The 57671-nt window shown below is 29.7% G+C and carries 43 protein-coding genes and 1 tRNA gene; 10 read left to right on the top strand and 34 right to left on the bottom strand.

The annotated features are described in order from the left end of the window. Positions 1 to 260: 260 nt before the first annotated feature. Both B5F09_RS08070 and B5F09_RS08065 read right to left on the bottom strand, forming a co-directional pair. On the bottom strand, positions 261 to 647 hold the full coding sequence (locus tag B5F09_RS08070) for a DUF6120 family protein (RefSeq protein WP_087373449.1): 387 nt from the start codon (positions 645 to 647) through the stop codon (positions 261 to 263). A gap of 18 nt (positions 648 to 665) precedes the next feature. Beyond that, positions 666 to 980 carry a PadR family transcriptional regulator gene (locus B5F09_RS08065; protein ID WP_087373448.1) on the bottom strand — a complete coding sequence of 105 codons (315 nt, stop codon included), beginning with the start codon at positions 978 to 980 and terminating at the stop codon, positions 666 to 668. A 444-nt stretch (positions 981 to 1424) separates the two neighbouring features. Here B5F09_RS08065 and B5F09_RS08060 point away from each other — a divergent pair, with 444 nt between their 5' ends. Next, positions 1425 to 2072, top strand: a complete 648-nt coding sequence (locus tag B5F09_RS08060) for a hypothetical protein (RefSeq protein ID WP_087373445.1) — start codon at positions 1425 to 1427, stop codon at positions 2070 to 2072. A gap of 356 nt (positions 2073 to 2428) precedes the next feature. Here B5F09_RS08060 and B5F09_RS08050 read toward each other — a convergent pair whose 3' ends face one another. The 5 genes from B5F09_RS08050 to serC all read right to left on the bottom strand — a co-directional run bounded on the left by B5F09_RS08050 (position 2429) and on the right by serC (position 13254). Beyond that, positions 2429 to 3844 (bottom strand): polysaccharide deacetylase, encoded by a 1416-nt coding sequence (locus tag B5F09_RS08050; protein ID WP_239404289.1) that lies wholly within the window; start codon positions 3842 to 3844, stop codon positions 2429 to 2431. 195 nt (positions 3845 to 4039) lie between these two features. After that, positions 4040 to 8698, bottom strand: a complete 4659-nt coding sequence (locus B5F09_RS08045; RefSeq protein WP_087373441.1) for an alpha-L-fucosidase — start codon at positions 8696 to 8698, stop codon at positions 4040 to 4042. A 27-nt stretch (positions 8699 to 8725) separates the two neighbouring features. After that, a complete protein-coding gene (locus B5F09_RS08040; RefSeq protein WP_087373463.1) occupies positions 8726 to 10693 on the bottom strand; it encodes a family 16 glycosylhydrolase in 1968 nt (655 codons plus the stop codon). A 299-nt stretch (positions 10694 to 10992) separates the two neighbouring features. Then, positions 10993 to 12156: a phosphoglycerate dehydrogenase gene (locus B5F09_RS08035; RefSeq protein ID WP_087300075.1), complete on the bottom strand. Its 1164-nt coding sequence runs from the start codon at positions 12154 to 12156 to the stop codon at positions 10993 to 10995. A 12-nt stretch (positions 12157 to 12168) separates the two neighbouring features. After that, positions 12169 to 13254, bottom strand: a complete 1086-nt coding sequence (gene serC, locus B5F09_RS08030; RefSeq protein WP_087300077.1) for a 3-phosphoserine/phosphohydroxythreonine transaminase — start codon at positions 13252 to 13254, stop codon at positions 12169 to 12171. A gap of 202 nt (positions 13255 to 13456) precedes the next feature. Between serC and B5F09_RS08025 the strand changes: the two genes are divergently transcribed. Next, positions 13457 to 15127 carry a VanW family protein gene (locus B5F09_RS08025; protein WP_239404288.1) on the top strand — a complete coding sequence of 557 codons (1671 nt, stop codon included), beginning with the start codon at positions 13457 to 13459 and terminating at the stop codon, positions 15125 to 15127. Positions 15128 to 15149: 22 nt separating this feature from the next. Here B5F09_RS08025 and B5F09_RS08020 read toward each other — a convergent pair whose 3' ends face one another. After that, the gene (locus tag B5F09_RS08020) at positions 15150 to 15716 is read right to left on the bottom strand and encodes a UbiX family flavin prenyltransferase (RefSeq protein ID WP_087373440.1); all 567 of its coding nucleotides are present in this window, start codon (positions 15714 to 15716) and stop codon (positions 15150 to 15152) included. Beyond that, complete coding sequence (locus B5F09_RS08015) at positions 15716 to 16645, bottom strand: UbiD family decarboxylase (RefSeq protein WP_087373438.1); 930 nt, start codon at positions 16643 to 16645, stop codon at positions 15716 to 15718. The genes B5F09_RS08020 and B5F09_RS08015 overlap by 1 nt, the downstream gene beginning before the upstream one ends. On the opposite strand from B5F09_RS08015, the gene B5F09_RS08010 reads away from it, so the two are divergent. After that, a complete protein-coding gene (locus B5F09_RS08010; protein ID WP_087373436.1) occupies positions 16641 to 17156 on the top strand; it encodes a LysR family transcriptional regulator substrate-binding protein in 516 nt (171 codons plus the stop codon). The two genes, B5F09_RS08015 and B5F09_RS08010, sit on opposite strands and share 5 nt — an antisense overlap. Positions 17157 to 17186: 30 nt before the next feature. Here B5F09_RS08010 and B5F09_RS08005 read toward each other — a convergent pair whose 3' ends face one another. From B5F09_RS08005 to B5F09_RS07995, 3 genes are all read right to left on the bottom strand, one after another. Beyond that, positions 17187 to 17975, bottom strand: a complete 789-nt coding sequence (locus B5F09_RS08005) for a histidinol-phosphatase HisJ family protein (RefSeq protein ID WP_087300085.1) — start codon at positions 17973 to 17975, stop codon at positions 17187 to 17189. A gap of 261 nt (positions 17976 to 18236) precedes the next feature. Further along, the gene (locus tag B5F09_RS08000; protein WP_087373434.1) at positions 18237 to 19007 is read right to left on the bottom strand and encodes a Cof-type HAD-IIB family hydrolase; all 771 of its coding nucleotides are present in this window, start codon (positions 19005 to 19007) and stop codon (positions 18237 to 18239) included. After that, the gene (locus B5F09_RS07995) at positions 19007 to 20881 is read right to left on the bottom strand and encodes a fructose-specific PTS transporter subunit EIIC (protein WP_087373432.1); all 1875 of its coding nucleotides are present in this window, start codon (positions 20879 to 20881) and stop codon (positions 19007 to 19009) included. The genes B5F09_RS08000 and B5F09_RS07995 overlap by 1 nt, the downstream gene beginning before the upstream one ends. Positions 20882 to 21179: 298 nt before the next feature. Here B5F09_RS07995 and B5F09_RS07990 point away from each other — a divergent pair, with 298 nt between their 5' ends. Next, on the top strand, positions 21180 to 22121 hold the full coding sequence (locus B5F09_RS07990) for a magnesium transporter CorA family protein (RefSeq protein WP_087300090.1): 942 nt from the start codon (positions 21180 to 21182) through the stop codon (positions 22119 to 22121). A 107-nt stretch (positions 22122 to 22228) separates the two neighbouring features. Further along, positions 22229 to 22789: a flavin reductase family protein gene (locus tag B5F09_RS07985; RefSeq protein ID WP_087373430.1), complete on the top strand. Its 561-nt coding sequence runs from the start codon at positions 22229 to 22231 to the stop codon at positions 22787 to 22789. Between the two features lie 55 nt (positions 22790 to 22844). Here B5F09_RS07985 and recO read toward each other — a convergent pair whose 3' ends face one another. The 14 genes from recO to dapF form a co-directional block, all read right to left on the bottom strand. Next, positions 22845 to 23591 (bottom strand): DNA repair protein RecO, encoded by a 747-nt coding sequence (gene recO / locus B5F09_RS07980; RefSeq protein WP_087373428.1) that lies wholly within the window; start codon positions 23589 to 23591, stop codon positions 22845 to 22847. Next, positions 23581 to 24471, bottom strand: a complete 891-nt coding sequence (gene era, locus B5F09_RS07975) for a GTPase Era (RefSeq protein ID WP_087300097.1) — start codon at positions 24469 to 24471, stop codon at positions 23581 to 23583. The genes recO and era overlap by 11 nt, the downstream gene beginning before the upstream one ends. Beyond that, positions 24450 to 24866, bottom strand: a complete 417-nt coding sequence (cdd, locus tag B5F09_RS07970) for a cytidine deaminase (protein ID WP_087373426.1) — start codon at positions 24864 to 24866, stop codon at positions 24450 to 24452. The genes era and cdd overlap by 22 nt, the downstream gene beginning before the upstream one ends. Next, on the bottom strand, positions 24856 to 25329 hold the full coding sequence (gene ybeY, locus B5F09_RS07965) for an rRNA maturation RNase YbeY (RefSeq protein ID WP_087300101.1): 474 nt from the start codon (positions 25327 to 25329) through the stop codon (positions 24856 to 24858). Before ybeY ends, cdd begins: the two co-directional genes overlap by 11 nt. Before the next feature lie 58 nt (positions 25330 to 25387). Continuing rightward, positions 25388 to 27427: a cysteine peptidase family C39 domain-containing protein gene (locus tag B5F09_RS07960; protein ID WP_087373424.1), complete on the bottom strand. Its 2040-nt coding sequence runs from the start codon at positions 27425 to 27427 to the stop codon at positions 25388 to 25390. Between the two features lie 57 nt (positions 27428 to 27484). Next, a complete protein-coding gene (locus B5F09_RS07955) occupies positions 27485 to 28126 on the bottom strand; it encodes a hypothetical protein (protein ID WP_087373422.1) in 642 nt (213 codons plus the stop codon). Between the two features lie 17 nt (positions 28127 to 28143). Beyond that, on the bottom strand, positions 28144 to 28653 hold the full coding sequence (locus B5F09_RS07950) for a hypothetical protein (protein WP_143357493.1): 510 nt from the start codon (positions 28651 to 28653) through the stop codon (positions 28144 to 28146). 152 nt (positions 28654 to 28805) lie between these two features. After that, entirely contained in the window at positions 28806 to 30689 is a 1884-nt protein-coding gene (locus tag B5F09_RS07945) for a hypothetical protein (protein WP_087373418.1), read from the bottom strand. Positions 30690 to 30817: 128 nt separating this feature from the next. Continuing rightward, on the bottom strand, positions 30818 to 43222 hold the full coding sequence (locus tag B5F09_RS07940) for a SpaA isopeptide-forming pilin-related protein (RefSeq protein ID WP_087373416.1): 12405 nt from the start codon (positions 43220 to 43222) through the stop codon (positions 30818 to 30820). 13 nt (positions 43223 to 43235) lie between these two features. After that, complete coding sequence (locus B5F09_RS07935) at positions 43236 to 44417, bottom strand: BTAD domain-containing putative transcriptional regulator (protein WP_087300111.1); 1182 nt, start codon at positions 44415 to 44417, stop codon at positions 43236 to 43238. A 196-nt stretch (positions 44418 to 44613) separates the two neighbouring features. After that, positions 44614 to 45801 carry an aspartate aminotransferase family protein gene (locus tag B5F09_RS07930; RefSeq protein ID WP_087300113.1) on the bottom strand — a complete coding sequence of 396 codons (1188 nt, stop codon included), beginning with the start codon at positions 45799 to 45801 and terminating at the stop codon, positions 44614 to 44616. Between the two features lie 2 nt (positions 45802 to 45803). Beyond that, positions 45804 to 46934, bottom strand: coding sequence for a M20 family metallopeptidase (locus B5F09_RS07925; RefSeq protein ID WP_087373414.1), 1131 nt, complete (start codon positions 46932 to 46934; stop codon positions 45804 to 45806). 9 nt (positions 46935 to 46943) lie between these two features. After that, entirely contained in the window at positions 46944 to 47648 is a 705-nt protein-coding gene (gene dapD / locus B5F09_RS07920) for a 2,3,4,5-tetrahydropyridine-2,6-dicarboxylate N-acetyltransferase (protein ID WP_087300117.1), read from the bottom strand. Between the two features lie 20 nt (positions 47649 to 47668). Continuing rightward, positions 47669 to 48502: a diaminopimelate epimerase gene (dapF, locus tag B5F09_RS07915; protein WP_087373412.1), complete on the bottom strand. Its 834-nt coding sequence runs from the start codon at positions 48500 to 48502 to the stop codon at positions 47669 to 47671. A 368-nt stretch (positions 48503 to 48870) separates the two neighbouring features. Here dapF and nrdD point away from each other — a divergent pair, with 368 nt between their 5' ends. Beyond that, positions 48871 to 49149, top strand: coding sequence for an anaerobic ribonucleoside-triphosphate reductase (gene nrdD / locus B5F09_RS07910; protein WP_087300121.1), 279 nt, complete (start codon positions 48871 to 48873; stop codon positions 49147 to 49149). 15 nt (positions 49150 to 49164) lie between these two features. Here the strand turns inward: nrdD and B5F09_RS07905 are convergent, their stop codons facing one another. Continuing rightward, complete coding sequence (locus tag B5F09_RS07905) at positions 49165 to 49923, bottom strand: nitroreductase family protein (protein WP_087373410.1); 759 nt, start codon at positions 49921 to 49923, stop codon at positions 49165 to 49167. A gap of 112 nt (positions 49924 to 50035) precedes the next feature. Then, on the bottom strand, positions 50036 to 51628 hold the full coding sequence (locus B5F09_RS07900) for an ABC-F family ATP-binding cassette domain-containing protein (protein WP_087373408.1): 1593 nt from the start codon (positions 51626 to 51628) through the stop codon (positions 50036 to 50038). 157 nt (positions 51629 to 51785) lie between these two features. Here B5F09_RS07900 and B5F09_RS07895 point away from each other — a divergent pair, with 157 nt between their 5' ends. From B5F09_RS07895 to B5F09_RS07880, 4 genes are all read left to right on the top strand, one after another. Beyond that, on the top strand, positions 51786 to 51917 hold the full coding sequence (locus tag B5F09_RS07895) for a spore coat associated protein CotJA (protein WP_087300361.1): 132 nt from the start codon (positions 51786 to 51788) through the stop codon (positions 51915 to 51917). Next, a complete protein-coding gene (locus tag B5F09_RS07890) occupies positions 51917 to 52198 on the top strand; it encodes a spore coat protein CotJB (RefSeq protein WP_087373406.1) in 282 nt (93 codons plus the stop codon). The genes B5F09_RS07895 and B5F09_RS07890 overlap by 1 nt, the downstream gene beginning before the upstream one ends. Then, positions 52162 to 52779: a manganese catalase family protein gene (locus B5F09_RS07885; RefSeq protein ID WP_087373404.1), complete on the top strand. Its 618-nt coding sequence runs from the start codon at positions 52162 to 52164 to the stop codon at positions 52777 to 52779. Before B5F09_RS07890 ends, B5F09_RS07885 begins: the two co-directional genes overlap by 37 nt. 118 nt (positions 52780 to 52897) lie before the next feature. Further along, positions 52898 to 52971 (top strand) — tRNA-Trp (locus tag B5F09_RS07880). 125 nt (positions 52972 to 53096) lie between these two features. Here the strand turns inward: B5F09_RS07880 and B5F09_RS07875 are convergent. The 6 genes from B5F09_RS07875 to B5F09_RS07855 form a co-directional block, all read right to left on the bottom strand. Beyond that, entirely contained in the window at positions 53097 to 53789 is a 693-nt protein-coding gene (locus tag B5F09_RS07875) for a zinc ribbon domain-containing protein (protein WP_087373402.1), read from the bottom strand. Positions 53790 to 53804: 15 nt separating this feature from the next. Further along, positions 53805 to 54161, bottom strand: coding sequence for a hypothetical protein (locus tag B5F09_RS07870; RefSeq protein WP_087373400.1), 357 nt, complete (start codon positions 54159 to 54161; stop codon positions 53805 to 53807). After that, positions 54154 to 54288 (bottom strand): hypothetical protein, encoded by a 135-nt coding sequence (locus B5F09_RS15305; RefSeq protein ID WP_255375733.1) that lies wholly within the window; start codon positions 54286 to 54288, stop codon positions 54154 to 54156. The genes B5F09_RS07870 and B5F09_RS15305 overlap by 8 nt, the downstream gene beginning before the upstream one ends. After that, complete coding sequence (locus B5F09_RS07865; protein ID WP_087373398.1) at positions 54288 to 56255, bottom strand: protein kinase; 1968 nt, start codon at positions 56253 to 56255, stop codon at positions 54288 to 54290. The genes B5F09_RS15305 and B5F09_RS07865 overlap by 1 nt, the downstream gene beginning before the upstream one ends. Before the next feature lies 1 nt (position 56256). Further along, the gene (locus B5F09_RS07860; protein ID WP_087373396.1) at positions 56257 to 56775 is read right to left on the bottom strand and encodes an FHA domain-containing protein; all 519 of its coding nucleotides are present in this window, start codon (positions 56773 to 56775) and stop codon (positions 56257 to 56259) included. A 160-nt stretch (positions 56776 to 56935) separates the two neighbouring features. Continuing rightward, positions 56936 to 57550, bottom strand: a complete 615-nt coding sequence (locus B5F09_RS07855; protein ID WP_087373394.1) for a hypothetical protein — start codon at positions 57548 to 57550, stop codon at positions 56936 to 56938. Between the last annotated feature and the right edge of the window lie 121 nt (positions 57551 to 57671).

The following is a 57671-nucleotide window of genomic DNA, read 5'->3' as shown; positions in this document are numbered from 1 at the left end:
TAATTCGCTTTATTGAACAATACTTTATTACCTTCTCTTTCGTATACGATACTTTAGTATATGTTTAGAAGGTGCATCTTTGTATAACTACTTGTTGCTATGCAGGTGGTTTTTATTTTGTAACTTGTAAATTAAAATAACTAGAAATTACCTATTTCTAGTTATTAATTGATATCACAAATATTATGGGTTACTTTTAAAATATCTTTTTTACCTATAATATTTCAGTGATATGCTACATATAAATATTAAAGTATTTTTTATTCTTCTATAATAGTTGTTTCAGAATCACTAATATGTTCTTGTTTTGCTATGTTATAGTTCTCTTGTAGTATGCATAAAAAATACATGCTTACTAGGACAGATAGTATAGTAATAATAGTGATTGCTTTTACAAAAATATTTCTTATTCTCAATTTTGATATTAAATAATCTTCATTACAATTATCTAAATATGCAACAACTATATCTTTAGCAGTCCCAAATTTTTCTGCATAATCATCATATGTACTATTTGGATTATCATAACTATATTCATCTAAATTCTTCTTGAGTTTAACTAAATAATCTTTCTCTTGCGAACTTTTAATAGGTAATAATGTTTTAATATCCTTAAAATATTTATTTTTTGCATTAGTATCTCCCATTACTGCTCCCCCAATTAATTATCTTATTATATTATTAATACCTTTTACCATATTCTCATAATCATTAACCATTGAATTAAATTTTTCTATACCCGAAGATTCAATATGATAATAAACTCTTACTTTCCTAGATACAACTTTGTCATAACTTGAAATAAACCCATCATCTAATAATTTATATAATATAGGGTACATTGTACCATCTTTGATAATAATCAAGTTATTAGAATACTTTTTTATTAATTTAGTTATTTCATATCCGTAACAATCCTGTTTTCTTAAAACACCTAATAATAGCATTTCTAATTTAAATAAATTATTTTTATTAGCCATTTATATCATCCTCAATATTAAGCTAATTTAATTATACATTATACTTTATAAATAACAATAGCTAGATTATCTACGTATACTTGATTTATAAATATATTATGATATCATTAAAATAAAGAAAGGGATTTCGTATAATTTTGATAAAATAGAGGATAAAAAATAAAAAAAATATAATAATTTTACTTATCATAATTCAATGGATAATATAATTCTATTTAATAGATTTTTCTAATTTAGATATCTTAACACTATTTTAATTATATATTGTGATTACATTATATTATCAAGATACAAATAATTATAATGTCATTTTCACCACGGGTACATTCAACTTTGTGTTCGTTATCTAAAGCAAATAAAACACAAAACAGAATACAAAGATAAGTGGATATTTGTGAAATTCTAATAATTTTTTATACTACTATTTTAACGGGAGGGATAAATGTGAAAAAAATAATTTTTACAATAATTATTGTTTTCGTAATTATAATTATGTATTTTAACGTTTCATATAGCAATGAAAAGATGCAACAGTTATTTAATGAATATTTGATTGAAAATATTGATGATTATGAAGATTATGAAATGACTAGTTTTGGATTGTATAATGGTCCAACTAATGGAAGGGGCTATGCTGCATTCAATAAATATTTTGAAGCAGAATATATTCATAAAACACATTCATCTATTCGATTCTATCTTACGACTGACCGCTATAATATAATAAGCAATTATGATGATGCAAAAAATGAACTTCAATATATTCTTTATGCCATTGAAATATATAATGAAAATATTAATAATGGTAAAATAGCAGTAAGGACAATGACATTTCCTTCATATAGACAATATAGTGAACAACCTGCTACAAAAAATTTTGTCCAATCAAATATGGATTTATTTTATCCAACTATAGAGGTTAATACGAAAAAGGTTAGTTATGAAGAATTGAAAGAAATCGATCAAGAAATTAGTCATATTTTTTCAAATGAAAGATATTATATTCTAACAGATATAGATGAAAATATTGGCATCTATTCTAAGCAGCTTGAGATGTACCATAATTATGAGGAAAGATATCTTGAAGATTAAAGTAAAAAATAAATAATAATAAAAATAGAATAATATGTATATATAAACAATTTTAATAAAAAGGAGTGTTATCATGGTTTTTTGGCTTCTTACAATCTTATTTACATTATTTATATATTTTTTCGATAGAACAATTATAGTTCTTAAAGAAAATGGTAATTATAAAAAATATTTATACATATCAAGTTTTATATTATATATATTTATAGTATTAATTTTAGGTATCTTAAGTTCAACATTAGATTTAATATAATATTAATGAAAAAGCCAAAGTAATAATACTACTTGCTATTCTTTGGCTTTAGATATTTTTATTTACAAAAAGACTTAACTTGTAAAAGTTAAGCCTTAAAATACTAATTATTTACTTTTTGATGTGGCACAAATGAACTATCATTAATTGCTTCAAAGCGATAACCTCTTGATAAATAATTTTCAATTATCGCTGGTAACGCTTGAACTGTAGTTGACTTAGCTGCTGTATCATGAAATAAAATATTAATGTTATTAGCATTGCTATTTGTTGCATTAGCTACGATTTTACTAACCGGTACATTATTACCAGAAGCATCTGTTGAATCTACATTCCAATCATAATACTGATAACCACGAGCAATCAGTTCTTTTGATAAAACACTCATTATTCCTGGACAGTATTTACGTGAAACTGTATTTGAAGCCCCACCAGGAAAACGAACATATTTAGAAACATGTCCAATTAAATCTTTAACCATATTTCCTACTTTTGTTAAGTCATCAAAATAAGCACTAGTTGAAGCATATATTTTAGGATAATCATGACAATATGTATGTAAAGCAATTGTGTGCCCTTTGTCATGGGCCGCTTTAATTAAATGATTATATGCCTGATTATTTCCAGTAACGAAAAATGTTGCTTTGACATTATAACGATCTAAAATCTCTAAGATTTTTTGCGTATTAGCTGATGGACCGTCATCAAATGTTAAATTAACTATTTTTTCACCATTTTGTTCATTGTGTCCAATTGTTGTATTTTCAACTACTTTTATTTTACGCTTTTTTTCTATTTTATTTCCTGAACGGTCACTAACTGTATAAACTGCAATATATGTACCTACTTTATTTATATCGACCTGACTTGAGTCGATATTTAAAGTTGGATTAGGATCACGATTATCACTAATAGTAACACCCTGATTATAATCAATTGTATTGCCCTTGACAATTGTAATTACTGGTAATTCACTTATTTTAGGTGCCTGGTCATCTTTTACAAGATTAACTTTTCCTTTCTTTTCAGTAATATTCCCACCTTCATCAATTACTTGAACAACTACATCAATAACCCCTTCCTGGCTAAAATCATATTCTTCTTTAAATTGCACCTTAGTTTTAGTTGCGTCTTTGATATTTGTTGCCATACTGGCTGGATCTATCTTCATCCCTAAATCAAGATCTAAATCAACTATATCAAATTTTGGTTTTGTAGTATCAACAACATTAATAGTAATTGAGTATTCTTCATCATGGTATTGATAAACTAGCTGATACTCACCTAATTTATCATAGTTAACATTAGAATCATCAACTTTGACATCTTTAATATCACCATCACGAACTTCTTCAATATTTTTTAAAGCATCGAAGTTTTCGTTGATTTCCACTTCTACTTCTTTTTCTTTAAAAACAAGTGGATCTCTTAATAAAAAATAACCAGCTATCACTCCAACAACTATTACTAGTCCAATTGTTAATATTGTAATTTTCCCTCTTAAAGTCATCTTTTTCATCATCATTTTTCCCTTTCAACATCTCCCTTAGTATAAGATAATTTCCCATTTTTGACAATAAAATACCATATAATTTTAAAATCTATTGTCTTTTTATATTATAAAACAAAAACAGAAGTGTCAGCTAAATAATAGCTACACTTCCGTCTTCTTTAATCATAGAATCATTTTTTAAGGAATGTCTTATTATAAATCTTAATAATCAATTTCTTTTGTTCTTTTTAAAACTTCCCATGCACCTAAACAACTTAAAGCCATTAAAACCATAAATGGTGCCATATTGATATCATCACCTGTTTTACTTGCATTACCATTTCCAGGATTACTACTATCATTATTTCCGTTAGAAGGATTTTGAGATCCGTTGTTATTATTATCACCAGAATCTCCAGAACCTGGTTTATCTCCTGGTTTGTCAGGTGTTTGACCTGGATCTTCTTCTAAATCAGAAATTTTTGTTAATAAATTAATTGCTTTAGATAAGCGATCATACATTTTATCAACACTATCTTGATTTTCAAAACTTAAATCTGAATCTAATAATGTTTGTGCATCAGATAATACTAATTCAAAGACATCAACACTTGCAGGTGTATATCCTTCTAAATCAATTGCTTTTGCTTGAGCAACTAATTTTTCTAAATCTTCAATAAATGCTTTTTTACGAGCGTTTTCAACACCATATTTTAATGTTCTAACCATAGCTGCTACTTCATTTTCAGTTGCATTTTCATTATTATATACTTCTTTAGCTTTAGCTAAATTTTCTTCTAATCCATAAACACTATATTTAGAATAATCATCAATATTATCAACAATTTCTTGAACTTTTGCAATATATTGAGTTAATTCAGTTTTATCAACAACTTCTAATAAACCATCAATTGCTGTTTGTAAATCAGCTTTTGCTTGCTCAAGTTGTTCAACTGATGCTTCATCATTTTCATAAACATCTTCAACTTTTGCTAATACTGTTTTTAAATTTTCAATTGTTGCAGTTTGATAATCAGATGCATTTTCTAAAATAGCTTTTGCATCTTCAATTAAAGCTTTTAAGTCAGCTCTAGCCATAGATTCTTTATCACTGAAATAAACAATATCAAATTTATCTAATTGAGGTGAATTAGTACTTGGTGCAGTAAATACAATTTTACCTTTACCAGCTTCAGTTATTTCAACTAAGAAATCAACAGTTTTAACAACAGAAGCATCACTGTTACCTGCTGCAACTTCACCATCAATTACTTTATCACCAGACCATACTAATTTATTAGTATCAGAACCACTACGATATGTAGCTGTGAATTGATAAATTCCTGCATTAGGAGCATTATAATGGATAACTAATTGATCGCCACTATTTAAGCAATTGACAAATTGACCACCACTAGCCCAAGTGCCAGATTCAATTCCTAATTTCCATTGTTCATTTGCATCACCAGTATTGATTAGTTCAGTTTTTTCAGCTTCTAAAGTAACTTTATTTTCAGAACCAATTTTTTCAGGGAATTCAAATGGTGTACTTTCATTGTAGTATTTAAATTTGAATGTTGCTTCAATAGTACTATCTTTTGAAAGTTCAGTAAATGTATAAGAAGTAATAGCTCCTTGAGATTCACCATTTACTTTTACATCTTCAATTTCATAACCATTATCTGGTGTTATTGTATATGTCACATCAGAAAGTTCTGTATAAACGTTATCTCCTGAAGGAGTAATTGTACCACCAGTTCCAGCAGTTGCTTTAATTGTAAATTCTTTCCAATTTAAATCACTTGCTGTAATATCTAATTTATCTAATTGTGGTCCATTTTTAGTACTAGCAGTTAGAACAAGTGTTCCAGCACCAGCTTCAACAACTTCAATTTCAAATTCTTTTGTTTTTGTAACAGTTGCATCATCATTTCCAGCTACAACTGATACGTTTTTAATTTTTCCATCTACTTCACTAACATCAAAACTATTTTCTTCGCTACCACTGCGATATGTTAAAACTACTTTATATTTACCTGCTCTAGAAGCGTTATATGGTACTTCAATTTGATCACCGGCATTGAAGCAGTTAATAATCTTTTTATTACTTGCCCAATCACGTTCTTCAACAGCTAAAACATATTCTTCGTTTTCACCAGTATTTTTTAATGTAGCTAATTCAGCTTCAAGAACTTTTGTTTCATCTTTTTTAACTGGCATAATAAATGGATCTTCTTCACTATAATTATCACGAACTACTAATCCATTAATTGCTACAGTTAAATTACGATAAGCATTACCATATTGAATAATAGTAGCATCACTATCTGCTAATGTTTCTTTAGCAGCTTTGAAAGCATCTTGGAAAGCATCCCATCCAGAAACATATAAGTATTCTTGAGTATTTAATATTTCACCTTGAGCTATTAACTCAGCTAATTGTTCTTTAGTTTTAACATCACGATCTTCAATTGTGATTGTTGCAACTTTATTAAATCCAATGATTACATCATTTGTTGCATTAACTAAATTCATTGTAAATGATGTATCACCTTGAATACGACTATCGTATTTTGTATATAAACTAACTTGTTTTTCAGTTTCTCCAGGAGCAAATGTTAAAGTTCCACCACTTAAGTTAGCATCATAGTTACTTTGCATTGCTGTACCTGGATTGTTTTCAACTTGTACAACAGCTTCACCGTTAGTTCCACCAACACGTTTAACTGTTAATTTATGTTCTAAAGTAGCACTTTCATCTTCGGCTTCTAAAACACGATAAGCATTATGTTCAAATTCGAACATACCTTTACCTTGATTATCAATTACTGCTGCCGCTTCAATTCCAATAGCATCACTTACTACTCTTAAAGTTAGTGTATGATCACCATCTTCAAGATCATCTGATGCATAAAGAACATTTCCAACACTACGCTTACTAGCTTTAGTATCGATTTCAACTTCTGGACCATTATCAACACTAATCATTGCTTTACCATGATTTGGATCTAATGTTCCCATCAAGTAAGCTTTTGTACCATGGAAATTTAATGTTAATTCACTACCCTCATTTGCGTACATACTTGTACCATTGATAAAATCTTTACCTTTTTCTTGGACCCAACTATTATTATATGTAAATCCAAATCCATCACTAGTGTCTTTATCAGTATTATCAACTACTGTTAATCCTTCAGGTACAGATGAATTTAATTCTAATCCACCTGTTGCTTTATAAACACCGATTTCACTAATTAATGGTGAAGTATCTTCATTTGTAGATACTGTTACTTTTACATATCTAGCTTTAACTGGTGAAGTTCTGCTTAATCGTTTAGATCCAACAGTAGTTCCTTCATCCATTGTTTCCCAGCTTTGTAAATCATTACTATATTCAACTTTATAATTAGTAATTCTTTGTCCTAATTGAATTGCTTCTTCAATTGAAACAACATCAAAATTAGTTGTTTCTCCTAAATCAATTAAAACACTTCCCATACTATTTCCAGCTTCTGGAGTCCAGTATGTATCTTGATCACCATCTAAAACATTTGAAGCTGAATAAGCTTTAGAATTACCTAATACAGTATCAGCATAAGCAGCTTTATCTTCTGCTTTATTAGTTTTAAAAGTATTTTTTACGGCATTACCAAATTCAACAATTCTTTCTTGAATCGCTTTATCTAATTTTCCTTCGTCATTTGGTGGTACATTTAATAACAATGTTCCATTATGACCAACTGATCTAAAATACATTTCTGAAAGTTCTTCCATTGATTTTGGAGTCTTTTTAGTATTTCCCCAGAACCATCCAGAAGTAATTCTGGCATCACATTCAGGAACTGTCCAAACATCTCCATCAGGATATCCAGCTGCATAACCAGTGCTTTCATCCCAACCAGTATCAATATCAGTTGCTTTTCCATCTTTGTAAATAAGTTTTGCTTGAGCCCAGTTAGTATCTGGAGCAAATCCTAACTCATTTCCAATCCATCTAACTGTTGTTTTAGCACCAGAACCAAACAACAAACAATCAGCTTCTCTACCCGCTTCTTTTCCTTCGTATTTTTGGATAGTTGCAAACCAGTCATCAAAATTATAATTTTGTGTTTTATAACCTGAACCTTTAGCTCCATCCATCCAGATTTCTACGAATTCACCCTTATTACCATATTTATCGTTACCTAATATTTCTTCTAGTTGATTACGATAATATTCATTGTAATCATAAACATCTTTTTCTTCTACTTCTTCCCAGCTCATTCCATTTAATGGCTGTCCATCTGATCCAACTAAAGCATTACCATCTTTATCAAAATAACCATAGCTTTGATCATGAATATCCCATGGTGATAAGTAAAGTCCCATATCCATATCATAATCACTACATGCTTTAGAAATTTCAGCTAAGATGTCACCTTCACCATTTTTATAATTAGTACTAGCAACATCATATTTAGTATATTCACTAGCCCAGATACAGAAACCATCATGATGTTTTGCTGTAACAATTAAGCGTTTAAATCCGGCATTTTTTAATGTTTCCACTAAAGTTTCAGCATCAAAATCATCATTTGGACCTAATGTAAAAATTTCAGCTGGAGGTGTGTTTCCATAGTTTTCACCCCATTCAATTTCATTGAATGTATTAGGACCAAAATGACAAAATGCAGCTAGTTCTTGTTTTTGATATTCATATTGCAAAGCATCTGGTGTTGGACCATATGCTTCAGGAGCAGCAACTTCACTATTATTTAGCTGACTATCATCAACCCAGCCATCTAATGTTTGAGCCTTGCTTGAAGATACTGTTGCTGGAAGAACCAAAGCACCAGCCATTGCTGCAGCTGCGATTTTCCGCATCATTTTTTTATTCTTCATACTCTTTTCCCTTTCTTAATTTTATTTCTACTTTTCTTTTAAACGAGCCATACTATCATCTAATAACGCAATTGCACTATCAATATATTCTTGATTTGCACTAACATCATCATTTATTTCTTTAGCCCAGTTAACACTTTTATTTAAATAATCAAGCGTTTTTTCAGTATAAACATCTGTTTTAAGCAATAATGCTTCTGCTTCAGCTATTTTTTCTTGTAAAATGTTCTTATCACTTTCAACTATTGTCAATTTAACCGTTTTACGATTTAAAACGTAAGCTTGTGTTCGGTCTAATTGATTTGGATCTTTTGGATCCGGTTTAGCTGATTTAGGAATTGCCGTAATATGTAAATCATATGTACCAGCTGGTAAGTTTTTTAAGCTTTCTAAATCATCTTTACCTTTACAAACTAAAGAAACTTCAGTTTTTCCACCGTTATTTACAAACATTGGTGCATCATTAATTGAAAAATCTAAATAATGATCAGCATCAGTTGTTACATTTTCTAATAAATTCACTGTTGTTCCTTTTTGCATTGTAATATCACTAGCACCATTTATTTCTGGCACATTTGCATAATAAGCTTCAGCATCTGCTTGTTGTTGTGGGCTTCGAGCATAATAAACATAGTCAATATCATAAGTAGTTCCTGCCAAATCAGTTCCAACTGGACCAGGCCAAGCTCCACCCATAGCTAAATTGAATTGAATGTATTGTGGTTTATCCAAAGCATTTACGGCTGCTTGATCATCACTATAATCAACAGTTCTAACAATTTGATTATCAACATACCATTCAATTTTTCCTTTTGACCAGTTAATTCCAAATACATGGTATTCATCATTAAAGTTTCCAGAATTTAAACTAGCTGCTGTTCCATTTCCAGCATATTTACCACTATCATTATCATCAGTACCATAATGCAATGTCTGATATACTGTACGGTTATTATAGCTGCCATCAACGCTATCACCAGTTAATTCCATGATATCAACCTCTCCACAGCGTGGCCAGCCATATCCTTGGTCAGCTGCAATATCACCATCTAAAGAAAAATCTGCACCTAATGTCCAAAATGCCGGGAATACACCTTGTCCTTTAGGCAATTTTGCTTTCATTTCAATTCTTCCATATAAAAATTCTTGTTTACCATGGCTACGAACACTTCCAGAATTGTAAATTACTCGTCGACTGTTATCGCGAGGATTATCATATTGATCTTCTTTAGCACGATCAGTAGCTTTTAAAACTAATTTACCATCAGTTGCTGTTTCATCAGTGTCAATATAAACATTTTCTTCGCTTTTAACATAGTGTTGTTGTTCAATACCACGAATACATCCTAACTCATAATCCCAATTATCTTCATTTAATTTACCTTCATTAAAATCATCAGCCCAAATAAAGTCGTATGTTGTATCATCTTCAACACCTTCTCCACCGTCAGTTACACTTACATCACTGATCCAAGCTTCACTAGCAACAATATCACTAGCATCGCCCCATTTAACAAATTCGATTCTTAAACTTTCATGGTCACCAGAATTGAATTTAAAAGTATATTCTTTCCATTCGCTTCCAGAAATACCTTGCCAAGTACCATCTAAAATCCCAGCATTAGGAATTCGAATATCACAGTTTACCCCATTACCATTTTCTGATAATTTAGCTTTGTAAGTAACTGTATAATCAGTATCCCTTTTCAACGATAACACCTGACCAAAAGATGCATCATTAACACCAGCTTTTAAATGCCCTGTGTTTTTTCCATCTACAGCTTGAATGTCAGCGTTTTTCCATTGCCAGGCACTGCTGCTTGAAAAATCACCACCAGTTACCGCTTCACCACCACTACCTGGACGTTCTAATTTAATCAGGTCATGTTCATGGGCAACATTATTAGCTTCAACCTTATCAGAATTATTTAATCCTGCAATTAATGGAACTGCCAATAATGAAGCCAATAAAATTTTCAATCCTTTCTTCTTCATTTTTCCAATCCTTTCATTTATTTGCATTCTATTCCCGTAACATAAATATGCACTATCATTATAGCACTCGGTAAAATGCACCACAATATATTTTACTAAATTTTACTATAAAAATTAGTAAAATATATTAATAATCATAATTTAAACCAACAAAAATTACTGAAAATATTTATATTTTAATAAAAGTAGCTATTATCACATATAATTATTTAGTAAATTTTATTAATTTATTTATGATAAAAAGCACACTTTTTTCAAAGTGTGCTTTTTTTTAGTATCTTTTAATAAAACCATTTATATTAGTCTACAATAACACGAACATTAATTACACCTTTAGCTGCTTCAATTCGATCAATAATATCCTGACGAACTTCATCATCAGTATCAATTAATGTATAAGCATATTCTCCACGTGAACGATTGACCATATTTTCAATATTCAAATTATGATCTGCGAATAAATTAGAAATTCTCGCTAAAATATTTGGTACATTTTTATTGATTACACAAATTCTCGTTTTAGATTCACGAGCTTGTTTTACCCCTGGAAAATTAACAGAATTTACAATATTTCCATTTTCTAAATATTCTCTAATTTCTGATACCGCCATTTTAGCACAATTATCTTCAGATTCCGGTGTACTAGCTCCAAGATGTGGCAAGATAATAATATTATCTTTTCCAAGTAACTCTGGTGAGGCAAAATCACTAATATATTTTCCAACTTTACCACTAGCTACTGCTTCTAGTAAATCTTCGTTATTAACTAAATCACCACGAGCAAAATTCAATAATTTTACGCCATCTTTCATCATCGCAAAAGCTTCTTTATTTAAAAAGCCACGAGTTTCTTTAGTACTAGGAACATGAATTGAAATATAATCACATTCTTTATAAATTTCTTCTAAACTTGCTGCTTGACGAGCATGTTTTGATAAAGCCCAGGCAGCATCAACTCGAATATATGGATCATATCCTTTTACTTTCATATTTAATTTAATTGCAGCATTAGCAACATTAACCCCAATTGCACCTAAACCAATAATCCCCAATGTTTTTCCTTCAATTTCTGGCCCAACAAAATTACTTTTACCTTTTTCAGCTGTTTTAGCTACATCTAGATCATCTTTTAATCCCTCTACCCATTTAATACTTTCAACGATCTTTCTAGAAGCTAGAAACAAACTACAAATTACTAATTCTTTAACCGCATTAGCATTAGCCCCAGGTGTATTAAAGACAACTATTCCATTTTCACTGCATTTTTCAATTGGAATATTATTCACCCCAGCACCAGCACGAGCAATCGCTTTTAGATTTGAATTAAAATCATAATCATGTAAAGACGCTGATCTAACTAAAATTGCATCTTCATTTTCGACATCTTCTCCATATGAATAGTTTGTATCAAACTCATCTAATCCAACTTGAGAAATCTTATTTAATAATTTTATATCGTACATAATTAATCACCCCTATTTATTTGCTGCTTCAAATTCTTTCATGAAAGCAACTAATTTTTCTACCCCTTCTAATGGCATCGCATTGTAAATAGAAGCTCTAATTCCCCCAACAGAGCGGTGTCCTTTTAAATTAGTCATTCCTGCTTCGATGCTTTCTTTTACAAACTTAGCATCTAATTCTTTAGATGGAGTTGTAAAAGTAACATTCATTAATGAACGATTATCCTTATCACTATGAGCTTTATAAAAATCACTGCTATCAAGATAATCATAAAGTAGTTTAGCTTTTTCAATATTTCTTTTTTCCATCACTTCTAAACCACCCATTTCATCAATCCATTCTAGAACTAAGCCTAAAACATAAATTGCATAAGCTGGTGGTGTATTATACATTGAATCATTTTCAATCATCAAAGTATAATCTAATAATACTGGTGTTGTTGCACTAACTTTTTGCAATAAATCTTTTTTAATAATCGCTACACCAAGACCAGCAATCCCCATATTTTTTTGAGCCCCAGCATAAATCATGCCATACTTAGATACATCAATTGGTTTTGATAAAATATTTGATGACATATCAGCAATAATTGGTACCCCATTAGTTTCAGGAACATATTTCCATTCTGTACCATAAATAGTGTTATTAGCACATAAATGAACATATGATGCCTCAGGATCCAATTTTAATTCATCTTGTGTTGGAATATGTTTAAAATCATTATCACTTCCATCATAGGCAATATTAATTTCCCCATATTTTTTAGCTTCTGTAGCTGCCTTTTTACTAAATGAACCAGTGATAATATAATCAGCTTTACCATTTTTTAATAAGTTTAATGGTACCATTGAAAACTGTTGTGTTGCTCCCCCTTGTATAAACACAATTTCATAACCATCTGGAATATTCATTACTTTTTTTAATAAGTCTTTAGTCTTATTAAAGATATCCAAATAGGAAGAGGATCTATGACTCATCTCCATTACGCTCATTCCGCTGTTTTCATAGTTCAACATTTGTTTAGCCGCTTTTTCTAATACCGGCACAGGTAACATTGAAGGACCTGCAGAAAAATTAAACACTCTTTTTTCAGTCATATTCATACCTTCCTTTCTTGTATTTAAACCTCATTATATTGTATACAATATGATTTGTAAAGTAAAAAATTGAATAATTGTATACAACAACACATTTTTTTGTTTTAATTAATAATTTCTTAAGAAAACTTATTTTTTCCCATTCGACCGAAAATAAATTGAATTATGACTAGTTCTAGTATATGATAGAGGGGATAAAAAAATGTGGGGTGAAAGTATGATAAATATGTCTAAATTAAAAATGAATAAACGCGCATTCATTTTAACTGCAGGAATAATTGTTTTAATTTTCATAATTTATATTGGACTATGTTTTATTGCAAGTGGTAATGATTTCATTAGCAATACCACTATCAATAATATTGATGTTGGGAAAATGACTAGTCAGGAAGCAACCACTGCTTTACAAGACCAATTTAATAAAGATATTAAAAATCCAAATCTTACTTTAACAATCGATAAACAAGAATATCAAATTAATCTACAAGATAATTTACAATTTGATATTAGTAATAAAGTAGAAAAGATCGCTAAGCAATCCGATAATTTCTTTACTAGAGGTTATAATTATCTTTTTAATCATGACCATACTATCGGAGTTGAAATTACTAATGACGATATTTTATCAAACCAAATTTCTAATAGTAATATTCTAACTTATAACACTGCAACAAAAACAGAATATGAAATAAAAGATAATGAAGTAGTATTTACCAAAGGTAAATCAGGGAAAACAGCTGAATTAAAATCAGTTATCAAAACAATCAAAGATGCGTTAAATGATTATGATTTTAAAAATAAAATCGAATACAAACCGGTTGATCACGATTTAACAAAAGACAAAGAAATGGAAACTCTTCATAAAGAATTAGCTAATCGTGCAAGTAATGCAACATTGGACAAAAATAACAACTATGCTATTGTAGATGGTCAAGTAGGTGCTTCATTTGATTTAAAAAAAGCTACTAAACTTTACAATCAAACTCCAGAAGGAAAACAATTTAGTGTTGATGCAAAAATTATTCAACCTAAAATTAGTAAAGAAACACTTGAACAAAACTTATTTAAAGATGTCCTAGGCAGCTATACTACTAATGTTAGTGGTACTGCGGTTAGAAAAAAGAATGTTCGTTTATCTGGTGAAAAATGCAACAATATCATATTATTGCCAGGTGAAGAATTTTCATACAATAATACTGTCGGAAAAAGAACAAAAGAAAATGGTTTTGGCGAAGCAGCAGCTTATTTAAACGGTGAAACCGTTCAAGAAGTAGGTGGTGGAATTTGTCAAACTTCTTCAACTTTATATAACGCTGTATTATTATCTAACTTAGAAGTAACTGAACGAACTAATCATACTTATGTTTCTGGTTATGTCCCAATTGGTCGTGATGCAACTGTTTCATGGGGTGGTCCGGATTTTAAATTCAAAAATGATAAAGAATACCCTATTAAAATAGTAATGTCTTATGCCAATAACAAAATAACCGCTCAAATATATGGTACTAATGTTGATAATACTTATGTAAAAATTACTAGTAAACAACTATCTTCAACACCATATACCACTAAATACGAAGATGATCCAACTTTATTAGAAGGACAAACAGCTGTTAAACAAAAAGGAACTAACGGTAGTAAAGCTCAATCATGGCGAAATGTTTACGATGCTAACGGTAATTTAATTTCTTCTAAAAAAGAAGCTTATAGTGTTTATAAAGGTCACGAGGAAATAATTTTACGCGGTACTATGAAAGCACCAGCAACCCCTACAGCACCCGCTAGCGATCAAGCCACTCCAGCTACACCACCGGCTGATAACAACACAACCGAAGGTAATCAGCCAACCCAGCCACAAACACCAGCTCAATAACAGGCAGTAAAATTACTGCCTGTTATTTTTTATAATCCCACCGTTTATAATCAGAAATATCAATATCAAATTTTTCTAATATCTTACCTACTATATGTATTTCCATATCTTTAATTGTTTTAGGATGCTGATAATATGTTAATACTGGTGGAATAATAAAAAGATTAGGAATTCGTGCTAAATATGCTAAATTATCTAAATGAATTGATGATAAAGGCGCTTCACGAGTTACCAGAATAACTTTACGTTGTTCCTTAATATTAACATCAACAACTCGATTAATCAGATTATCACTATAACCATTTCTAATTCCACCTAGAGTTTTCATACTACATGGGATCACGATTACCCCTGATACTAAATATGTTCCACTAGCAATATTATCACCAATAGCCTCGTTTTCATGAACCACATCCACTAAAGAATATATATCTTCTATTTGATAATTCGTTTCTAACTGTAAAGTTAGTTTAGCACTTTTAGATATTATCAAATGTATTTCACAATCAGTTTTACGCAATTCTTCTAAACAGGTTATCGCTAGTGGGATTCCACTAGCCCCTGTTATAGCAACAACAATTCTTTTCATTAATATTTTTCCACCTGCCACTTACTAAGATCAACATCCATAAAATCAGCACGCTTGAAACAATCTTTTAAATGATATGGTACAGTGCCATCAAAAATCGTCTTACAAGCAATCCCATGATCATATATCGAACTAGAGTAATCAGGATCATTAGAAGGATCTAAGGGATGAGTTCGTACTCCTGGAATTGTAATAACATCAACATCACCTTGAAATCTAGTTGTCATTGCCCACATAACATCATTGATATCAAAAATATCAACATCTTCATCAACTATGTAAACATGTTTTAACTCACTAAAGGCACTAAATGCTAGTAATGCTGCCTGACGTTGGCGTCCTTCATCAGAAGGTAATTCTTTTTTAAACTGTATAATAGCTACAAACTTACCACCACCAAAACTAGGACAATATACATTCAAAACCTTACCTGGCATTGCCTGTTCAATCATCCTTAAGATACTTGCTTCAGTTGGAATTCCTGCCAAAGAAACATGTTCTTCACTTGGTCCAATCACAGTTTGCATAATCGGATTTTTTCGATGAGTAATTGCTTTAACTTTTATTATCGGTAAACTCGGATTAGCTGGTCCCGTGTACCCCGGAAACTCCGGCATCGCTTTTCCCGTGTTAGAATTTAAATCTTCACGAACTCTTAGTCGAGGTAACAGTTCACCTTCAATAACATATTCAGCATTTGCAATACAATATTCATCTACTGTTTTACATTTTACTAGTTCTACGGCTTGATCTCTTAAACCGCCAGCAATTTGCAATTCATTATAACCAAGTGGCGTTGTTGGTGATTCAAAACAAGACGCTATTTCAATCGCCGGATCAACTCCTATTGAAATAGAAATTTGGAGTGGCTGATTATCAGCTTCTGCCTTTTTCCTAAATGCATCAAGATGTCTAACCCCTTTAATCAATCAATTACAAGATAAATATCAATTAGTTATTAATGAATGTGAAGAATTTCAAATTCAAGATGAAATCAACCAAAAAAATTGCGATTTAGCGATCGTTAGAGAAAACTCTATTGATTATAAAAACTATTGCAGTAAAGTAATTGCTCACGACGAATTAGTAGTAGTAATGTCTAAAAATCATCATTTAGCTAATAATAAAGAAATTGATTTTAATGATCTTCAAAATGAAAGTTTCTTATGCATGCCAAAACATACTTATATTTATCAGCTATTTAATGAACTATGTTTAAAATATCATTTTCAACCAAAAATAATGATGAATGCTCGCATAGAATCATTAATTGGGTCATTGCAATCTAATCAAGGAATTAGCTTATTAATGAAAAAAAGTTTATTAGTTTTTAATCATCCTAATTTAATTTATAAATCATTAAAACAACCGGTTTTTAGTAATATTGTTTTATTATATAAAAAGTCGCATCAAGAATTAATCAATAGTTTAATAAAATAAAAAATGGTGATTATCAAAAATCACCATTTTTTATTTCATTGTCTTTTCATAAATATCTACAATATTCATTCCAACATGACTTGGCTGATGAGCATCACTTGCCGTAATCATTTTCACCCCATGTTCTTTAAAAATATTTAACAGTTCATCACTAAGACCAATATCTTTATGATGATAGCGATAATAACAACCAGTATTATTTTCAGCTTTAACATGATGTTCATTTAATAACTTAGCTAGTTTATGATAAGTTGGTACCAAATCATAATCAGGATAATAATTAAACATTTTAATCGTATCTGGATGAGCTAATTGCGTAAACAAATCAGACTTAACTAATTTAAACACCAAATCATAATAATCACGATAAATATCATTCACATCATATTTATCCCATAAAATTTCTTTAGAAAAATTCATATCATATAATTTACCATTAATTGAATGAATCGCTCCAACAACAAAATCATAATCATGTTCACTTAAAACTTTACGAATATATTCTTCATATTTAGGTACATAACATACTTCTAAACCAAAGGTAACTTCAATTGGTAAATCCAATGCTTTTACTTCTTTAATCAAACGATCATAATCATCTAAACTATCTTTAAATTTCATTTTTTTATTTTCTAACCACTTTTTTTGTTGTGGTATTTCTTTTAATTCTAAATATATTGGTTCAAACTCTTTAAATCGATGTGTATGATCTAAAATTTGAATTTTACTTAACCCCTTTTTTACTGCCGCCTCAACAAACTCTAAAACATATTCTTTACTTAAATCCCCGTATTCTAAATGCATATGACCATCTATCATAGTCATCCCCCTTTCTTTTTTATGATTATATGTCACTATTTTTAAAATGTACAGTAATATTATAACATGAAAAAAAGGAGCCAGGGGAGACTCCTTTTTAATGATGGATGTTGTTTTTTTTGGGAGAGGGAATCATCCATCATTGGGTTGTAAAACATATATGAGGGGATTAATATATTTTACATATTATGGTTTGTCTTTCGACATTATTATCCTAACACTGGTGTATGAATTAAATGTGAACTCCCATTAAAATTTAAATTATTTTATCCAGCCATGAACACGACAAGCATTATAAATACCATCATTAGTATTACGATCAGTAATATAGTCCGCTTTAGCTTTTAAAGCATCACAAGCATTTCCCATGGCAATTCGATAAAAACGTTCATCAAACATATCTAAATCATTATAATCATCACCAAAAACAACTACATCATCAATATTACCATCAATCAAAGTCATTAAATCAATAATTCCTTTTTTCTTATCATCTGGTTGAAACATTAAATATTCTGATTCAAACCGTAAGTGACCTAAAGTATCTTTTAATGTTAATTCAGATTCCTTTTCTTCAGGAATTGAAATATATAATTTATAAATATTTTCTAAATCACGATAATCTAATTGATTATCAATTGTATAACGAGTAGGTTCTTTTCGATAACCAGCCTGTTTTAAAAATAAAGTATTTTTACTATAAACATCAATACTATCAAATGGAGCAACTAATATTCCATAGCCTAATCTTTCTGCTTCATTAATTATCATTAAGGCTTTACTTCGATCTAATGGTGCATTTTTAATCAAACGATTATTTAAAACAATACCATTACCACCATTACATACCATATTAGTTAACCCTACTTCTTCCATAAAACTTTTAGCTTTATAATAGGCCCGACCAGTAGCAATAGCAACAAAATTACCATTTGCCTGTAATTTTTCTAATGCCTTTTGAGCACTAGGAACAATCTGATGTGTTTTATTATCAGTCAAAGTTCCATCAATATCAAAAAATATATATTTCATCACATATCATCCTTTTCTTTAAATATACCATAAATCATTGCCCCACAAAGACTACCAATTAGTATTGCTACCACATATCTTAATGGATGAATAACTAATGGTAAAACAAAAATACCACCATGAGGTAAACTGATCCCACAATTATAAACCATCGAAAAAGCACCAGTTAAAGCTGAGGCAATCATACAAACAGCCGTTACCAAACGACGATCTTCTTTTACAAAAGGAAGTGTCCCTTCCGAAATAAACATTAATCCTTTTAAATAATTACTTCTACCTAATTTATGTTGATTTTCAGTAAATTTATTTTTAAAAAACGTTGTCGCTAAAGCAATAACTAATGGCGGTACCATCCCTGCAGCCATCACCGCAGCCATCAATGAATAGTTACCTTCTAATATTTGACTAATTGCAAATATATAGGCAATTTTATTAATTGGACCACCCATATCAACTGCCATCATAGCCCCTAAAATAATTCCTGCAATTAGTTTTCCAACTAAATTCATACTATCAAGTGATACGGCAATAATTTGATTTAATGCCCCAATATAAGGACTAATAACTAAAGATATTATAAATGCAATAATAACTCCAAAAATCGGATATATTACAGTTGTTGATAAGCCCTGATAGCTTTCAGGTAACTTTTGCCACAGTTTTTGTAATCCTAATACAATATAACCACCTAAAAAACCAGCAATAATACCACCAAGTAAACCAGCGCCATTAGTACCATCATAATATAAGCCAGTTATCATCATACCAATTCCACCAGCTAAAGAAACAGCGAATCCTGGCTGTTTAGCGACTGCCTGACCGATATAGCCAGCAAAAATTATCGGTACAATTGTTTGAATTAAATGACCCGCTAAATAACTATTTGTTAATAAAAGGTTATCATAAATAGTATTAATATTAAATAAATTATATTCCTGAATAAAAATAGGTATTGAAAGTAAAGCTCCAGCTCCAATTAAGATTGGTAATATTCGATTAAGAGCCTCACATAGTTGCATATATAAAATTCTTAAACGTGATTGTTTAAATCGTTTTGAATCATCACCGTCATGATAAATTTCTACATTTTCATTAGTAGCTTTTAATAACAGTTCCTCTGGTTTATTAATACCATCAGCCACGCGGGTAATAATTACCGGTTTACCATCAAATCGACTCATTTCTACCTGTTTATCAACAGCAACTATAATACATTTTGCCACAGCAATTTCTTGATGAGTTAATGGATTATCAACACCAGAAGCTCCATTAGTTTCTACTTTTATTTTTATACCAAGTTCCTGGGCTTTTTCTTCTAAACTTTTTGCTGCCATGTACGTATGAGCAATTCCTGTTGGACATGCAGTCACCGCTAAAACATCATAAGTACCATTATTTTCTAAATCAGGTTTATCTAATGTCTTTTCTTTTTTAGCGATTAAATCTAAAAAAACAGCAGTATCAGATGCCATAATTAAACTTTCTTTAAAATCTTGATCCATCAGCATCTTTGATAATCGTGCTAATGCTTTTAAATGATCATTACCACCATCATTGCTTGCAGCAATCATAAAGAATAATTTTGCTTTTTGATTATCAAGAGCATCAAAATCAACACCATCTTTAACAACCATCGCTGCTAATGCAAAATCATCAACGGCTTCACTTTGAGCATGGGGAATTGCAATTCCCTCTCCTACTCCTGTTGATCCTTGACTTTCACGAGAAAAAATATCTTTTCGATATAACTCGCGATTATTTATTTTACCAGTTGTCATCATTAAATCGACTAAATGATCGATTGCTTCTTCTTTTGATGAAACTTTAGCATCTAAATCAATACTAGTTATAGTCAATAAATCTGTAATATTCATGTATTTATCCTCACTATTTATTATTAGTTATTTTATATATTGCAAACATCAATAGTATATACTTAAGCTTTAATTACGTCAAATTATTATTAAAATAGCTATTAACTAAAAAATTTAAAAATTTTCCAATATTATTACATCAAATAGTAGGAAAAATTCAACAATCTATGTTATAATTACTCACCGAAAGAAGGTGTTATTATGTCTCCCGAGCCCGAGTCGTTCGAAAAAATGCAACAATTGAATATAAATAAAATGCAGGAGGCATATTATGACCTCCTGTAATAAGGAGGTTACTATGTTAGAATTCTACAAAACTTTTGAAAACAAAACCGTAAAAATCGATCAGCCAGAATATGGTTGCTGGATCAATGCTGTTAGTCCTACTGAAGAAGAAAAAAATTTCTTGATTGAAGAAATGGGTATAGTTCCTGAATTTGTAAAATCATCATTAGATGAAGAAGAAAGTTCTCACTTAGACTATGATGAAGATAATAATCAAACATTAGTTATCGTCGATTATCCAAGTGCTGAAGACAAAGCTGATGGTTTCGATACATTACAGTATACTACTTTGCCATTAGGGATCGTTATTATGAAAGGATATATTGTTACAATTTCATTGTATGAAAACTACAATATTGATGATATGGCTAAAGGTAAAGTTAGAGGAATTGATACTAATTTAAAAACAAGATTTTTATTATTATTGTTACTTAGAATCTCACAACGTTATTTGATTTATTTACGACAAATTGATCGTTTATCTTCAAGAACTGAACATCGTCTGCATAAATCAATGCAAAACAAAGAATTAATTCAGATGTTAGGTTTAGAAAAATCGTTAGTTTACTTTTCAACTTCATTAAAAACTGATGAAATTACTTTAAATAAAATTATGCGTGGCAAACCAATTAAATTATATGATGAAGATCAAGAATTATTAGATGACGTTATGATTGAAATTCATCAGGCTATTGAAATGTGTAATATTTATTCTAATATTTTATCAGGTACAATGGATGCCTTTGCTTCTGTTATTTCTAATAACTTAAATATTGTAATGAAGATATTGACAGTAATTACAATTGTGATGTCCATCCCAAATATCATTTTTAGTTTTTATGGTATGAATGTTACTGGATTACCAGTACCTGTGTGGTGGTTTCCAACTTTATTAGCTATAATTGCTTGTGTAATTGCTACAATCATCTTTATTAAAAAAGATATGTTTCATTAGGTCGAAATTTCGACCTTTTTTTATTAAAATTATTAGATATACTTGACATTAAAGTTAACTTTAGGATTAGACTATAAATAGTCAAATAGAATTAGGAGGAATTATTGATGAGAAAAAACTTTGGTGCAAAACCATTTTTATATCCTTGTCCAGTATTAATCATTGCTTCATATGACAAAAACAATAATCCTGATGCAATGAATGCTGCCTGGGGAAGTATTGCTGATTATAAAAAAATCGCTTTATATTTAGCTAGTAGTCATAAAACAGTTAAAAACATCCTTCATAAAAAAGCATTTACTGTTAGTATGGCTGATGCTAATAATGTAGTTGCTGCTGATTATGTAGGAATAGTATCAGGAAATAATGTTCCTGATAAATTAGAAAGAGCTAATTGGCATACTACTAAAAGTGAATTTGTTGATGCGCCAATCATTGATGAACTAGCAATGACTTTAGAATGTAAATTAATTAGTTATGATGAAGAATCAGAATTATTGTTAGGTGAAATCGTCAATGTTAGCGTTGATGAAAAAGTTTTAGATGATCAAGGAAAAATTGATCCTGAAAAATTAGAACCAATTACTTTTGATCCAGTCAACAATGCTTATCTTAAACTTGGAGCAAAAGTAGGTAATGCTTTTAAAGATGGTAATAAAATTAAATAATTTTTAAGTGTTCGCTAAAAACAAATCCCGTAAGTTATTTTTGACTAACGGGGTTTTATAACATCTTTAATTGTTTAATAAACTTTCGACTTTTAAAATTGATTCCAGTATATTCATCAACAAAAGCTTCCATAATTTCAACTAATTTATTGATAACTGGTGTTGATAAATGTAATAAATCAATTTTTTCCAACGGAATCTTATTAATATAACGAAACCCTTTTAATACTTCTACATCCAAACGACGATCATACTTACCAAGACAGTTTTGACAGACAAATCCCCCATTTAAAATTGAAATACCAGCGATTAGATCTTGACGACCACAACTTACACATTGATCAACTTCCAACGACGAACCTGTAACATTTAAAATAAAAGCATTGAACAATAAATAAACTAATTTTGGTTCATAGCCATCATTTAAATATTTTAACGCCAATAATGAGGCATCATAGATACTAGCATCAGGATCATTTTCTTTTGTGTATTTATCGACAAATTCTAAACAATAAGTTGCATAGGCTTCTAATTCAATATCTTCTTTAATATGACGAAAATAGTCAACTGCACTACCTTTGATCAATCTAGATAATCCAGTTTTAGGAATTAAAGTAAATTCCGATAAAGTAATGCTTTGACAAGAAGGAGCATTTTTACTAGTCATCTTTTTTACTCCTTTTGCAAGCAAGGTTAATTTGCCATATTCACGACTATAAATCCAAACTAACATATCATTTTCTTTATAGGGCTTGTTTTTTAAAACAAGCCCCTTAAAAGTTTCTTCGTTTTTAATAGTCATCTTCGTTATAACCGAATTCCTTTAAATATTTTTGTTTATTACGCCAATTTCGTTCTACTTTAACAAATAATTCTAAATGAACTGGTACTTGTAAAAAGCGTTTCATTTCTCGTTGGGCATTAGTTCTAATTTTTTTGATCATCGAACCCTGTTTACCAACAATAATTCCCTTTTGACTATTACGATCACAAACAATAGTCGCCATTACTTCTACGCCATCTTCATCTTCAATCATTCTTTCAATTACAATAGCCACACTATGAGGAACTTCTTCTCGGGTAAAATATAAAATCTTTTCACGAATGAATTCAGCCATAACAAATCGCTCTGGATGATCAGTAATATGTTCTTTAGGATAATACATATTACCTTCAGGTAAATATTTTTTTATAGTTTCCACTAAAAGATCAACATTATCATTATTTAAAGCACTGATTGGAATTATTTCCTTAAATTCAAATAACTCCTGCCACTTTTGTAACTTCTTAGCTAAAGCTTCTTTACTTACTGTATCAATCTTGCTTAAAACCAAAAATACTGGCCCATCAGCCTCTTTTAATCGATTAATGATAAATTGGTCACCCTTACCAATAATCTCATTTGCTGGAGCTAAAAATAAGACAATATCAACCCCATAAATACTATTAAGCGCTGTTGTATTCATAAAATTACCTAGACGATCTTGAGGGCGATGGATTCCAGGCGTATCCATAAAAATAATCTGGGCCTGATCATCAGTATAAATACCTTGAATAGTATTTCTTGTTGTTTGCGCAACATCTGACATAATTGCTAATTTTGTTTTTAATATACTATTTAGTAACGTTGATTTCCCGACATTAGGACGACCAACAATACTTACAAATCCTGATTTGAACATTCTAAACTATCTCCTTTAAATGCCAGTGGCATTAATTCTTCTACTGTTGTTATTTGATATTCGTTTTGATTAGCTAAAATAACGCGACAATCTTTAGCCAATAATTCAACCATTACCTGGCGACAGCTACCACATGGTGAAACTAATTTATTACCAAATGATACAATTGCTATTTGTTTAATATCTTCTTTATGATAACCATTACAATAAGCACTATAAATCGCATTACGTTCAGCACACATACTTGAACCATAAGCAGCATTTTCAATATTAGTCCCTAAAAAATAATTATTATCTTTCATCTCAATACATGCTCCAACCTTAAAATTAGAATAGGGACTATAAGAATTATCAGTTGCTTTAAAAGCTTTAGCAATAATTTCTTTAATTTCCATAATTATCCCTTTCAATCTTTAAAGCATTTAAAATATCTTTTTGTTTTTTAATCATTTTTGCTTCATCTTCAGGATTCATATGATCAAATCCTAATAAATGCAACAATCCATGAGTAAATAAAAAGCACATTTCTCTTTTCATACTATGACCATATTCTTTAGCTTGCATCTTAGCATGATCAACACTTATAAAAATATCACCTAAACTTCTTGGCATTCCTTCAACATAAAATTGTTCACTATCTTCAAGAGCAAAGCTGATAACATCTGTTGAGCGATCAATATTACGATATTGTTTATTAATTTCATGAATCTTATTATCATCAACAAATATACATGATAATTCTAAATCACTTTCAATTTCTAATTGTTTAGCTGTTTCTTTAATTATTTCTTGATATATTTCATTATAATCCTCTTTAAAATCAGCTACTTCATTTATTAACGCAAAATCTATTTCCATTTTAAAATTACCGAGTATCCTACTCGATTTCCTCCTTTCTAAATTATAACTAACGGCACTATTTTCTTATTTTTCCATGTTCAATTATAACACAGTCAAATAATTCATTCATCAATTTTGTTTGATGGGCAACAATTATTACAATTAATTTTCCAGCTAAACGTTTTAAATAGTCCATAATTAACATTAACCGCGTTTCGTCGACATTGCATAAAGCTTCATCAAGAATTAAAACCTGTGGTCTTTTCAATAACGAACGAATCAACATCATAATTTGAGCCTGACCAGATGATAATGGATGACCATCATCACTAATGATCATATCTAACTTATTTATAAATTCTTCCATCTTAAACTCTTTTAATAAAAAATTCATCATCTTTTCATTATGACGATTTAATAAAAGATTAAAACGTAACGATTCTCGATAAAAAATCGGCTCTTTATCTAAATATATCATCTTTTGATACAAGCTATTAACATCAATTTTTTGTAAATCAATTCCATTAATTAATATTTTTCCTTTTAATAACTGATCATAATTCATCAACAATTTCAATAACGTTGATTTACCAGCTCCTGTATCCCCTTTTAACCAGATAGATTTTGTAATTGTTAAATCTAAATGTTCAATAATTGGTTTACTATAACCATAACTATAACTAATGTGATCAAATTTAATCTGTTTTATTGGCCCTTTAAAATACATCTTCTTTGTCTTTTTCTCTGGCAGCAGTTCTCGATAACGTTCAAATAAAATCAACACTTCATCTTTTTCTAAAACAAAACTAATTATATTAAATAATGGTTCAATCATATATGATATTAACAAATAGAAAAAAACAATTTCACCAACACTCAACCTCGCTTGTTTATAATAAAAACACGCTATTAAAACGACACTATATAATAGCATACCAATTAATAATTCACTAATTCCATTAATACGATTTAAAGCATTATTACGACGATACAAAAAATAATTATAATCTTCAAATAAAAAATTAATTTTATTACGGGCAAAACTCTTTACAAAAAACTGATGACTATTATAAATATTTCGCAAATATTCCAAATGCCCCTGATTCATTATTTCCTGACTAGAGATAATCTTTTTATTCATCGAATTAATCTGTTTTAAATATCTAAACAACAAAAATGCAATAACAATAAAAAAACATGATGTTATTAAAGCAATAGAAACCGAATAAATCGTTAAAGCGATAAACAAACCAATGAGTAAAATCAAATCTATAAACATAGCGCTATATAAATGAATAAAAAACTCACTAAATTGAAACAGATTCTGGACCTTGCTCATCAAGATACCATCCTGGCTATTTTGAAAATAATTTAATGGTAAATTAAGCATGTTAATTACTGTTTTATTAACATAAATTTGATTTAAATAACGTTGAATATCAATTTCTAATTTTTTCCGGCTATAATCAACAACTATTTTAATTAAGCTAACTAACGCAAAAAATAATGTAAAACATACTATATACCAATACTCCATCATTTCAATTTGATCAATTAAACTTTGAAAATAACTCGAACTTAAAATACTGCAAATCGAAATAAGCATACTGCGACTAACTAATTTTAAAACAAACTGATAATTATCTTTAAGATGTAATAATATAAATTCTTTAAAATTAACTTCTTTATTTTCTTTTTTAGCATAACGTCCTACATGTTCATTACAGATACATATTCCAGTAAAGATTGCTTTTAACTGCTCATGATTTAATTTTACCAGTCCTTTAGCCGGATCCCCTAATAAAACATATTTTTTACTAACTTTATATAAAACACAATAGTGGGTCATCTCATCATTAAGTACATGGATAATACAAGGAAGCTTAGCCTCTTTAATTAAAGTATCATAATCACACTGATAAGCCTTAGCATCAATATGATAAGCAGCTAAACATTTAACCATTCCATAAACACTAATGCCAGCACTAGTGATTTTGCTTAGCTGTTTAATTTCTTTAATTGAAATATCAAGATGATAATATTTTAAAATCATCTTGATACAGTAAGCACCACAACTGTATTCATTATCTTGTTTAAATATTGGATATCGTAACATATAAAAAACCTCCTACTTTTATTTACATCTGTAGAAGGCTAAATTACTTTTTCAATTTTAATTTTCTTTTAATTCCTGAATAGCTTCTTCAATTACAACACGTTCATATTTTTCTTGCAGATAAAATTTCTTTTTAACACGCATAATAGCTTTTTTAGCCCCTTGATAATTACAATCAAGAATCAATAAATATTGTTTTATACTATAACGACATACTACATCTCCAAGCCGAAAACTTTTAATTAAAATCTGTTGCAAAGTATTAGATGTTTCTTCTAATACTAGATTATTAATCTCTGGATTTTTAGTAATATAGTCTTTTGGATGGAGCGTTAATAAAACCATTGATTTTTTAGAACCACTACGCAAAGAACTTCTTAATGACAATTGATAGATATTTTTAAACAAATCATAATCACACACAAAAGCTCCATTAACATGATTTTCTTTTAAATCTGAATAAATAACATCAAAATCAATTTCATAATTATTATATTGATCCATATTTAAATAATGACTAATTTTTCTTAGTGCCGTACTACTCAAGCTATCTTTTATTTTATAATAACGCTTTTTAGCCAAAGCCAATTTTCCTTGTTTAACCAAAGCATAAACTAAAGCACAATTTACATTATCATCACTTGGATTGGTAGCTATTACTTTTAAACAAATTTCTTCAACAACACTATATTCATTCATTTTTAAATAATAATCGATTAAAATGTAGTTACATTTAAAAAATGAGAATTTAAATAATGCCGAATACTTAATAATTTATCATTATTATTTATCATCTTTAAAAAATCTCCATCATAAAGCAACAATGCTTTTTGATAAAGTTTAACTTTCTTATCATTATTAAGTTCATTACGCCCTAAACGATAATAATTAATAAAATTATCAACATCAAATACTAATTCAATTTCCGGATTCCAATAATATGTTCCTTGTGATGATAATATATAATCATACTCACCAAGATTTTTATTTAATAGTCCCCTTAATCGAAAAATCAAAGCTTTCAAAGCATTAGCCGGATTAGTTGAACTATTATTTACAAACATCAATTCTTGTAAATCTAAAGAACTTAATTTATGACGATGATGATATATAATATAAGCCAGTAATACCGCTAATTTTGATGAATTAATTTTGTTGAAACTAAGGCAGCGATTATCTTCAGTTGTAATTGTATAAGTATTTAAAAATTTTACTATTAGTTTCATATGTTCTCCCATTATTTTTCTTCTTGTTAACAACCTACTTTATTATAATACCTCATTTAACAAATCTTATTAACTATTTAAAAGCATTTTTCGATTAAAAATCACAATTAAATAACAAAAACAGTTCACTAAGAACTGTTTTGTTTTTAAGATTAGGAATGATTTTTAAATTTTATTAACTTTTTAGTTTTTATTCCATAAATAAGCCCGGCAATTATAATAACTAATACAATGCCACCAGCTATAAAAAGAGTCTCATTACTATTATTTACCTGATTTTCTTTACCATTAACTAATGGTGTTTGTTCTTCTTCAATTATTTCTGTTTCTTCTTCTTGATATGGCACAATGTTTCCATCAGGATCAACTGTAGTAATACTACCATCAGGATTATTCATAATTGGATTACCTGTTGTCCCTTCAATTGTAATTGCTGTACCATTAGCATTGGTTCCTTGTAAAGTAACTGCCATCTCACTTGTATTATTAGCGACAATTGGATTTAAAACAATATCATTATTAGTATCATTAATATCACGATATACCATGACATAATTTCTTCTTGTCGAATAAAAATCATGATCATAATGACTTTCCTGTCCTGGAAGCAACACATAAGTTGTTCCATTAGCCTGGAACTGTTGTTCAACATCAATTGATAAAGCTTCATTTACATTAGCTGTTACTTTAGTAGTATATAAAGTTTTTTCACCAACATTGGTATGTGAAACATCCATATAGGTAATAGAAACTTCATAGCTATTAATTTCTACCCCTTTTTCGGTATAATAAACATTATATTCTGTTATATTATGCCCGAATTTATGAGTAATTTTGTTACCTTCAACATAATCTTGTTGTGTGCTATTTAAAATATAAGTAGTTCCATCATAATCAAAACTGCTATCTAATGTTATTGTTTTATTTTTACCCGGTTCAACTGTGTATTCATGAATCTCTAAAATATTGCCAGTCGCTAAATCAACGTAATTTACTTGAAGTGGCTGTGGTGTTGTTTCATCACTTACTAACTGCTTATAATATACTTGATAATTTCTTTGACTATCTCCAAAGCTATGAGTAATTTTATTTCCATCAACCAATTGATACTGCAAACCATTTTTCATAAAAGAAGAAGATGGATTATGTTCAACTGTTTTATTTTTTTGTACTAATAATGTTTTTGTCAATAATACATTATTAGTTTCTTTATCAATGTATTGAATAAAAATATTGTATGGCTTACTTGTTTCATCTTCTTGAACTTGATAACGGACTACAGTTTGCATTACGCCCTGACTATAACTTTGCGTAATTTTAGTACTATAACCACTCATTATTTTATATGTTCTACCATTAATTGTTGAAACAAAAGTTTCTGGAACTGTAACCGAACCACCTGTATCCTCATTTACAGTATACTCAATTGTTTTATGAGTAGTACCATCCTGATCCACTAAAATAACTTTACTAGTAAAATTAGGTTGGGCTCTTTTTGAATACGTAAAAGTATATGAGGTATTTCCATAAGGGATTGCTACATAGTTATTACCGGTAAGATCATAAACATCACCGTTATAACTAAGCGATGATGAAGCAGTATAACTGCATCCGCTATTATATGTAGCAACAGCTTGTCTTGAATCAGCAATTTTCATTCCATTTGAATCAACAAAATTAATAGTGACATAATATTGATTTAAACTATTAATTATTTGCGAAACAGCATTAGGATCATCAATTTGTTTTACTGTCAAAGTTGCTTGCCCACTACTATTAGCCGCTACTCTAATTGTATCACTATCATAGGCTGCAATAGTCTTTTCAACCACATTATTTTGCGTACTCGTTTGATAGACATATCGCACACTATTACCACTATTGTTTTTAACAGTAAATAAACGGTCATTAGGACTATCAGAAATCAATGTTCCTAGTGTTAAATCCGAAGCGGCATCAACATCAATCGTAATACCAGCTATTGGTACAACTATCAAAGCTAAAATAAGTAATAATCTAAATACTTTTCTTTTCATCAACCATTCCTCCTTGTTTATACCATCATATCACAAACTCGTCACATTAATATCACATATAACACGTTTTGATACATGGTAATTAAAAAATTTTTAAAAGAGGCGATGTTTTTACTCGCCTCTTAAAATTACTTACTTTCAACTATTCTTTTTTTCTTATTTCTACCAAAATAGGTTGTTACTAACACCGCTATTGATCCTAGAGCTAAAACAAAATATTTTGAAAGGTTAATATTATCACCAGTAGGCTGACTGCCATTATACTGAGTAATAGTTGTAGTAGTAACATCTGGATCATAGACACCTAAGTCCCATGTCATATCATAACCATCCTGATCAAGATAGAATGAACGAGTATAATACCAGATATCATCATTTGCATAAATTCCATCACTATCTATAGCACTATCTTCACCTTGAGTTGATAATGTTACATTATAGTTATCCAATACTTCAAATTTTACTCGATAATAACCTTCTTTTAAGTTATTAAAGATATAATATCCTTGGCTATTAGTATAAGTTGTAGCTACTTCCTGCCAATTATTTTCATTAGTAATATCATCATTATTAGCTTCTAAAACCACTTTAATATTACTAATTCCCGTATTTTCTTCATCCTGAATACCATTGACATTACTATCATAGAAAACATAATCTCCAATAGCACCAGTTGACTGAACGATACCAGCATCCCATGATAAATCAATCGTGTTGTATTTTAAATCAATTGGATCACTAGGATAACCAAAGCCAGGAATATATTGACTTAATGCGTTAGAATCTTCACCTTGATCATCACTAGCATATGGAATAGTTACTTTAGTTGTAATTCCTAAATCGAAAATTACTCGATACTGGATGCCTGTATAGGTTGAACTTTCCAAATTTTCAAATAAGTATAAACCATTTTCATCACTAACGCTTTGACGATAATATTGCCATTGAGCATTTTCGTTTTCACGTCTAAACAAGTAGACATTTATTTTAGAAACTGGGGTATCACCTTGATCTTGAATACCATTAGCATTATTATCCATAAAGATATAATCACCTAATGAACTATATAATCTAGTACCACCGTCAATATTTGTAACATGTTCATTTAATCCTACTTGAATAACATCGCTATAACCACTAACCTGATCATTTTCAGTTACAATTTGATTTACGACATCACTATCAATCGTATCATTAGTACCTACATCACCAGATACTAAACTATAACCGTTAGGGAAGATAAATTTCACAACATAGTAACCAGCATCTAATTGTTCAAAATGATATTTACCATCACTACCAACAACTACTTCACTAATCAATTGATTTTCAAGCGGTAATTCATTGATAATATCAAATTCTTCATCTACTTGATATAATTGAACAATTGTTCCTTCTTTTAATATCTGGTCTACTGGATCTCCATTTTCATTAAGATAATTTTTAGTATCTGAGTAATCCCGGTCTTCAAAAACACTACCTGAAATAGCACTATATACTGTTAATCCAGCATCAATAGACATATCACTATCATGATATTCTAATTCAATTAATCCTGTTTTAGCGACCAGCGTATCTTGATTATCAATCGTAATTATCGGATTAGAATCAAAGTTTTCATCATCACTAAGATTATTGCCAGTAAAATAATAACGATCTAAATAACCACTTCCATATGATGGAACAACACCATCAATATCAAATTCAATAATATAATAACCAGCTGTTAGATCTTCAAATAGATAATAACCTAAATAATCGGTTTTTGTTGTTTTTAATGCCTGACTATTAATAATCTCACCATTTTCATTAGCTTGATATAATCTAACTGTTACACCAGCAACACCACTTTCATCTGGATCCTGGATACCATTTTTATTAGCATCAAACCAGACATAATCACCTAATGAACCATTGGCAACAAAACCAGCATCTAAACTTAAATCAGTATCACCAGCTAGACTGGCATCACCTAATTTAGTAGCATTAAGAGCAAAATATTCAGTGAAACAATAATCATCTTTAGTACTATCAGCACCAATATTAGAATCTATTTCTGGTTGTAAATTACCATTTTGATCTTTTACATATGGCAATGTTGGTACATAGGTATAAGATGATTCGTCTTCTGGAATCGCAAACTCTACTCGATATTCAAAATAACGATCACCAACATAATCATTTGGATCAGTTGATGTATTATCGGTTTTGCCACTCTTTAAAACATTACAATCTTGATTTGTAAACTCATAACGACCAGAACTATCAGTAATTGTCGTAAAGTTATCATCATCAAAGATTTCCTGACGTTGTAACTTACCATCTTTATCATATGTTGTTACATATTTGTGTAAAGTTACTTTTAAACCTTGAACCGGAACATCACTTTGATCTTGAAGTCCATTACGATTAATATCATACCAGGCAAAATCACCAATCGTACCTTTTGGTAACGATAATTGAGCTTTTACTTCACGGTTTTCAGTAATATCAGTTGATAAGACTTCTTCACTACCATTTCTTAAAACAGCTATCAAAGCTGAATTAGCCATTAATTTATTGCTTATTTCATCGATTTGATCAGTTCCATATTCAGGAGCAGTCATTTTGACATGAATAGTAATTGTTTCACCCGGTTCTAATAAATCTTGTGAAAAATCAAATTCAATTGCAAAAGCACTAACTAAACTCAAATCACCATGATACTCACTGGCTTTTATCCATTGATGACTACCGCTGCTCCAATCACTATCAGACCATTTGTTATTATAAACAATTGGTAATTCTTCTTTAGCGCTATATTTAGTTCTAGCTTCTTCTTTCCATTCATCAAATTTACTATCAATATCATCACCAACACAATAATATAAAGTGTATTGAACATTTTCATTTAAGACATCAACGTAATTTAATAATGGTGCTTTTTCTAAAGTTGTTGAACGAGCTGTATAATTGTCATCAGTACGGTTTACTAGTGAATCACCATTAAATGGTAAAATATCTACTACTCTTGCTTTACTTATTGCTCGATCTGATTGTTCATCATCACCACCGTTTTTAAAAGTAATCTGATAATCTAAATCTTCACCAGGTGCAGTAGAAGCAATTTGGTTGTAATTTAAATATTCATCGTTATAAATTCCTTTAACTTGTTTATGAATTGATAAATAGTTAGTTTCATTAATAGTAATGATACCGACACTATTTGGATATTTTAAACCTTCTCCAGTATTATCAATTTCATCACGACCAGTAATTGTGTCTAATGTTTTATCGTTAACTAAAGCGTTATAATTACTTCCGGTACTGCTTTCAACAGTAAAAGCATTTCCATAAGGATTTTCTATTGATAAAGCAGTTATTTTTCCACTTGTAAAATAGGCTGGAGCATATAATGACGTGCTTGTATCATTAATCGATGTTGTTCCGGTATATTTAACAGTTATTTTCATACCAGGTTTAAATTCAAATTCATCATCTAATAAAATAGTTACTTTTCTTGTTTCTTTACCAGTACCTTCTAATTGACCATTTTGGAAAATACGTGCTTCAACTACGCTATAAACAACACTATATTGTTCCGGAGTTAAAACCATTCCATCACTAGCATCTTCACTATTATAAACAACTACTTGGAAATTAGTCATTTCACCACTAAAATCATCAATTGGATAAGTGTCAGTGTTTAATGTCATTGCTAGTGGTAAATCAAAACTAATAATTGGCTGAATAATTGTTTTATCAGGATCATTATCACTACTATCACTTTTATTAACTACTGTGATCGTACTTTCAATAGAATCACCTGGCTGATATATTTTATTTTCTTGACCAGCAACTATTCCTAAAGAAACTTGTGGTAAACCAGTTTCATTTAATGGATAATAAACATTAACTAAATCACTAGCTTTTTCAACGATACCATTTTGACTGATACCACTTTCGTCTTTATAAGTATAGTTATAGATAACTTTTGCCTGATTTGAAACGCGACGAATTTCATTAGCGGTTGCATCAGATTGACGTTTATTAATAGTAACATCTAGATCAATACCATCACTAGTAAATCCTTCACTAATCAAACCATTTTCAACAAAATATACCACTTTAACTTTAGTAGCTTTTACATTATCCAATGGTATTTTAATACTTTGATCTTTTCCTGGAACATTAACAATTAAACTATCATTAGTTTGCCACTTTGATGAATCAGCCATCATATAATAAACTTGAGCTTTAATATTATTTTCATCCTTATCATTTGCATGATAAATCATCACTGAATCAATCGTATAAGGATCATTAGGATTGGTTACCACATAATCATTATTTTCATCAACATAATATAAAGACATCTTACTATCTTCAACTTCAACCGTTGAAACAGGTACATCATTTTCACCTTGAGCAAAATTTCTTATCGCAAAGCTTTCTTGATCACTGCTATCTAGTAAAGGTGTATCTACACTTTTATCACTTATTAATTGTTGATTATCAATGATGTATTTTTCAATTTTAGGATTAATATCCATAATATTTGTCTTAGCATAATTTTTAAAAGTTACCAGATTAATATTTTCTGTATTATCTTTAGAATTGATTAATTCTTCATCTTGAATTGGATATACTTTAACAGTCTTTTCAATTTGATGATATTTTTCATCAAGACTGTAACCATCAGGAGCTTTAATTTCAGTAATCAAATACTCACTACCATCTTTACTAGCTGGTAATAAGTCACTTACTGCTATACCTTGTTTATTAGTAGTTAATTCAATTGGCACAAAAGTACCATCATTAACTTTACTAATCTTAAATACAGCCCCTTCAAGACCTTTATTAGTATCATCATCAACTTTTTTAATGACTAATCTTCCCATTGTTGAAGTATTAATAATAGTTCCTTTTTTACCATCAGTACCTTCTACTAAATAATCAATAACTTCACTTTGGTTAGCTTTAACAGTTACATTATATTTGGTTGTATCAAGCTTATAACCAGGTAGAGGTGTTATTTCCTGAACATAATAATCACCAGCAGCTACATCCTGCCAAGTAATTTTTCCATTGCTATCTGTTAATTTGCTTGCAATCAACTTACCATCTACACTGTATAAACCAAATTCGACTCCAGCTAAAACAGCATTTTCATCACCAATATATAAACTATGATCATCATATTTTGTAACACTAATTGTTCCTAAAGCCTGATTTACAACACTATCTTTACCTGCACTAGTTACAAATGTAACTTCGCCAGCTTCAATTACAAAATCAATAGGTGTCATTATTTCAAAGTTCTGTGGTGCTTTAGTTTCTACCAATCGATAATTACCAGGATCTAATATATCTGATAAAAATTCACCATTTACATTAGTTACTGTAAATTCTGGTAAATAATTATTATAAGAACCATTTTCTTCTTTTTGTAATTGGAAGGTTGCCCCTACAAGTGGAGTTTTATCAGGAGCAGTCTTAGTAAAACTAAATCTTCCTTTATTAGCAGTATTTACAATTGCCTGTTTACCAGTATAAACACTATTTTCTTTTCCTTTTTCAATAGTAACTTCATAGACTTTACTATCACCTTTAAAATCATCTGGTACCTTGCTTTCATAGAACAAATACTTACCAGCTTTTAATCCTTCAAATGTTACTATTCCTTTTTCATCACTAGTTTTTACACCAATTAAAATATCATTACCATCAATTGCACTATCATTATTTACATCTTGATACAATGTAAACTCTGCATTAGCTAATGGATAATTTTGAGTATTATTACTATCATAAATCGTCCATTTTGATACTTTTTCAATTTTTAAACTTCCTAATGGCTCATTTTCTAATTCATAAACCACTTTAACTGGATTACCTTTTTCACCATTATTAGTTGTCGTTATTTCAATTCTGTTACTATTAGTAACAATATAACCATCAGGAGCATTATCTTCTTGAAGATAATATTTAGTATCTGGTAACAATCCGGTAAAAATAATTTCCTGACTATTACTATCACAAGTTATTTGTGCTAATTTATTACCATTAACCACACTATCCCAAAGACTAAAGACAGCCCCATTTAAATTAGTAATTTTCTTACCAGTAACACTATCAACTTTATCTATTTGAATACTTTGAGCCATAGTATTGGTAATAACTTCACTGCCATTACTATCCTTTGATGTAACCTTTAAGCCTTTAACTTCATAAATATATTCAGTATCATTTATAAAATATCCATCAAGACTATTTACTTCTTTAACTGTGTACTTTCCTTCTGGTAATAGTTTTGTTAAAGCATTACCATCTTTATTAGTAGTTATTGTATCTACTTTTTTACCACTGCTATCAAAAACATCAAAAGAAACACCAGCTAATTTTTGATCTCGAACATAATGATCCACTTTAGTAATTAAAATTTGACCATAAACTGAATCATTAGAAATTATTGCTGTTTTACTACCAGTTTCCTTTCCATTTTGATCAATTTCAATAACATCATTAGTTGTTTTACCAGCTTCAATTTCAAACTTACCTAAATAACTATTAGATACAAAACCATTATTTTCATTATCTAAACCAACAGTTGTCTCTTTCAATACATAAGTTCCAGCTTCTAACCATTTTTTATTAGAAACATTAGTACCATTTTGATAAAAGACTAATTCACCATTACTATTAGATTTAGCTGTAGCTATTGGATTATCTAATTTTAAAGTTCCGTTTTCAATTTGATAATGATATACTTCAAAATTAACATCTTTTAAAGTTTCAACAACCTTTTGACCATCTTTTAAATAAGTTCCTTTTTTAACTAATCCATTAATATTTCCTTTAGGAACATTTTTAACAATTAACGGATCTTTTTTAGCATCGTCAATGCTATCATAACTTTTAATTAATCCAGTTACTTTATTAGAATCAATTTTAAATTCAATTGGTTCACTATTTAATACATAACCATCTTCAACACTTGTTTCTACTAAAACATAATCACCAGGTTTTAAAAAATCTGATAAGATTGGATCTTTAGTTCCTGTTGTTGTAATCGTTGTAACTACCTGATTATCGCTATAATCATTATCCTGATCTTTTTGGTAAATATTAAATGTCGCTTTAATGTAATCATTACTATTATCACTAGCTACTTTATTTAAAGCTAATTTTCCATAAGTAGTCGTATTAACAATGTTATTTGTAGAATTAACATTATCACTATATAAATCCTTATTATTTTTATCTGTCTCTAAATGAACAGCATATCTAATAACTTTTGGAGCAGTAATTCCCTCTGGTAAATCATCAGTAACTTCTTCAATAACATATAATCCTGCTGGTAAAGTTGTTGTAATAAAAGTACCGTTATCTTTACCTTGAGAGATAGTTCCAGTTGTATAAGTATCTACTTTATTACCTAATGTTACATATCTATAGACATCATCAGTTTTATCATAAACTTCTATTGCTCCATCGGTATCTTTATCAACTATATTTGCGGGATAAACATTAAAGTTAATACCATCTAAATTTGTTTTTTCACCTGCAAAGTCTAATACTTTTTTGACCCAGATTTGTTGAAAATGATAATTACGAATACTTAATTTTTGACCATTTTCATCTTTTAAAATATAAGCATCCCCACTTAATTCAACTGTTGCTTTATAAATAGTATCATCACGATTATAGTTTTCCGGTGCTTTTAACTCTAAGACATAATATGTTTGAGTGGCATCAATATCTATAAATTGGAAACCTCTTTCTTTAGTACTTATAGCTGTTTGTAATAAATCATATTTGGTCCACTCATTTTTATCATTAATGACTTGATTCTGGTCATCAGTAGATAATTGGTTAAATTTAACTGCGCCTTTATTGCTGCTAAATAATCCAATTAGTGCCCCATCAATTCGTTTATCAGCACCATCATATTTATCCCCTACAGGATATGTTAATGGATAATTAGTAATTGTAATATCACTAATTTTTTGTTTTTCAATTTTTCCAACATAATACCATTCATGAACCATGCCATAGTATTGTGGTGCTTTTATTTCTTGTAGGACAACTTCTTTTCCATCTTCAATAAATTGCGAAAAACCAATTCCTTCTTCTTGACTGCCATTACCTTTTTCATCATAAACAATAGCACTTCCAGAAACAATGTTTGAAGATAAACCACTATCAACTACATAACAGTCCCGATAATCTTTGCCATCAAATGCTTTTACTAAAGTTGCTCCTGGCGTATCTTTATCAACAACATAATAGATATCAAAATCTGCCCCATTTAATCTAGTTTTATTATCAACATTACTAACTTTAGTAACTTTGATCTTACCTTTTAATGGTGTATTATTAAATGTCAATTTTTCAGTTTTACCAGCTTGTAAATGGACGACTTGTGGTACATCTGTTTGATAATCCTGTTTTTGTGAGTCCGTTAATTCTTCTTCAACATAGTAATAACCCGGCTCTAATTTAGAAGAATAAACAACATCTTCACCACTAACGATACTTGTAACTGGTAAACCATCTTTATAATAATATTTATCACCTTGTTTTATGGCTCCTTCAAAGTCTTTATTTACTTCAATTGCTTTATAAATATTAAACTTAATTCCAGCTAACGGTTCAATAATATCACCATTAGCACTGTCTTTCCATGTTGCAATCTTTTTAATACCAATAGTACTTTGAGGAACATTGGTTAGTGGATCATTTACAAAATCGCGATTAGTTTTACCAGCTGTAATTGTAAAGTCATGATAAGTACTATCTAAAACATAATCACCAGTTACGTTAGTTTCGACTAATACATAATCTCCTGGTTGTAAATATTCACTTACTACTTCTTTACCATCACTACTTGATGTAAGAGTTGTAATAACTTGATCATTTTGATAATCATGATTATTATCTAATACTTTTTTATACACATTAAATGTTGCTTTAACAGCTATATTTTTATCGATAGAGCTTACTTTCTTAATGGCCACTTTACCCATAGTTAATTTATTGACAAAATCAATATTAGTATTATTTCCAACACTTGTTGCAAGTCTACCAGCTTCAACGGTGATTTGTTTATTATTACCACCTTCAACTTCCCACTGTAAACCGATATCTAATTCTACTACCCAGTATTTTCCAGCATCAAGTTTTTTTGAAGTAGCCATTCCAGTTGTTTCATTAGTTGTTAATGTATTATAAGTCCCATTTGCTTTTGCTACGTTACTATCTGCTTCAACATCAGTAGTTAAAACTGGAAAATATGCAAAATTTCTACTTGCCGGTGTCGGTGAAGAACTATCAAGTTCAAATTGTGTTTTAGTAATTGTAAATTGTCCTTGAGGGACATTCGTTATCTTACCACCATCAAAACTATAATTATCATCAGTTCGATTAACATCAGGTGCAACAAATTTAACTTTTTCACTATTTAAAGTATAACCATCAGGTGCTTTAGTTTCTTGATAATAATATGTTTTACCTGGTTGTAATTGTACAAACGTGATATATCCATTTTCATCACTGGTAATATTTTCTTTCAAGACTGTTGTTCCATCACTATCATATAAAGTAAATATAGCCCCATTTAATTTTGTTTGTTCATTTAATGATGAAACTTTTTGTAATTGATAATTAACATAGTGATCATTGGCAACTATGAGATCAGTTATCTGATTATTTTGTAAAGTAAAATCAATGTGTTCAGTTTTAACGACATAATCCTTTAAACTAGAACCATCTTTTTCAACTAAATAATAGCTTCCTGCTACTAGAAAACTACTTTGACCAACACCTAAAGCATTAGTTGTAATTGTTTCAATTAATTCATTATTACTATTGTATAAATCAAAAGAAACCCCACTAATAGGCTGATTAGTTTTAGAATCTACTTTTTGTACTTGTAGATATCCAAAGCGGTCAGTTTGATTGATAATTTTTTGAGTTGTTGTTTTACCAGCTAATACTTCAACTTCAATCACTTCTTGTTTTAACTGATAACCATCAGGAACCGCAAATTCTTTTAAATAATATGTTCCAGCTGGTAAACTGATTTCATTTGAATTATATTCACTATTAATTGTTTCGATTGATTCAATAACAACTGAATTACCATTTTCATCTTTTACAAGAGAATCATCAGTTGCGTTTTTATTAGTATAAATATGAAATTTTGCCCCAGCTAAATTAATTTCTAGATTTACGTTTTCATTTACTAGTGCACCTTTTTTTAGAAGTCTTAGTTTTCCTAATTGTTCATTTTCCATTGTTACTTTATTCAAAGTCTGGGTTTTAACTTGAACTGTATAAAAATTATTATCTAGTTTATAACCTTCAGGAGCACTGACTTCTTTATAAACATAATAACCTTTTTCTAAAGCATTAGATTCACTATTACCCTCTAATGAAAAACTTTGACCTAGACTATTATTACTTATGGCTTCATTAGCTTCTTTTTCACTTGCAAATGGTCCATAAACATTAAAGATAGCACCTGATAATTTTTTAGAATTATCATTTTGATCAACTTTGTAAATAATTAACTTTCCTTTAGAAGAACTATTTACAACATATGGTATTCCTTGATCATCTTTAGTCATTCCATCAGGATAATTAACCTGATTTGCTTTAACACTAACATCCCACTTTGTTGTTGCTGGCTGATCATATTCACCACTTGTAAAATCTTCTTCTACTAAATATTCACCAGCTGGAATTCCTTCAAATAATACTAACCCATCTTCATTAGAATAAGTTTCATAAACTTTATTTGTATCATTTTTATTAGTTAATTTAAATTTTACCCCTTCTAATGGTCCTGAAGTACTACTTGTAGCACTTGTTCCAACTTTATTGAAAGCTACATAACCATAGCCGTTATCACTATTTTCATTATTGACTTCAATTTTACCATCATTTACTTTTTCACCTTCAAAATAAACAACAGCCTGATTATTTTCATTTTTTATTTCTATTTTAGATACTTCTTTACTAGTAATTGGTAAATCACCAGTAGTTTCTTTTAAATAATAAATTCCTTCGGTCATATTTTCAAAAATAACCTGACCATCTTTATTTAAAGCAACACTATTACCAACAGTATTTCCATTAAAATCAACAGCCGGAATAGTACATTCTTGATCGCTATATAAACCAAATTCAATTTTAGAATCACTATAACGATAATATAGATCCTGTTTATCCTGGTCAAAAACAAATTTTTCATCTAAACCAAGACTAGTACCACCTTTAACTGTCAAATACTTAGTAATCGTTAAATTTGTAACTGGGGCATTTTCATCAACCCAGCCAACATTAACTGAAGCATTATCATTAGTTGTTTTATAAGTACTTTCACCTACTGGTAAATATTTAATTTCTGCTTTATTATCCAATAGATAAGGTATTTTATCTTCGTCAACTGGTAATACTCGATAAGCATTATAATCATAATTAGCATTAATTGTATAAGTTGTTAAAACATGAGCATCATCAGGGACATAAGCAGTTGTATAGTCATTTTTAATATCACTATACGTACTTACATATTTGATCCTAATGGCTTTAACAGAACCATCATCATTTAATACTAATTCATAATCTTTACCTTCTTGAAGCATATTTTCAGACGATTTTGTTGTACCGGCATATACTTCAATATTATAAGCTCCCCCATTAGCTACTGGAGCCACTGGTAGTGTATCTACCAGCATAAAACCGTCAGCTTTATTTCCTTGTTCATCGACGAAAGTACAATTTAAACGGCCATAATTATTACCAATATCGCTAATATTCTTTCCTGGTGCTGCAGTTATCCGATAATCAACACTATAGTATTTTTTACCATCGATTGTTTCAATCGAATAATCATTATTGTTTTGTTTAGCGACATCTTTACTTACAGTCCAATCCTGACTAGCAGTAGCGATAACTGTTGCTTCAGGTACTAATATTTCATTAAAATTAGGACTAGAATCGCCAGCTACAACTGAACCTGTTAATGTCATTCCGGTAAAATTAGCTACACTACCATCAGGAGTTTTTAAATTATCAAAACTCATTTGCAGATATAATGTTCCAGTCTGTCCAGGAACTAGTTCATCAGCTGTAATCGTTAAGGTTCGCTCTTCATAAGGCGTTCCTTCAAAATTAATATTATAATTTATTTCATCGAAAGCAGTTCCTTGAATATCGCTTGTTTGACCACTAAAAGATACATAGGATGGTAACGTTATCGATAACGTACAATTAGTGTATCTTGAAGTTTCTCCACTAGCTGAAATTGTATAACCAATCGCTAAAAAAAATGATTTTCCAGATTGAACATCACTGATTGAAACATAGGAACCATTTATTTGTTCAACAATCTGTGATGTAAAATTAATATTGGCATTTACATTATCATCTGCTTTAATTAAGACACCATTGTTGAACAATGTAAGTAGCATTGTCAATACTAAAGTTAAAATGCCTGCTTTTTTTAGCCATTTAGCTTTATTAAACAATCTTTTAAATTTATCCATCATAAACTCCTCCCTACCTTATTTTTTTCAATTCACAATTTAAAAAAATCTCATGATGTTTTTTCTTTTCATTAAAGCGATTAATAATTCGATCAATTGCCACCTGGGCTCCTTCAACATTAGGAACTGCTAAAATAAGCGAATACTGGGTCATATTAAATTTAGAAAAGACATCATTTTTACGTAAATTATTGGCAATTACTTTTTTTAAAATATCAGCTTCTTGAATTAATTCTTTTTCACTTAAGCTATTACTTTGATCAACAATCGTTAACAACGCTAGTACTCTAGCTTTCATTGTTCTTCTTGCAAAACGAACATTTATTTGATAAATATTTTTAAAAATATCAAAATCGCAATAAAATGTTTGTTCACTACTATTATCAACAACTAAAGTTTTCTCTAACTGATCGACATTTACTTGAGAAACTGAAGATGAATCAATGATCATCTTATATATTTCTTTAAATTTAGTAGATACTTCAACACCAAACTTACTATAGTAATAGTCAACGGTTTGTCGATAAAACTGAATTGCCTGATCAATCTTTTTAGTTTTGTAATAAGCATATAACTTATATTCGTATATTCTTGTATCCATTATTTTTTGACAATTAGGATGATCACAAATCCTGATTATTTCTTCGTAGATATTATTTTCTGTCAGCTGCTTTAAAGTCGCTAACAAACTTTCTAAACAATTTCTTTCTAATGAATTATTACTTTGAATGATCCAGTCATTATAATTAAAATCTGGTAAAAATTCTCCTTGATAACGATTAAGCATCTCTATGCATAAATTATATTTATGAAACACATCACTCTCTTTAATAATCTGATTAGAAATTAAGATAACATCTTCATAATCTACGATACAACAAACATCTTGATTCCAAAAATAACTATGTCCTTTAGACTTAATTACATCCATACCATTAAACAGTTTTTTAAATTCTTTTCTAGCTCGATAGACCAGGTTTCGTAAAGCCCCCTCCGGTTTATCAGAATTACCCTCAGGCCATAAAAAATCAATTAACTGCTGATTATTTATTGTATAATTACGGTTTAATATCAGGTAAATGATTAACAGTTCCACCTGAATGCTCCGTCTTTTTTCTTGTGGAAAAGCCACACGTCCATCAGTAATTGATAATTTTCCCAAAGTTTTCACCTGCAAAATATCCTTACTAACCATGATGTTCCCTCCAGTTATAATTAATTATATAATAAAAAATAAAGTGGATAATTTAATTGCCTGGGCGTTTTTTTTATTATGCCCATTAAATCAATTAAAAATAACCACTTTATAACTAAAGGCATCAATATTCAGTTTTTTTATATGACTTTTAAAGTATTGAACAAACAAAAAAGCATCCTTTTCAGGATGCCCATTAAGCGTTAATTTCATCAATTGTTTCAGTTAAAATATTGATCATTTTATCAACATCATCTTTATTGATAATAAATGGTGGCAGCATTCTAATTACATTAGTTCCTGCAGTAACCATGATCAACCCTTTATCAAGCATTTTTTGAATATAAGGTTTTACTGGATGATCAAATTCTAAACCGATCATTAAACCTAAACCACGTTTTTCTTTAATAAAATCATACTTAGCAACTAATTTGTCTAATTGTTCATGTAGATATTTACTAATTTCTTGAACATGATCTAATAATTTTTCTTCTTCAATAATTTTAAAAACAGTACGACATGCTTGTCCAGCCATTGGATTACCACCATATGTAGAACCATGATCACCTGGTTTCATTGCAGAACCAACTTTTTTGTTAGCTACAAAAGCTCCCATTGGAAAACCTGCTCCAATTCCTTTAGCTAAACAAACAATATCTGGTAATAAATCATATTGGAAATAAGTCATGATCGTTCCCGTTCTACCCATACCACATTGAACTTCATCTAAGATCATAACAATGTCATGTTCATCACATAATTCTCTGATTCCAGTTAAGAATTCTTTAGTACAAACATAAACACCACCTTCACCTTGAACCGGTTCAACAATGATAGCAGCAGTTCTTGGCGTAATTAATTTTTTTACTGATTCTAAATCATTAATTTCACCATATTTAACCCCAGCAATCAATGGTCCAAATGCAGTTTGATAATTTGGATTACCTGTTAATGTCACTGAACCAGTAGAACGACCATGGAATGAATGTTTTAAACTAATAATTTCACTATCCGCTTTACCATGTTTTTCATAGTAATACTTTCTCGCTAATTTTAAAGCTCCTTCAGTTGCTTCAGTCCCACTATTTGTAAAGAATACCTGATTTAATTTTGTTGCTTTAACAACAGCTTCAGCAGCTTCAATTGTTTCAACACTATTAAAATAATTAGAAATATGCATTAAACGATGTACTTGTTTTGTTAAAGCTTCACAATAGACAGGATGATTATGTCCTAATGAATTAACACCAATTCCAGAATAAAAATCTAAATATTCTTTTCCATTAGTGTCATATAAATATACCCCTTGACCATGATCGAAAGTAACATCATAACGACCATAAGCATTCATAAAAGCATTATTTGCTCTATCATAATAATTCATTTTTATTCCCCCAATTTTATCTTGCAGACAATTTGATAATATAACTCAACTGCCTGTAAAAGAACTTCTTCATCAAAATTAAAAGTTTCTGTATGCAAACCACTATTATAGCGTTCTGTTTTAGTTCCAACATAGAAAAATATACCTGGTATCTCCCGTTGATAAAAAGCAAAATCTTCAGCTAACATTAATGGTTCTTTTAACTCTTCATAATTATCACCAGTCAATTTAACAAACTGAGCATATAAATCATAATCATTTAAAACTGGTGGATACATTGGCGGACAACTAAAATCAATTTTGCAGCCATAAGCTTCTTCCATCCCATGGTTGATTGCCTGCATTGTATCTGTAATTTTTTTAAAGACTGTTTCACTATATGTTCTAACTGTACCTTTAAATACCGCTTGATCAGCAACAATATTTCTAACAGTACCACCCTTTATTTCACCGATATTAATAACACAGCTTTCAACTGGAGCTATTACTCGAGTTAAAATATTTTGATACTGACAAATCAATTGACTAGCAATCAAAATCGAATCAACACCTAAGTGATATAATCCAGCATGAGCGCTTTTTCCAGTAACGGTTACATCAAGCTCACCGTTTTGAGCCATTAAAGGACCAGGACGACAAGCAATTTTACCAGCTTCAATAGTTGGCATTAAATGTAAACCAAAGATAGCTTTGACATTATACTGTTTCAATATTCCAGCCTGGCAGATTAAATTAGCCCCACCTGGTGATTCTTCTGCTGGTTGAAAGATCAATAAGATATTATAAGCAAAATCAGCCGGTACTTGCGATAATTTTTTAGCAAACCCTAATAATGCTGCCATATGACCATCATGACCACAAGCATGCATATATCCTTGATGCTTAGATGCAAACTCACAATTAGTCTGTTCTGTAATTTTTAAAGCATCCATATCGCTACGAAAAGCAATTGTTTTATCTTGATGGCAATCAAGATAAACTAGAATTCCTGTTTCTAACACTGAAATTGGCTGGTAACCCATTTCTTCTAATTCTTTTTTTACATATTGTGACGTCTTAAACTCCTCTAAACCTAATTCAGGAATTTGATGTAAATCACGGCGCCATTTAGTAATCTGTTTTAAAAGATCCACTGTTATCACCTAAATTTTTCTTAAATCATCCATTAATTGAGTTTTGCTTTCTGTTTTTTCATCTTTTTGTTCTTTAACAATTCGAGCTGGATTACCAACAACTACTGCTCCAGCTGGAACATCTTCAGTAACAATTGATCCGGCACCAACAACAGCACCTTTACCAATACGAACTCCTTCTAAAACAACAGCATTAGCCCCAATTAAAACATCATCTTCTAAAATAACTGGTGTAGCACTAGGTGGTTCAATAACACCAGCTAAAACTGTTCCAGCACCAACGTGGCAGCGTTTTCCAACTTCAACACGACCACCTAAAACAGCACCCATATCGATCATTGTTCCTTCCCCAATTTTAGCTCCGATATTAATAACTGCACCCATCATAATTACAGCATTATCACCAATAGTTACATGTTCACGAATGAAACATCCTGGTTCAATTCGGGCATTAATATTAGTCATATCTAATAAAGGAATAGCACTATTACGACGATCTTGTTCTAAATAAGAATCAGTAATATTAGCTTTATTTTCCTCAATATATTTTTTAATTGCATCTAAATCACCAATACAAACTCTACTTTCTGGTGTTCCAAAAATTTTAAATTCAGTTGTAGCTGGTAAATCTTTACCATTTAAATAAACTTTCACAGGTGTTTGCTTTTTAGCATCACCAATATATTTAATAATTTCTTCTGCACTATTTAACATTTTTTTCTTTACTCCTTCATTTAAATTTCAATTGTCCCAGTAAAAACATTAGTCGCTGGACCGGACATGATAATTGTATCACCATTGTACTCAATTTCCAAACATCCACCTAATAATTCAACAGTAACTTTTTTACCAGTATGCTTATTTAAATAACAAGCATACATTACTGCACAAGCACCGGTACCACAAGCCATTGTTTCTCCAGATCCACGTTCCCAAACTCGCATTTTAACATATTTATCATTAACTACTTTGACAAATTCAGTATTAACTGATTCTGGAAATAATTGATGATGTTCAAATTCTGGTCCGATTTTATTTAAATCTAATGAATCTAAATCATCAACAAAAGTAACAGTATGTGGATTACCCATTGAAATACTTGTTAAATGATACTCATGATTACCTATTTCAACAGGTTCATTGATCATTTGCTCTTTTGGGTAAGTACATGGAATATCTTTACAATTAATTATCGGTTTTCCCATATCTACTTTGGCACCAATACATTCTTTACCATCAAATAGCAACTCAACAACTCTAAGTCCAGCTTTGGTTTCGATATTTAATACATGTTTATTACTTAATTGATGATCATATATAAATTTTGCGAAACAACGAATTCCATTACCACACATCATTGCTTCACTGCCATCACGATTAAACATTCGCATTTTAAAATCATATTTATCAGATGGTAAAACAACAATCATCCCATCACTGCCAATTCCAAAATGGCGATCACTTATTTTTGTAATAAATTCTTTATCCATGGGAATTTCCTGACTGATTCCATCAAAATATATATAGTCATTACCAATACCTTCCATTTTAGTGAAATGTAACTGCATAATTCCCCTCCTTTTCATGTATTTACAAGATTTTATCAAATTGATTAATGTTTTGCAATAAAAAGAGCCTTATATATCAACAACTTCAATTATTTTCAATTTATAAAATATGAACCAGTTTAATTCATATAATATTATGTGGTGGTTTTAATGAAATATATGTTTAAACGAGTAAATCGAGTTTTATTAATTCTTTTGTTTACACTTGTTTTAATGATTATTTATTATTGGTGCTAATGGTGCATATCAGATGTAATTTTTTTATAAATAATTATAATATTATTAAGGTAAAAATATGGAAATGATTTAGTGGTAATTAAAATCTAGTGAAAGGAAAAATATATCACAGGATATATTGGGTAAAGGAAATGGAAGAAATTAATAATGTTGCTGTTACTGTAAAAAATGGGGCAATGGACGAAGAAGAAATTAAAGCATATATCAGTTATTTAGAAAACAAATTTCCTGATGAAACTTTAAAATCTTTAACGATTAAAATTGATGGTGATGAAGTTGATTTAGACTATGTTTTCTATCCTCAAAACTTTGAACGAATTAGACGAATTACTGGTTATTTAGTTGGTACTCTTGATCGCTTTAATGACGCTAAAGCCGCTGAAGAACGTGATCGAGTTAAACATGCATAAAGAATAGCATTGCTGCTATTCTTTTTTATTATCCTGCCATCTTTCAATCCACAATTTAGCCGAGCGGCTCATCTCTTCGATAAATGGATCAGTCCACTTACGATTATAAATATCATCTACAATAGCTTGTCCGCCACCTTGACGATTACTATTTTTAGCTTTTTCATCAAACATTGCTGCAATTTTTTCATCATTAAAATGTTCATATTGATCAACACTTACTACATATTTTGAATCAAAACGAACCGGCTTTTTCCGTTTTAACTGACCTTTAGCGGGATAACCCATAACTAACATTGCTACCGGTACTGTATAACGTGGCAAATTAAACAAATCACGATGGAATTCATACTGTTCAATAATATCGCCAATAAAACAGCTGCCAATTCCCATACTTTCACCAGCAACAACAGCATTTTGTGCAGCAATCAAAGCATCACTATATGCTAGTAAAAAATCACCAGTATCAGGCTTACGAACTTTATTATCTTTTTGGTAATATTTAAAAGCGTCATACCATTTTTGATAATCCGCAACAAAAATTAATACTATTGGCGCTTTAGCAATAAAAGGCTGATTATCACAGCTTTGAGCCAGCTTATCTTTAATTTCCTGATTTCTAACATCGATAATTGAATATAATGTCATATTTCCAGCTGTCGGTGCTTGAATTGCAGCATCAATAATTAACTGTTTTTTATCATTTTCAACTGGTTTATTTTCAAAAGCACGCACTGATTTTCGTTCAAATAATTCCTTAATTGTATTATTCATAATTCCTCCAATAAAAAAAGCAATGTTACAATCAGGAAAGTTACTTCCAAATCTTCACATTGCTTTCCATCAATATTCATATTCTAACTATAACATGAATATCTTAAAAATTCTATAAGCTATCTTTATATTCTAAATACTCATCATAAGTTGATAGACGATCAATAATTCCTTCGCTATTAAATTCAATAATACGATTAGCGATTGTTTGAACAAATTGATGATCGTGGCTAGTAAATAAAATATTTTCTTTAAAATTAATTAACCCTTGGTTTAAAGCTTGAATTGTTTCCAAGTCTAAGTGGTTAGTTGGTTCATCAAAAATTAAAACATTAGCTTCTGACATCATCATTTTTGCAAGCATACAACGAACTTTTTCACCACCAGATAACACTTGAGCTTTTTTCAATGCTTCTTCACCTGAGAATAACATTCTTCCAAGCCAACCGCGTAAATCTTGTTCATATTCATCTTTTGTTGAAAACTGACGTAACCAGTCAACTAAAGTTAAATCACAATCATTAAAGAAACTTGAATTATCTTTAGGGAAATATGACTGACTTGTCGTAACACCCCATTGATAACTTCCTTCATCTGGTTCAATTTCACCAGTAATAATTTTAAAGAATGTTTCTGTTGCTTTACTATCACCTACAAATGCTACTTTTTCTTTAGGATTGATTGAAAAGCTAACATTATTTAATAATTTAACACCATCTACAGTCTTTGATAATCCTTCAACTTTTAAAACGATATTTCCAACTTCACGTCCTGGTTTAAAACTAATAAATGGATAACGACGTAATGATGGTTTAAGATCTACCATTTCTAAGTTATCTAATAATTTTTTTCTAGATGTAGCTTGTTTAGCTTTTGAAGCATTAGCACTAAATCTAGCAATGAATTTTTCTAATTCTTTCTTTTTAGCTTCTGCTTTTTTATTTGTTTCTTTAGCTTGTTTTAATTGTAATTGGCTATATTCATACCAGAAATCATAGTTACCAACATACAATTGTACACGCGAATAATCAATATCGACAATATGTGTACAAACTTTATTTAAAAAATAACGGTCATGGCTTACAACAATAACAGTATTTTTAAAATTCATTAAGAAATTTTCTAACCAGCGAACACTATGCATATCAAGGTGGTTAGTCGGTTCGTCTAATAATAGTACATCAGGATTTCCAAATAAAGCTTGAGCTAATAGCACTTTTACTTTTTGGTTAGCTTCTAATTCTTTCATCTTTAAATGATGATATTCTTCACTAATACCTAAACCATTTAATAAAATTTCACCATCAACTTCAGCATTCCAGCCATCCATTTCAGCAAACTCACCTTCAAGTTCAGCTAACTTAATACCATCTTCATCATTAAAATCAGCTTTAGCATAAAGTTTTTCTTTTTCCTGCATTATTTCGTATAAACGAGCATTTCCCATAATAACAGTTTCTAAAACTTCATTTTCTTCATAAGCAAAATGGTCTTGTTTCAACATTGATAGACGCTTATTAGGCTCTAAAATAACTTCACCTTTGTTAGGTTCAATTTCACCAGATAAAATTTTTAAAAAAGTACTTTTACCAGCGCCATTAGCACCAATAACTCCATAACAATTTCCACTAGTAAATTTAATATTAACATTTTCAAATAAGGCTCTATCGCCATATTGCAAAGATACATTTTGTGTTGATATCATTTAATATAACTCCTTTTATTAAAGTTATACTATTATGTCATAAAGTATTGATTAAATCAACATAATTATCTAAAACAAAAAATAAATTTATATTTAATGATAAATACCCATATCAAGATATAGTTTTTTCATAATCTAAGGTAGAAGGAGGAATTAAATGAATAAATTAGAATTAGGTATTTCATCTATTAAATTTCAACAGTTTAGAAAGATTTATCCAATTATTAAAGCCTTTCATTCAGGAACAATCTTTGAAGAACTAGATTTACGCTGGGGTGAATTAAATTAATGAATACAGATGATTTATTAATGCAAATAATGATGTTGGACTTTGCCGTTCAAGATTCAGCATTATTTTTAGATACGCATCAAAACGATAAAGAAGCTTTAAATTATTTTAATGAAGCAACTACTCGTCTAAGAAACGCTAAAAGAGAATATCAACGACGCGGTCATGCTTTAGTGAATCGAGAAATCGATGCTTATCAAAACGATTATTTAACAGCACCATGGCCATGGGTAGGTGATAACAAATGTGGTTGTATGAAAAACGTTTGCAATACCCAATAAATATAAAAAAACCTAACGCTAAAGCTGCTGCTGTAATTATTGATCAATTAGGTGGACCAGATGGAGAATTAGGGGCTGCTTTAAGATATTTATCACAGCGCTATACTATGCCTTATCCAGAAATTCAGGCATTACTAACTGATATTGGTACTGAAGAATTAGCCCATGTTGAAATGATCAGTGCCATTTTATATCAGTTAACTACTAATCTCACTATTGATGAAATAAAAAAACAAGGTTTTGATAAATACTTTGTTGACCATACTTTAGGTATTTTCCCACAAGGTGCTAATGATATGCCATTTACATGTGCTTATTTCCAATCAAAAGGTGATCCAATCACTGATTTAACAGAGGACATGGCCGCTGAACAAAAAGCTCGTACAACTTATGATAATATCTTAGCATTAGTAGACGATGAAGAAGTTAGAAAACCAATTCGATTCTTGCGTGAAAGAGAAATTGTGCACTATCAACGTTTTGGAGAAGCATTAGAACTAGTTAAAAAACGCTTAAATAGCGATAACTTTTATGCATTCAATCCAGCTTTTAGTAATGGTAAGTGTAATAAAAATAAATAAACTGCAGAAAAGATTCTTTAGAATCTTTTCTTTTGTTCTTGCAACAATTTTAAACAAATATCATTTTTTTATTTACAACTTAAAAAAAATATGCTATTATATTAAGGCAGTTAGCAATAGAGGTATAGTTCAATGGTAGAATACCGGTCTCCAAAACCGTTGATGTGGGTTCGACTCCTACTACCTCTGCCATGCAGTCAATGTCCTTGATATTTTATATCAAGGTTTTTTATTTTCTATAAAAATCTTATCAATAATAAAATAGCTGTAATAATTTGTAGTTTGAAACTACTCATTTATTACAGCTTTTATTTTACTTATCTTATTTTAGTACCACATGAAGTACAGAAACGATCATTAGGATCTAATGGTTTACCACACTTTGGACATTGTGCTGGCATCACTGGTGGCACGTTTTGATTGTTGTTATTTTGTGGAATACTTGAACCACATTTAGTACAGAATTTTTGTCCAATTTTTACTGTTGCTCCACAATTTGGACATGTTGGAGTGACAGGATCAGGTTCAATTGGATCTTGTACTGGTTTAGGATCATCAAAAGAAAATCTTTCTACTGGTTTTTCTAAACTCTTACCACATTGGATACAGAATTTTTGATTTGGATTAATTGGTGCTCCACAATATGGACAGCTTTCACTAACTTTTTCTTCTACTTTAATAGCTGGTTCTTCTTTAGCTGTTGCTAATTCTTTTAAATTAGTACCGCAGCTGATACAAAAAGCTTGTTTATCAGTAATTGCTGCTCCACAAACTGGACATTTTAATCCAGTATTATTATTTTCTTCTTTAGTTTCTACAGGTTCTTCTGGTTTTTCAACTTCTTCAACTACTGGTTCTTGTTCTTCTACAACATTTTTTTGATTTAAATGTTCAGTAATTTGATCAAATAAAGGTAATAACTGTGGTAATGGATCTTCAAAAGCTCCTTCATAATAAGCTTTTCCTAATTCACGATATAACTCATCTAATACTTTATCATCTTCGTACATATAAACTCTCCTTAACTATCCTAATTTAAACATACAGCTTTTTTCATTAATGTATATTGACATTCCTCTTGGTAAATAATAAACACGTTTACCTAAAGGCTGTCCGCTTTTTAAATAAATTGTTTTCGTTTGATATGGTTCTATACAGTATTCTTGATATTCAGGTATATAATATAAACAAGCTAGTGGTTCTTGACCTGAGTAATCTTCAAGCACTATTTGGTTATATTCACTGTTAAAATATACCGGCACTTTTTTATCTAATGGATAAGCTTTATCAAAATAATATTCACCAGTACCAATAACAACTCCATAAAACTCATTTTGATTATTTTCTGCCATAGCAAACTCCTTTCTAATATCTTTATTCATTTTCAATTTCTTCTAATAAATTTTTAATTCTTTTTTTATAACTTCTATGATTAACAATCAATGCAATTATACAAACAACAATTCCAATTCCACCAGCAATCGTTAATAATAAACCTGTTGAAATCATTATAACCACCCTCCTGATACAACTTGTTGATAGACACTATCTAATAAGGCCATTTCCGGGTCATTGGTTGAATTTTCTTGATATAAATCTTTTGCTTTCTGGTAATATTCTTCAAATTGCTGGTAATCACGTTGACTGTTTTCTTTTGCTTCCTGCAATGAAATTTCTAAAAAAGCATAACGTTTGTAAATATTATAATCTTCACCAAATGTTTTTAACATATAATCAAGATTTTCTTCTACTTTATCGTATTGATTTAGTTTTTGATATAAGATTACTAAGTTATCATAAGTATCATAGCTATCCCAGTTATTATCAATTACTTGTTGTAATTTTTCAATAGCTTCCTGTTGATAAACTGGTGTATTAATATCAATATCTACTTGAATCAATCTTTCTAAAACAATCATTTGATGTAATGTAGGTAATGTTTCAACCCCTTCTAATAAAACATCATGTGCTTCAATTAATTCTTCATTATTAATATAAATATCACCCATTAAAATATAAGAACGTTCTTTTAGCTCATCATTATCAGTTAATTGTAGACACTGTTCAAAATTTTCTATCGCTACACTATCATTACCTAATGATTTATTAATTTCGCCTTTTGCAAAATACATCGAATCATCACCTAGACCATGTTCAATTGCTTCATCTAATTTTTTATTTGCTTTTTCTAATTCATCATTATAAGCAAGAGCAATCACATAATCGCGGTAATAATCTTCATCATAACCTAAATAATCAATTGCTTTTTCAAAGTAATCAACTGAATTTTGATAATCTTCTAATTCAAAATAACAATTAGCTCCAACGCCATAGAAATCCCCGATTCTTTCTTGATCAGTATCAATTCTTTCATTATTCAAAACATCATAATCAATAAAATCAATACATTCTTGATATTCTTGCTGTTGATATAAAGCTAATGCATTTTGATAATAACTTTCTAAAGATCCTGGTAATAAATCACGAGCTTCTTTAAACAATTCAGTTTGTTTATCATAGTTTTGATCCAAACGATATTCTTTTTGACTAGCAACAAGCTCATTGTATTTTTCCACTCGTTCTAATTTCATTGTATGAATTCCAAAACCACCTAAAGCAATACTTCCAGCTAATAACAAAGAAAGACCAATTTGCTGATAACGATGATTACGAACTAATTGTAAATATCGTTGATCGTGTTTAGGGATTGACTTCAATGCCTGAAACATTTCTAAAGCACTTTGATAACGTTCTTCTTTATAAAAGCTTAATGCTTTTTTTACTATTGCTGCAAAAGTTTCACTGGTTTGATTTTCTAATGCAACAAAGTCGGGATTTTGATCATCATATTTTTTCTTAAGTGCCAAATAATATAATGTTGCTCCAACACTGTAAATATCACTTTTTTCATCAAGAACAATTTTAGTTTTACCATGACTTAAGGCTATTGATTTTTGTTCTGGTGAAGAATAACCATTAGTATAACCTAGCATTGGTGTTCCATCTAAGAAAAAAGAGATATTAAAATCAATTAAACAAATATTACCTTCAGGTGTTAACATAATATTAGCCGGCTTAATATCGCTATGGATAATAGGCGGATTTTGGCTATGTAAATATGCCAAAGCCGAACATATTTGCATTGCCCAGCGAATCAATTGCTGATTGGTAAAATGATAATTTTGTTTACACAATTGAGCAAATGATTGACCAGGAATATATGAAATAACCGTAAAGACTTTATCTTTAATTGCAAAAAAATCAAACACTTGTGGTAAATAGGTATGTTGTAAATTTTTTAAAATATCTACTTCACGTCGATTACTTTGTAAGTTATGGGAAACTCGTTTAATCTGCTTAATAACAACCATTTTTTGTAATCGTTTATGATAAGCTAGATAAACAATTCCACCACTTCCTTCACCGATTTTTTCTCTTATTTCATAAGTCTGGTTAAAAGCATCCATCTCATCCATTTTAAGCCTCTTCAATTAAAATGAATTTAAACATTTCATCTGCCATTTTAAATTCCATCCCGTCTTGTAATTTAACGTCACTTTGAACAAGTTGATCATTAATATAAGTATGGTTAGATGAATTTAAATCTTTTAGATAATACTCATCATTTTTTTGATAAATAAGAGCATGATTTCTAGAAATAGCAGAATTACCTGAAATAATATAATCGGCTTTAGTCCCTTTACCTAAAATAAATTCCTCTTGATCAATCATAATTAATTCATTTGTTTTTAATCTTTTTACATACGCATAAGAATTTTTCAATACCATTGTTGGTTCATCATCACCAGTTCCTAAAATAACTGTTTCATCATCTGCAGAATCAAAATTCATTTCATCTAACATTTCAAAACTTGTTTTGGGCTTTTCTTCAATAATTTCAGGAGCCACCGGTGTTCTAATTATTATATTTTCTTTAAATCCAGTATTTTCTACTGGTGGTATATCTACTTTACTAACTGGTACCCACTTGCTCATTTAATTACCTCCTATTTTTTAATAAATAAAACATTGTCCATTAAATCCATTTCTTTTTATCTTTAAACTAGTAATTATATTGGCTATAAAAGTTTTTATATTTTGAAATGAATTTTAGTTAGACAATGTTTATCATTTATAAAATCATTACTAGTATTAATTAGAAAATATTCATCGCAGTTGGATCAATATACCAACTACCATCAATTTCAATAACCGTAAGTGTTACTGAATTACTTTCTGTATCATCATTTGAAGTAGCTGTTAAAGTTACGTCTAAATTTTTAGCTGCTGTAATATCTAAATCTATATCATAATAACTTTTATTTGCATCAATAATTTCTTCTACTTGTACACTACTACAATCTTCAACATTTTCAATCTCATAGCTTAAAGTCATTCCTTCAAATTCAGCAAACATTTGTTCTTCTAAACTACTAGATAATAGACTTGTCAATTGTTTAATATCAATACCATATTCTTCTTCATATTTTTCAAATATTTCATCAGGAATAACTGAAAAAATAGCATCAATATCTTTATCTTCAATTCCGGTAACTAGTGTTTCAATTGGAGCTTCGTAAGAAGAAGACGATCCTCCTAATAAAAATTTATATCCAAAAAAACCAATTACCGCAACAATAACAACTCCAATAATAATATTACGAATTAATTTATTATTGACTCCGTTTGTTTTAGTTACAACATTTTCTACTGGTGGAGTTGTATCATCAACATATATTCCATTACCTCCTTCAATTATAGGTAGTGTCAAAAATCGGTTAAGCGATACAAATACACTCCTATATCAATTTGTATATATAAACAGTAAAAATGATCACTGATTATATCTCTTTGATCATCTTTTTTACGATTTTACTAAAAAAGATGAAGAT

This window comes from Erysipelatoclostridium sp. An173 (assembly GCF_002160495.1).
In the GTDB taxonomy this organism is placed as follows: domain Bacteria; phylum Bacillota_I; class Bacilli_A; order Erysipelotrichales; family Coprobacillaceae; genus Thomasclavelia; species Thomasclavelia merdavium.
This window is presented reverse-complemented; position numbering and strand designations above follow the sequence as displayed.

Coding starts and splice junctions, on each gene's coding strand:
- B5F09_RS07960 (WP_087373424.1), bottom strand. CDS start 27,427: ATGTTACGATATCCAATATTTAAACAAGATAATGAATACAGTTGTGGT.
- dapF (WP_087373412.1), bottom strand. CDS start 48,502: ATGCAGTTACATTTCACTAAAATGGAAGGTATTGGTAATGACTATATA.
- B5F09_RS07885 (WP_087373404.1), top strand. CDS start 52,162: ATGTGGTTGTATGAAAAACGTTTGCAATACCCAATAAATATAAAAAAA.
- B5F09_RS07985 (WP_087373430.1), top strand. CDS start 22,229: ATGAGAAAAAACTTTGGTGCAAAACCATTTTTATATCCTTGTCCAGTA.
- B5F09_RS07945 (WP_087373418.1), bottom strand. CDS start 30,689: ATGAAAAGAAAAGTATTTAGATTATTACTTATTTTAGCTTTGATAGTT.
- ybeY (WP_087300101.1), bottom strand. CDS start 25,329: ATGGAAATAGATTTTGCGTTAATAAATGAAGTAGCTGATTTTAAAGAG.
- B5F09_RS08065 (WP_087373448.1), bottom strand. CDS start 980: ATGGCTAATAAAAATAATTTATTTAAATTAGAAATGCTATTATTAGGT.
- B5F09_RS08020 (WP_087373440.1), bottom strand. CDS start 15,716: ATGAAAAGAATTGTTGTTGCTATAACAGGGGCTAGTGGAATCCCACTA.
- B5F09_RS07990 (WP_087300090.1), top strand. CDS start 21,180: ATGTTAGAATTCTACAAAACTTTTGAAAACAAAACCGTAAAAATCGAT.
- B5F09_RS07940 (WP_087373416.1), bottom strand. CDS start 43,222: ATGGATAAATTTAAAAGATTGTTTAATAAAGCTAAATGGCTAAAAAAA.
- B5F09_RS08050 (WP_239404289.1), bottom strand. CDS start 3,844: ATGAAAAAGATGACTTTAAGAGGGAAAATTACAATATTAACAATTGGA.
- B5F09_RS07905 (WP_087373410.1), bottom strand. CDS start 49,923: ATGAATAATACAATTAAGGAATTATTTGAACGAAAATCAGTGCGTGCT.
- B5F09_RS07930 (WP_087300113.1), bottom strand. CDS start 45,801: ATGAATTATTATGATAGAGCAAATAATGCTTTTATGAATGCTTATGGT.
- B5F09_RS08035 (WP_087300075.1), bottom strand. CDS start 12,156: ATGTACGATATAAAATTATTAAATAAGATTTCTCAAGTTGGATTAGAT.
- B5F09_RS08000 (WP_087373434.1), bottom strand. CDS start 19,007: ATGAAATATATATTTTTTGATATTGATGGAACTTTGACTGATAATAAA.
- B5F09_RS07870 (WP_087373400.1), bottom strand. CDS start 54,161: ATGAATAAAGATATTAGAAAGGAGTTTGCTATGGCAGAAAATAATCAA.
- B5F09_RS08005 (WP_087300085.1), bottom strand. CDS start 17,975: ATGATAGATGGTCATATGCATTTAGAATACGGGGATTTAAGTAAAGAA.
- B5F09_RS08045 (WP_087373441.1), bottom strand. CDS start 8,698: ATGAAGAATAAAAAAATGATGCGGAAAATCGCAGCTGCAGCAATGGCT.
- B5F09_RS08025 (WP_239404288.1), top strand. CDS start 13,457: ATGTGGGGTGAAAGTATGATAAATATGTCTAAATTAAAAATGAATAAA.
- B5F09_RS07875 (WP_087373402.1), bottom strand. CDS start 53,789: ATGTACGAAGATGATAAAGTATTAGATGAGTTATATCGTGAATTAGGA.
- B5F09_RS07900 (WP_087373408.1), bottom strand. CDS start 51,628: ATGATATCAACACAAAATGTATCTTTGCAATATGGCGATAGAGCCTTA.
- B5F09_RS07860 (WP_087373396.1), bottom strand. CDS start 56,775: ATGAGCAAGTGGGTACCAGTTAGTAAAGTAGATATACCACCAGTAGAA.
- B5F09_RS08070 (WP_087373449.1), bottom strand. CDS start 647: ATGGGAGATACTAATGCAAAAAATAAATATTTTAAGGATATTAAAACA.
- cdd (WP_087373426.1), bottom strand. CDS start 24,866: ATGGAAATTAAAGAAATTATTGCTAAAGCTTTTAAAGCAACTGATAAT.
- B5F09_RS07895 (WP_087300361.1), top strand. CDS start 51,786: ATGAATAAATTAGAATTAGGTATTTCATCTATTAAATTTCAACAGTTT.
- B5F09_RS07935 (WP_087300111.1), bottom strand. CDS start 44,417: ATGGTTAGTAAGGATATTTTGCAGGTGAAAACTTTGGGAAAATTATCA.
- B5F09_RS07955 (WP_087373422.1), bottom strand. CDS start 28,126: ATGAATGAATATAGTGTTGTTGAAGAAATTTGTTTAAAAGTAATAGCT.
- recO (WP_087373428.1), bottom strand. CDS start 23,591: ATGACTATTAAAAACGAAGAAACTTTTAAGGGGCTTGTTTTAAAAAAC.
- B5F09_RS08040 (WP_087373463.1), bottom strand. CDS start 10,693: ATGAAGAAGAAAGGATTGAAAATTTTATTGGCTTCATTATTGGCAGTT.
- B5F09_RS07865 (WP_087373398.1), bottom strand. CDS start 56,255: ATGGATGAGATGGATGCTTTTAACCAGACTTATGAAATAAGAGAAAAA.
- nrdD (WP_087300121.1), top strand. CDS start 48,871: ATGGAAGAAATTAATAATGTTGCTGTTACTGTAAAAAATGGGGCAATG.
- serC (WP_087300077.1), bottom strand. CDS start 13,254: ATGACTGAAAAAAGAGTGTTTAATTTTTCTGCAGGTCCTTCAATGTTA.
- dapD (WP_087300117.1), bottom strand. CDS start 47,648: ATGTTAAATAGTGCAGAAGAAATTATTAAATATATTGGTGATGCTAAA.
- B5F09_RS07890 (WP_087373406.1), top strand. CDS start 51,917: ATGAATACAGATGATTTATTAATGCAAATAATGATGTTGGACTTTGCC.
- B5F09_RS15305 (WP_255375733.1), bottom strand. CDS start 54,288: ATGATTTCAACAGGTTTATTATTAACGATTGCTGGTGGAATTGGAATT.
- B5F09_RS07950 (WP_143357493.1), bottom strand. CDS start 28,653: ATGAAACTAATAGTAAAATTTTTAAATACTTATACAATTACAACTGAA.
- B5F09_RS07995 (WP_087373432.1), bottom strand. CDS start 20,881: ATGAATATTACAGATTTATTGACTATAACTAGTATTGATTTAGATGCT.
- era (WP_087300097.1), bottom strand. CDS start 24,471: ATGTTCAAATCAGGATTTGTAAGTATTGTTGGTCGTCCTAATGTCGGG.